The organism is Yersinia kristensenii (assembly GCF_900460525.1).
In the GTDB taxonomy this organism is placed as follows: Bacteria; Pseudomonadota; Gammaproteobacteria; order Enterobacterales; family Enterobacteriaceae; genus Yersinia; species Yersinia kristensenii.
Genome location: NZ_UHIY01000001.1, coordinates 978,627 through 1,036,297, shown reverse-complemented (window position 1 = coordinate 1,036,297; position 57,671 = coordinate 978,627). Strand labels below are relative to the sequence as shown.

Genomic DNA, 57,671 nt, shown 5'->3' with positions numbered 1-57,671 from the left:
ATTTTGTTTATTTCGGCGGGTACTACCCGGAGATGGGGCAAATTCTGCGTCAGGCTAAGCAAGCGGGCCTGACAGCACGCTTTATGGGCCCAGAGGGTGTGGGTAACTCCTCACTGTCTAACATCGCGGGTGATGCTTCTGAAGGCATGTTGGTCACTTTACCAAAACGCTATGATCAGGTTCCTGCTAACCAACCTATTGTTGATGCGCTGAAAGCGAAGAAACTCGACCCAACCGGCCCATTTGTTTGGACAACTTATGCAGCGCTGCAATCGTTGACTACCGCGATGGAGCGAAGTGGTAGCCAAGAACCTGCTGATTTGGTCAAAGATCTGAAAACCGGTAAGCCGGTGGAAACAGTGATGGGGCCGCTGAGCTGGGATGAAAAAGGTGATTTGAAAGGGTTTGAATTCGGTATTTTTGAATGGCATGCGGATGGTTCATCAACCGCAGTCAAATAACAATAATATTAGAATCATCAAGTTGTAGGGTTGCTGTTGCAGCAATCCGGCCCCTTTTACCAACTGTATCCCCCCAAGTCTCGGGGGGATTTTTCCTCACTGCGCACAGTAGATTTGGTGCAGTTGGCTAGGGCAGCCAGGCAAGTGAATCAAAGGGTTAGGGTATGTCAGAGCAGTTTCTTTATTTCCTGCAACAGATGTTCAACGGGGTTACGTTGGGCAGCACTTATGCGCTGATCGCCATTGGTTACACCATGGTGTATGGCATTATCGGTATGATCAACTTTGCCCACGGTGAAGTGTATATGATCAGCAGCTACGTCTCCTTTATCGTGATTGCCGCATTGATGATGGTGGGGATTGATGCCAGTTGGTTATTGATAGGCTCTGCTTTTCTCGTCTCAATTGTCATTGCCAGTGCTTATGGTTGGAGTATTGAACGGGTGGCGTATAAACCGGTTCGTAGCTCTAAGCGCTTGATTGCATTGATCTCGGCTATCGGGATGTCTATCTTCCTGCAAAACTACGTCAGCCTCAATCAAGGCTCGCGGGATCTGGCTCTACCGAGTTTGGTGACTGGCCAGTGGACGTTGGCAGAAACCAATGGCTTTGCCGCGACCATTAGCACCATGCAGTTGACCATTTGGATAGTTACTTTCCTGGCCATGTTAGCGCTGACGCTATTTATCCGTTATTCCCGCATGGGCCGCGCTTGCCGTGCCTGTGCTGAAGATTTAAAAATGGCCAGTCTGCTGGGCATTAATACTGATCGGGTTATCTCACTGACTTTTGTTATCGGTGCGCTGATGGCCGCTGTCGCCGGGGTCTTGTTGGGGCAGTTTTATGGTGTCATTAACCCATACATCGGCTTTATGGCTGGTATGAAAGCATTTACCGCCGCAGTGTTAGGCGGGATCGGCAGTATTCCGGGCGCGATGATCGGTGGTTTGATTCTGGGGGTGGCTGAAGCATTAACTTCTGCGTATCTCAGCACAGAATATAAAGATGCAGTTTCATTTGCGCTGCTGATTGTTGTGTTATTAGTAATGCCTACTGGGATCTTAGGCCGTCCGGAGGTTGAAAAAGTATGAAACAACTCAACTTCCTTAACGCCATTATTTCCAGTTTTGTTTTGCTCGTCCTTGCCTCGTTTGTGATGGGATTACAGTTGCAGTTAGACGGCACCAAGCTCATCGTGCAAGGGGCTTCAGAGGTGCGTTGGTTGTGGATTGGCGCAGCTTGTATCGTAGTGTTTTTCTTCCAATTAGTGCGGCCGCTCATCCAGCAAGGGATTAAAAAGGTCTCTGGCCCAGCATGGGTATTACCCAGTTTTGACGGCACCACCCCGCGCCAGAAGTTATTGGCGGCTGCGATTATTATTGCCGCAATAGCCTGGCCATTTTTGGTCTCCCGAGGCTCGGTAGATATCGCCACCCTGACACTGATTTACGTCATGCTGGGGCTGGGTTTGAACGTTGTGGTCGGGCTATCAGGCTTGCTGGTTCTGGGCTACGGGGGTTTTTATGCTATTGGTGCTTATACCTATGCTCTGCTGAATCACTATTACGGGTTGGGTTTCTGGGAGAGTTTGCCTCTGGCGGGAATTGTCGCGGCACTGTCCGGCTTCCTGCTCGGATTCCCTGTTTTACGTCTACGTGGGGATTATTTGGCGATTGTGACATTGGGCTTCGGTGAGATTGTGCGTATTTTGCTGCTCAATAATACTGAAATCACCGGTGGACCAAATGGGATTAGCCAAATTCCTAAACCGACACTGTTTGGTTTAGAGTTCAGCCGCACCGCGAAAGACGGAGGCTGGGATACTTTCCACAATTTCTTTGGCCTGACTTATGACCCAAGTGACCGCATCATTTTCCTGTATCTGGTGGCGTTGTTATTGGTGGTTCTGACTCTGTTTGTGATTAATCGGTTACTCCGCATGCCGCTAGGCCGGGCTTGGGAAGCACTGCGCGAAGATGAAATTGCTTGCCGCTCATTGGGTTTAAGCCCGACAAAAATCAAGCTGACCGCGTTTACCATCAGTGCTGCTTTTGCCGGTTTTGCGGGCACGCTGTTTGCTGCGCGACAAGGTTTTGTCAGCCCTGAGTCCTTCACTTTTGTGGAGTCGGCTTTTGTATTGGCGATTGTGGTATTAGGCGGGATGGGGTCACAGTTCGCGGTTATTCTGGCGGCCGTATTGCTGGTGGTTTCGCGTGAGTTAATGCGAGATCTCAATGCGTACAGTATGTTGTTGTTGGGTGCATTGATGGTGTTGATGATGATCTGGCGTCCGCAGGGCCTATTACCGATGAAACGGCCGCAATTGAAGCTGAAAGTCGCCGATATCAAAGCTAAACAGGGGGAACAAGCATGAATACGCAACCTTTGTTAGCGGTCGAAGGGCTGTCGATGCGCTTTGGCGGGTTATTGGCGGTGAACAATGTCGGCCTGAATCTCAATCAAGGAGAAATTGTCTCACTGATTGGCCCGAATGGTGCCGGTAAAACTACGATCTTTAACTGCCTGACTGGCTTTTATCGCCCGACTGGCGGCACAATTAAATTACGTGATCGCCATATTGAAGGGCTCCCTGGGCAGGTTATTGCACGAATGGGGGTGATTCGCACTTTCCAACACGTGCGTTTGTTCCGTGAAATGACGGTGGTCGAGAACTTGCTGGTGGCACAGCATCAGCATCTTAAAAGCGGTGTATTTGCCGGCCTGCTGAAAACGCCGGGTTTTCGGCGCGCAGAGGCCGATGCATTGGAGCGTGCCGCAACTTGGCTAGAGCGGGTCGGATTATTGGAACTGGCTAACCGGCAGGCAGGGAATCTGGCCTACGGTCAACAACGGCGTTTGGAAATTGCCCGTTGTATGGTGACCCGCCCTGAGCTATTGATGCTAGATGAACCGGCAGCAGGCCTGAACCCGAAAGAAACTGATGAACTGAATCAGTTAATTATGGAGCTGCGCGACCAACATCAAGTTTCGGTATTGCTCATTGAGCATGACATGAAATTGGTGATGGGGATTTCTGATCGTATTTATGTGGTGAATCAGGGAACTCCGTTGGCACAGGGCTTACCGGCAGAAATCCGTAATAATCCGGATGTGATCCGGGCCTATCTGGGCGAATAACTTATTTTTAAGTAAACGTATTTTTAGGTAAATGAAAACGGGCGAGGCATAAACATAACATGTTGTCATTTAATAAAGTTTCCGCCCATTACGGCAAAATTCAGGCATTGCATCAGGTTAGTCTGCACATCCAACAAGGCGAAATTGTCACCTTGATTGGTGCTAATGGCGCGGGTAAAACCACACTCCTGGGCACATTGTGTGGCGAACCTCGTGCAACCGAAGGTAGCATCATTTTCGGTGAGCAGGATATTACGAACTGGCAGACCGCGCGTATTATGCGTGAGGCGATTGCCATCGTGCCGGAGGGGCGACGGGTGTTTTCCCGGATGACGGTTGAAGAGAACCTCGCTATGGGTGGTTTTTTTGCTGATCGTCAGCAATATCAGCAGCGTATTGAGCGAGTTTACGACTTATTTCCACGGTTGTTTGAACGTCGGGTGCAGCGGTCTGGCACCATGTCTGGTGGTGAACAGCAAATGTTGGCGATTGGGCGCGCATTGATGAGCCAGCCTAAATTGTTGCTGTTGGATGAGCCGTCTCTTGGGCTGGCTCCGATTATTATTTTACAAATATTCGATACTATTCAACAGCTACGGGAAGAGGGAATGACAATCTTCTTGGTTGAACAGAATGCCAATCAAGCGCTGAAATTGGCTGACCGAGGGTATGTGCTAGAGAATGGTCGCATTGTTCTGGAAGATACCGGCGCTGCTTTGTTGGCGAATGAAGCGGTACGTTCTGCTTATCTGGGCGGTTAAGTCTCAATGTTTTTGTATTAATATTTTTTAAGGCCCAGTTCTGGGCCTTATCTATATGTTTATGCTAAAGGCGTGATAGTAAAGTTCAGTGTATCGCTATAACTCCCTTTATCAGTAGTATCAGTACGATAAAGCCGTATTTTGGGTGACCAACACATTTTCTCTTCACCCGTGTTATTATCAGCTTTCAACTGTATGAATTTTTTATCAGCTGGCAATGAAAAATCTGTTTTGGCATATTCATCATTTTTAAGTATCACTCGATAGTTAATAATGTTATTCCCTTTATCTTCTTTTAATTGAAAATGTCGGTTATTCTGCGCTAGCCCATTTATATTACTGGCACTGATCATATAACGGGTATTTTGTATTCCTATTGCTCGATAGCTAATACAAAAACGATTGGCTGCTGGATTTATCAGCGGGGCATGTAAGCCACCGCCACCGGCAGTTTTATCAAGTAAATTATCTAAATCGATATTTTTCAATTGCCATGTTGCAGTAGCTAAACGAAATCTAGGATCAACTTTTAGGGGTTGTGGTGCAATATTTGCTTGAGGATCAAAAGCTTCGCATTGATTTCCTGATGGATTAAAAGAAACGCCGTTGGAAGAAAGCAAAGAGTATTTTTGTTTATTAGAAATGAGCACGCCACCCACAGTTGCACCTATTCTGATGTTTTTTAGGGCATGTGCATTAATCGTAAATGACACATAATAGTGAGAGTTGTTAAATACACTCGAATGACTATTAAAATTAATTTCTTTAATATTATTACTCGACCGGTCATAGTAAATTCCATTAAGAGAAATATCATGAAAGTCTTGTAGCTTAACATTTAAATTTGGCGAGCCATCAGCATTATAAAAATAGAGGGAAAGCAGAGCCTTGCGTGAGTGCAATGATGTGTTTTTAAGGTTTTCATGAGGGATTTTGATTAACTCTTTCCACTTTATTCGATGTCCACCCGCAGTCAGACCATATAAACCATCAATCAAATTTGCTTGAAATGAAACTTTCACACTGCCATCATCTAATAGTTTTGCTGAGCAGTTAGAATAGTTTTGGACATAGTCATAAAAATAAGGATTAGCCATAGCAGTGGGGGGCAATATTAACAGCAATAACCCCATTAATAATTTTTTATTCTTAGTATTCATTTCGTGTCTCTCCATGACAGTCAACGATGAGTTTTAGCTATTTGTTTCGAATATTAATGTCAGTTGCCCGTGATATTTCCCGGCGATATCTGGCTCGTCAGGAGCCAATGCTGAAATTTGCAATATATAGTCAGTGCCCACCGAATGAGCTGTTCCCTTATCTATGATGAATATTTCGGGGATAGCCGATAGTGGCCGCAAAGCCGTGCGGTCACGCCCCCAGCGTATTTCAGCAGGTGAGAATGCTACTTCCGGCACACCAGAATTATTCGTCTGACGTATTAGTATCAACGGATTTTTAATTGAAATTCGGAACCCCTCTTGCCGTCGTAGCTTTACTGTTATAGGAACTTCAGATTGATAAATTTTATGATTTTCCAAGCCAGGATGGAGTTTAATATTGTCATACCAGCCGCCCTGCGGTTTTTCGACTTCAATTATGGGCTGTGCGATAACGTCTAACTTGACGTCAATATCCCCTAGAAGTAGTGGAATACTTTCCGAAGCAACTTGCCAAGGAAACAACAGTAAAATGGCTGCTATTTTTATCATGTTCATAACGCTCCTTAATCTTTATTCAGCAGGGCACTGCAAGCTGAAGAATTTATCCTCAATCATCCCTTGTATATCGCTGATTGGCAGTTGTCGGAATTGCTCGGGATAGAGATTAAAATCATCTATTCCTCCCAATGAGTTTTTCAACTGATGCCACTGTAAGCGGGTATTTCCGGTATTTTCTAATGCTAATCTTCCGTCAATACAGTGATGCATCCACTGCGGCCGAAGTGAGGCCGGCAAATGTCTGACTAACCCCATATAACTTAGCTGTACGCCGACAATGGCACCCTCACCACCGGTGACTTTCAGAGTGTTCTCAGGCGCGACAGATAATCTATAAACGTGTTCTTTATCGGGTGATTGCAATGCTTTAATGATTATTCTCGCGCTTTGCTTTGGGCCAAGTGTCAGTTTGGACGGCGTGGCAAACAGCATCGGATGAGGTTGCTCCCCGACAGGAGTTAATGACTCGCGCTTGGGGGACTCTCCTGGGTTATTTAACTGAGACAGTTGCACCCTAATGTACTCTGTGTTTACACCTCGATTAATCACATTGACCACGGCTTTGGATTGCTGCATTTCCAATACATGCGGCTGAATATCGATGGTGGCAAAGACATTCAGTGGCAATAAATTAGCTACAGCGAATAGCAAAGGTTTCATTATTTGCCTCTCCACTCAGGTGGTTGACTGACAAGGTGATTGGCGCGCCTGGGTACAGATTCAGGTTGCCCGCCAATGTGGAATTATCAGGCGATTTTAGCTGCGTGAATTTACTGTGAATGTTTCCTGTGGAACTGAGTATTAAGCTGCGGTCAGGCATACATTCATGCTGCCAATGACGAGTCTGTGAGGCTGCGGGAGGGATATGATGGATAAGTACGCCATAGCCAATACTGATGGTCATTGGGGTGTGGACTTTGCTTTTATCTTCGTTTCCCCCAGAGACTTTAGTCGCGACGACCGGATCGATATATAAGCGATAAAGTGTTTCTTGAGTGGGCGATTTTAATGGCAACAATTTTATGTCGCGCTTTTGTTTCGGCCCTAACGTAATCCGGTTCGGGTTGAAAATCATTTCAGGTTGAGAAATATCACTAATTAGCGTCTTTTTCTCTGGAGTCACCCCCGGGTTATCCACCCGTTGCAACGAGATATCCAAATAAAGTGCTTTATCGCCACTATTATAAACTTGTACCGTGCGATGTTGCTCCAAAGCTTCGACTGTCGTGCGAGTGGGAAGGGCCATTAACTGCCCATAAGTTGCAGTAATAGGGGCTAGCAGCAAGATAATAGCCGATAGTAACTTATTATATTTCATGGTCATTCCTGTTGATATTGGTCGGGGTGACAGTGATAAATATGCTCATGTTGCTGACGCATATTGCAGTGATAACGGACAGCGCCATTTTGAACCGTGATATTTTTTAGTATGACGTCAGAATTAATAGCAAATAGACCATTGGGGTGAACAGTATCGCCAGTTTCCTCAATTACTCCTGTAATAGGTTGATTTTTTTGGTCTTTAAGAAAACCACTGTAAAGTATGTCGAGGGTAATATTGGCTTTACTGACAAACACTTGTCCTGGATGTGCGCGGATAATATTGACCGGCAACTGAATGTTCATGTCTAGGTCACTGCTATTGTTATGAGTGCGAACAAAGAAACGGTCTTGATAGCGGGGAATTGGTATCGCGTAGGTTCCTCCGCCACTTATTGGGACGCCTTCTGCATGGAAGTTATAAGGTGTACCTGATAGTTCCGGCGTTTCTATCAGTAATGCCGAGCCGCTGTAACTGCTGCGGCCTAGTGCGGCTCCTTGTGGGCCGATGGCTAACATGCCTCTGTAGCTGATCCCCCCGTTGGTTATCTTGTTATCGATACCTGCTCGGGCAGAAATATCCCCACGGCTTCCACTGCGTTGGGCAAATGTGCCGATACCATTGTTTTTGCCATTGGTGCTGCCATTGATACCCAAAGAACTGCTGCCATAGCTATCGGTAAACTCTTTTTGATAACTGGCGCTGGTGTTCAATTTTTGCTGAGTATAAGCACTGTTGATGTTGGCGCGACTCTGGCGGAAAGATAATGTGGTATTAAGAAATAACCCATAGTTGTTTCGGCTATGCCATTGCCCACCTTTTTGCACACCAAGGGACAAGTTCAGGCCAAATTGTGGTCGCCGCCAATCCCAACTGCTCTGAATACGATGCCGATGATGACTTTTATATTGGTTGAATTGATAACTAAGCTGAGTTGGCCCAAAACGGCGGCTATAGGATGCTGAGGTACTGCCAGAGTTTGGTGCATATATCGACACATCTGGTGTTTGATAGCGGGCCGCAGTGAAATATCCTATTGCGGAATTCCCCCCTTCTAAACGCAGATACCCCCCACCGTGTTTTTCACCAGACATCATGCTAAAGGTGGGTGTGATATTAAAGCCAGAAAATCCTAATGGGCGCGATATGTTCGCTTCTGCTGCCCAGTGGTGGTTATTATCTTTAAGTAAAGAGATATTAGTTTGAACATTTTTAATTTTCATACTACGGCCAAATTGCGCCAAATGATGGGAATGGTGCTTATTACGTGGCGCAACCTTGCCCATAGTCAGAAACCAACCATCATTGGTTTGAGTACCTAAATTGCTGATGGCTTGACTTTCTTGGCTGACGACGCGCCCAGTGTTATCCACTAAGCGAATATCAATATTGTAATAGCCTCCTGGGAGTTGGCTATAATCAATTTCATTGCGGCCAATTTGTGCGGGAATACGGCGGATAAGCTGGTTATCTCGGTAGATTTCATAATCGCCATCAGAGATTGCGTACAGTATCAAGTTGCCGGCCGAGGGTTTATCAAGAGCTAAATAACTTTGGCTACCCAAGGTCACAAATTGTTCTAACGCTGGATTAATCAGGGTATGGATACTGCCTGCGCTATTATCCAGGTTATTTTGCTTACCTGTTCGTAAATAAAGGGTTTGAAAGTTCTTTTGCAGATACCAACTGTCAATACCTCTTTGAGTCATCTGCTGGTATTGTGATTGATCCGAGAACTGATAATTTCTCTTCGAACGGGTAGTGTTATAGAACCATTGTACAAAACCATAAGATTGCAAAGGAAGCCCGAGGTAGCCGTTCCCGCGGGCAGACATAGCACGGTAGTTTTTCGCCGTCATGCGCAGGTCAAAAGATTGGTTGTGAACCAACCCCCACGTAGTGGTTGGCATCAGGTAGCGGCTGTTATTATTGGTAATGGTGACAACCTGATTTATCTTATCCAGAATGACGTTATATCCGGATACATTATAGTCACAGCCATTTTGGCATTGTAAATAGGGTATTTGGAGCAAGACTTGTTCTAATAATATGATTGACTGCTCATCAATATTATTATCGCGATATTGCTGATGGTTGAAGCTTAAAGTTTGTTTCTGTTCCGAGAAAAATATTTTGGTGGGCAATATCTTCCCATTAAATATACCTAGTAACCTCATGGTGTCATGACTTTCAATAGCTGAAAACCCTGTTGGAACTAAATACTCCAGGGTTATGTTTTTTGCATGTGTTGAATTAAATGTTGGGAGTAGTAAAACAAATAAAGCTATCTGATTAATACTCATGTTTTTTTTCATTGGATTCCATTCCATTATTGATTGTTTTTTATAGAAACAGATCTCCTCAGACGAATATATTTTTATGCGTTGATGGTTTTCATTAAACCATGATGATATATATTTAAGTCAAAGGATAATGCAGTCAGACGGTTAACCGCCTGACTGCATATATTTATTTAACTGATGTGTGATTAAATATCATCTTCGATAGTAAGCTGAAGCGTGCCTGTATATGTTTCACCAGATAGGGCTTCTGCGGGTTTTTTAGCTCTTATAGTTAACGCCTGGTTTAGCTCATTATGAGCACCTAAAACGAAACTTGTCCCCGCCCCATTGAGTTGGGATCGCCCTAATTGCACAACTACATCATTAAATGTTTTTACCTCACCATCAGCATCACCTTCTAGAACCAGTGGGTTTCTGAGCTTGATGTTGACTTTAGCCCCAGTGTTACTCACTATCGTAACATTCTCCATATATTCATAAGTGCCATCATTGCTGGCGTGATCATAGTCCAAGGCAATATCATTCAATGCATCACCATTACCTTTTGTCATGCTGATTGAACCATTAATTTCTGCTGTAACCGGTATATCTTTATTGAATGGTTGTGCACAAACAATAGTACTGCTGGCCAATACTGCTACAGTAATAATAGATAATAGAGTTTTTTTCATCATAGATACCTGAGAGTCCTTTGTATTAAACCCCATTCAAGAAATGAATGGGCATTATTTCCTTGGGTCGCTCTTGTGAGTTATATAAAATAACAATAACGAGGGTGTTAATATAATCATGTTAATATAGTGCGCTCACAAGGCGAACAAACATTAACATGTGAGTTAGAGGAGCATCAATAATAATACAACCAATTTAAGGAAATAAAATCAATAGTAATTTAACGATCAAATAAATATCTAATAGATATTTATATTTTTATTGTTTTCATCGGGAAATTCCTGATTGAATTGTTGTTACTTTTGTTAAAAAACTCATTTCATTAGCGAATAGTGGCGAAATTAAAAGAGGTTTTGGTATTTATTTTTACTTTTTGTCATTTTTATGTCATCTGAAAGTTATATTTCTGTCATGAAACGATGTCATGTTTGCTTTCGAACAAAAACTGATTTATTTCGCTCATCCACCGCAGTTAATTGAGATGAGCCAGACAGATTTATTCAGGGGCTAGATATGTTTAACAACACTATTCGTAAAACGTCGATTTGTGTCGCGCTAACCTTGGCATTCAGTGCTAATGCAATGGCGGTCACTGAAATTCCTTTCTGGCATTCCATGGAGGGAGAGTTAGGGGTCGAAGTTAACTCATTAGCTGATCGCTTTAACCAGTCGCATACCGATTACAAAATTGTACCGGTCTATAAAGGTAACTACGAACAAAGTCTGGCGGCGGGTATTGCTGCTTTCCGTTCAGGGAAAGCCCCAGCTATCTTGCAGGTCTATGAAGTGGGCACCGCGACCATGATGGCGAGTAAGGCCATCAAGCCGGTATTCCAGGTATTCAAAGACGCCGATATTAAGTTTGATGAATCCGTCTTCGTCCCAACGGTTGCGGGTTATTACACCGATGCCAAAACCGGCCACTTATTATCTCAGCCGTTTAACAGCTCTACACCGGTGCTGTATTACAACAAAGATGCATTTAAGAAAGCCGGTCTGAATCCAGATCAACCGCCTAAAACATGGCAAGAACTGGCCGAAGACACCGCAAAATTACGTGCTGCGGGGGCAACTTGTGGTTACGCCAGCGGTTGGCAGGGGTGGATTCAAATTGAAAACTTCAGCGCCTGGCATGGTCAGCCAATTGCCAGCCGTAATAATGGTTTTGATGGCACTGATGCTGTATTGGAATTCAACAAACCAGTGCAGGTTAAACATATCCAATTGCTGTCGGATATGAACAAAAAAGGCGATTTTACCTATTTTGGTCGCAAAGATGAATCGACAGCCAAGTTCTATAACGGCGACTGTGCCATCACCACCGCCTCTTCCGGTTCTCTTGCCGATATCCGCCATTACGCCAAATTTAACTACGGCGTGGGTATGATGCCTTACGATGCCGATGAGAAAAACGCGCCACAAAACGCCATTATTGGTGGGGCTAGCCTGTGGGTGATGGATGGTAAAGATAAAGATACTTATAAGGGTGTGGCTGAATTCCTGCAATTCCTGACTCAACCGGAAATTGCTGCCGAATGGCACCAGAAGACCGGCTACTTGCCTATCACCACCGCCGCTTATGAGTTGACGAAGCAACAGGGTTTCTATGACAAGAATCCAGGTGCTGATGTTGCTACTCGCCAAATGTTGAACAAGCCGCCATTGCCGTACACCAAGGGCTTACGTCTGGGCAATATGCCACAGATTCGTACCGTGGTAGATGAAGAGTTGGAAGGTGTTTGGACGGGTAAGAAAACGCCACAACAAGCATTAGATACCGCTGTGTCGCGAGGTGATGTGTTGTTGCGCCGCTTCGAGCAAACCAACAAGTAATATTATTTGGCGACTTTATTTGCCAGTTTGGGCCGGTGATTTTCGCCCCCAAACTGGCTGTGCCAGTCACGCCAAATAGTTTGGTACTGTATTGAATCTGAACGTGGTGTTTTCGATTGGTGCTCTAGAGCTAATTGACCCACGTCCGATAAACGGTTAATTCTATGTCATCTTCCCGTCCCGGTTTTTCCTGTAGTTGGTTACCTTACCTGTTGGTATTACCGCAACTGGCCATTACCGCTGTTTTCTTCTTATGGCCGGCGGGTGAAGCGCTGTGGTATTCGGTGCAGATGCTGGACCCATTCGGCCTCTCCAGCCAGTTTGTCGGGTTGAGTAACTTTATTGCGCTGTTTCACGATGAATACTATTTGGCCTCGTTTTATACCACGCTCATTTTCAGCGGTCTGGTGGCGGGTATCGGTCTGGTGGTGTCGCTATTTCTGGCGGCGATGGTGGATTACGTGTTACGTGGCAGCCGCATCTATCAAACTTTAATGATTTTACCTTATGCCGTGGCCCCTGCTGTGGCCGCAGTATTGTGGATATTTTTGTTCAATCCGGGGCTGGGATTGATAACCCATTTCCTTGCCACACTGGGCTACAACTGGAACCACGCACAAAATAGTGGGCAGGCGATGTTCTTGGTGGTGCTGGCTTCGGTGTGGAAACAAATCAGTTATAACTTCTTATTTTTCCTTGCGGCACTGCAATCTATCCCGCGCTCATTGGTTGAGGCGGCGGCTATTGATGGGGCGGGGCCGGTGCGCCGTTTCTTCAATTTGGTGTTACCGCTGATTTCACCGGTGAGCTTCTTCCTGCTGGTGGTGAATTTGGTTTATGCCTTCTTCGACACTTTCCCTGTGATTGATGCGGCGACTGGCGGCGGCCCGGTACAGGCGACTACCACCCTGATTTATAAAATTTACCGTGAAGGCTTTACCGGGTTGGATTTATCCAGTTCAGCGGCTCAGTCAGTTGTGCTGATGTTGCTGGTGATTGGTTTGACGGTTATCCAGTTCCGCTTTGTTGAGCGTAAGGTGCGTTACCAATGATTGAGAATCGCCGTGGGCTGGATATCTTTTGCCATGTCATGCTGATTATCGGCGTGCTATTGATCCTGTTCCCGTTGTATGTGGCTTTTGTCGCGGCGTCTCTGGATGACACTCAGGTGTTTCAGGTGCCCATGACCCTGATCCCTGGGCCGCATTTATGGCAAAACATCAGCCATATTTGGCATACCGGTGTGGGCAATAACAGCGCCCCCTTTGGGCTGATGCTGTTTAACAGCTTTGTGATGGCGTTTGCGATTACCGTCGGCAAAATCACGGTCTCGATGCTGTCTGCTTATGCCATCGTTTACTTCCGCTTTCCGCTGCGCAATCTGTTTTTCTGGTTGATTTTTCTGACCTTAATGCTGCCGGTGGAAGTGCGCATTTTCCCGACTATTCAAGTGATTGCCAACCTGGATATGCTGGACAGCTACACCGGCCTGACTCTGCCGCTGATGGCGTCCGCTACCGCAACCTTCTTATTCCGCCAGTTCTTCATGACCTTGCCGGATGAGTTATTGGAAGCCGCTCGTATTGATGGCGCAGGGGCCATGCGCTTCTTCTGGGACATTGTCTTGCCGCTGTCCAAAACCAATTTGGCGGCTCTGTTTGTTATCACTTTTATCTATGGTTGGAACCAATATCTCTGGCCAATCCTGATTACCAGTGATGCTTCAATGGGCACGGCGGTGGCGGGAATAAGAAGCATGATTTCCAGCTCGGGCGCTCCAACCCAGTGGAATCAGGTGATGGCAGCAATGATTTTGACATTAATTCCACCGGTCGCGGTGGTCCTTCTGATGCAGCGCTGGTTTGTTCGCGGCCTGGTAGACAGTGAGAAGTAACCTGATATGGCATGTTTAAAGCTTCAAGCAGTAACCAAATCTTATGACGGTGTGACGCCGGTGATAAAGCAGATTGATTTAGATGTCGCGGATGGCGAGTTTATCGTGATGGTCGGCCCATCCGGTTGTGGCAAATCGACATTGCTGCGTATGGTCGCGGGGCTTGAACGCACCACCGGCGGCGATATTTATATTGATAATCAGCGGGTAACTGATCTGGAACCCAAAGATCGCGGCATCGCCATGGTGTTTCAGAACTATGCGCTATATCCCCATATGAGTGTGTTTGACAATATGGCCTATGGCCTGAAAATTCGCGGTTTTGGCAAAGAACAGATCCGCCAGCGCGTCGATGAGGCCGCCCGAATTCTGGAGCTAGGCCCGCTATTGAAGCGCAAGCCGCGCGAACTATCCGGCGGTCAGCGCCAACGAGTGGCGATGGGCCGCGCCATTGTGCGCGAACCGGCGGTGTTTCTATTCGACGAGCCACTGTCCAATTTGGATGCCAAGTTACGAGTGCAGATGCGCCTTGAACTGCAACAACTACATCGGCGGTTAAAAACCACCAGTTTATATGTCACTCATGATCAGGTTGAGGCTATGACGCTGGCGCAGCGGGTGATTGTGATGAACAAAGGTGTGGCGGAGCAAATTGGCACACCAAGTGAAGTCTATCAGCGGCCCGCGACTCTGTTTGTCGCCAGTTTTATCGGCTCACCGGCGATGAACCTGCTAGCCGGAACTGTCAGTCCGGATGGGCGCGCCTTTATTTTATCTGATGGTATGACCCTGCCGCTGGAAGTACCACGGCCGCAATGGGCCGATCGGCGCTTGACCCTGGGTATCCGTCCGGAGCATATTCAGCAAAGGGTATCTCAGCAAAAAACCTCAGCGCAGAGTGTGCCGCTGGCTTTATTAACACTCGAATTATTGGGCGCGGATAATTTGGCCCATGGTTTGTGGGGCGGTCAGAGTCTTATCGCCCGTTTATCCCATGAAGAAATGCCCGCGGTGGGCAGTGTGTTGCACTTGTATCTGCCGCCTGCGGCGTTGCACTTTTTTGATTCAGAAAGCGGACTACGGATGGAATCATGAGTAAAAACTGGCCTTATCCTACCCTTGTTGCCCATCGCGGCGGCGGCTCATTAGCACCCGAAAATACCTTGGCAGCAATTGATGTGGGCGCGCGTCACGGCCACAAAATGATTGAGTTTGATGCCAAGTTATCGCAAGACGGCCAGATATTCCTACTGCATGACGACACACTGGAGCGAACCAGCAATGGCTGGGGTGTGGCTGGAGATTTACCCTGGGAAAAGCTGATTCAGCTGGATGCCGGTGACTGGTACAGCCCGGCATTTCAGGGGGAGCGCTTGCCTCTGCTCTCTGAGGTGGCGGCTCGCTGTGCCCAGTACGGCATGGCGGCGAATATTGAAATTAAACCGACCATCGGGGTTGAAATCCCCACCGGCCGTGCCATTGCTTTGGCGGCGCGCCTATTGTGGCAAGGTCAGGCGATTCCGCCCTTGTTATCGTCATTTTCGTTTGATGCATTAGCCGCAGCACAGCAAGCTGCACCTGAGCTGCCGCGCGGTTTATTACTGGATAAATGGGATGACAACTGGCTGGCAATGACCCGCGAGTTGGATTGCGTCTCTTTGCACATCAATCACAAACAACTGACCGCCGAGCGGGTGGCGTTACTCAAAGCCGCTGGGCTGCGTATTTTAGTGTATACCGTCAACCAACCGGCGCGGGCGCAGGAATTGTTAAGTTGGGGCGTTGATTGTATCTGTACTGACCGTATAGATTTAATATATCCTCGTCCTTGAAGCTACAGGGGCGTTAGCTGCGCTCACTCACCCGAATCACATACTTGTCGTTGATTTTAAAGTCAGTATGCTCATCGGGGTTAGCTCGTTTGCTGCCTACCTCGAACTCCAATGACTTTGATATAAACAGAACAGGAAACAGAGCAGGTCAGCCATTCTTACATTTACGGGCTGATCTGGCCCGGTTTGACAGGAAGTGAACCATGCCCGCCTTTGTTATTTCGCTCTGGCACCAGATTGTCTTGTCTTCACCGCTGTTTGTTCTACTCGCACTGGGCTACTGTTTGGTGCGATTTGGTCAGTGGCCGTCCACGATTACTGATGGTTTGACCCGCTTTGTGTTCTCCCTCGCGTTACCTGCCATGCTGTTTCGCATGATGTGCGATTTCTCCGAACGCCCGGCGGTTGATGCTCGCTTACTGATTGCCTTTTTTGGCAGTTGCCTGGTGGTATTTATCATCGGGCGCATTGTGGCCAGCCGAGTATTTCATCTGGATGGCGTGTCCGGCTCGGTGTTTGCCCTCGGCGGGATTTTTTCCAATAATGTGATGTTGGGGCTGCCCATTGCCACCCTTATGCTGGGGGAGAAATCTATCCCGGCAGTGGCGCTGGTCTTGGTGTTTAACGGACTGATTTTGTGGACATTAGTGACCATTTCAGTGGAGTGGGCGCGCAATGGTTCGCCGACATTAGCCGGGTTTGCCAAGACAGCCCGCAGCGTGCTGACCAACCCATTGATTATAGGTATTATTTCCGGCACATTATTCAGCCTGACCGGTTTGCAATTGCCGCAATTTATCGACCAACCGGTCACTATGCTGGGGCAGGTGGCTCCGCCGCTGTCATTGATTGTGCTAGGAATGGGGCTGGCGGAATACCGCGTGAGTGAGGGCTGGCAAATCAGCAGTGCGATCTGTTTTCTTAAGCTGATAGTGCAGCCGATGGTGATATGGGCGCTGGCGTGGGCGATGGATTTACCGGTGCTGGAAACACAGGTGGTGGTATTGCTTGGGTCAATGGCAACTGGCGTAAATGTTTATCTGATGTCACGTCAATTTAATGTGCTAACCGGCCCTGCCGCCGCCAGTTTAGTGATGTCGACGATTTTGGCCGCAGTCACCACCCCATTGATTCTGACCATTATTGGCGTCGGAATGCCTTAACCGCAGAAGATAAGTTTTCACCAGCGAATCATGTCCCTACCTGCGGACAGGATTCGTTTGGCTTATTATTGATCAGATGTAAACCTACTCCGCGCAAAAATTATATTCCGCTTCCGCTACAATGGCGCATTGTCATCTTATTGAGCCAATTTATTGTGTTTTTACTGATTATCACCACCATCTTATGGGCTTTTTCTTTTAGCCTGATTGGCGAATATCTGGCCGGCCAGGTGGATAGCTGGTTCTCTGTGCTAATGCGGGTCGGGCTGGCGGCGCTGGTCTTTTTGCCATTCCTGCGTTGGCGCAATATTCACTGGCGGGTGATTTTATTGTATATGGTGGTGGGTGCAATTCAGTTAGGAATCATGTACTTGTTTGTCTTCCGTGCCTATCTCTACCTGAGTGTGCCGGAGTTCCTGCTATTCACCGTAATGACCCCACTGTATGTCACATTAATCTATGATGTATTGCGGCGTCAGCGCTTGCGGTGGGGCTATGCCCTGAGTGCTTTGCTGGCGGTGGTCGGGGCGGCAATCATTCGTTATGACCATTTAAGCGAACATTTTTGGTGGGGATTGATATTGGTTCAGGCGGCTAATATCTGTTTTGCCATCGGACAAGTGGGTTACAAAAGGCTGATGGAAGTGCACCCGATCCCGCAGCATGTGGCTTTTTCATGGTTTTATGTCGGCGCTCTGGTCGTCGCCGTCATCGCCTGGTTTATTTTCGGCAATCCACAAAAACTGCCGACCACCTCATTGCAGTGGGGGGTGTTGGTGTGGCTCGGTGTCGGCGCTTCTGCTTTGGGCTACTTCATGTGGAACTATGGCGCGACACAAGTGGATGCTGGCACCTTGGGTATCATGAATAACGTGCATGTTCCGGCTGGGCTACTGGTGAATCTGGCCATTTGGCAAGAGAAACCCCATTGGCCCAGCTTTATCATTGGGGCAATTGTGATAATGGCTTCGTTATGGGTGCACCGCCGTTGGATCGCTCCGCATTCTTTACAAACGGCAGATGATCGCAAGCGTGTTGCCGGGCCGAACGAATAAAAGCTTCAGTAACCGGTTGGCGCTGCTCTCCATCACGGACAGCGGCGTATAACCGGCTCCACAAACCATTTCCCAGTGTTTTTGTAACCACTAATCCCTGACGTTCGAAGCTCTCGACCACCCAGTGTGGTAGGGCGGCGATCCCCATCCGTGCTGAAACCATTTGAATGAGCAGTAAGGTGTTATCGACATTTTTCAGTGAGGGACTGATCCCCGCCGGTTGCAGGAAATGCCGCCAGACATCTAACCGTTGGCGCTGTACCGGGTAAATCATCAACACTTCTTGCGCCAAATCTTCCGGCTCAATACGGGCTTTATTGGCCAATGGGTGGTCGGGAGCCAGCACCAGGCGCACTTCAAAATCAAACATCGGCGAATAGTGCAGGCCACTGCGCGGCAAAATATCAGATGTGAGTACTAAATCCAGCTCTCCTTGCTGCAAGGCCGGCTGAGGATCGAATGTCACGCCTGATTTGAAATCCATCGATACTTGCGGCCAGTTTTTGTGGAAATTATCCAGCGCCGGTGTGAGCCACTGAATACAGCTATGGCATTCGATGGCGATACGCAGCGCGGTTTGGTGTGGTTCGTTGCAGGTTTGCAGCGCTTGCTTGATTTGTGGCAACACTTGTTCCGCCAGTTGTAACAGGATCTCACCTTGAGTCGTGAAACGTAACGGCTGGCTTTTACGCACAAACAGACGAAAACCCAGGCGCTGTTCCAAATCACTGAATTGGTGGGATAAGGCCGATTGGGTCTGATGAAGCTGTGTTGCCGCCGCCGCCAGGGAGCCGGTATTACGCAAAGCTTGTAGGGTGCGTAAGTGTTTCAGTTCGATCATGAGAGTCCTTCACAGTGATAGTGAACAAATTGCGCTTGTGATTAATACAGTACCTGCTGATTATGGATGTGTAAACATCTGGATGGCTAAATGGGAAATAAGACGATGACAATTTTAAATCACACACTGGGTTTTCCGCGTGTAGGTCTGAAACGTGAACTGAAAAAAGCACAAGAAAGTTACTGGGCAGGCAACTCCACGCAAGAAGAATTGCTCAATGTGGGTCGTGAATTGCGCGCCCGCCATTGGCAACAGCAACAGCAAGCTGGCGTTGATTTAGTGCCAGTCGGTGATTTTGCCTGGTATGACCATGTCCTGACCACCAGTTTGCTGCTGGGTAATGTCCCTGAGCGCCATCAGAATGCTGACGGTTCGATTGATTTAGATACCTTATTCCGTATTGGCCGTGGCCGTGCACCCACCGGGACACCAGCGGCGGCGGCAGAAATGACCAAATGGTTTAACACCAACTATCACTACATGGTGCCAGAGTTCCAACAGGGCCAGCAGTTCAAGCTGGGTTGGACTCAACTGTTGGATGAAGTGGACGAAGCGCTGGCATTAGGCCACAAAATCAAGCCGGTACTGCTTGGCCCGGTCACTTATTTGTGGCTGGGTAAAGTGAAAGGCGAGCACTTTGACCGCCTTTCATTGCTGAAAGACATCCTACCGGTTTACCAGCAAGTGTTGGCTGAATTGGCCAACCGCGGTATCGAGTGGGTACAAATTGACGAACCGGCACTGGTGCTGGAATTGCCACAAGAGTGGTTGGATGCTTACCAACCGGCTTATCAGGCGCTACAAGGTCAGGTGAAATTGTTACTGACCACCTATTTCGACAGCATTGGCCATAACCTGGACACCATTCGCGATCTGCCAGTGCAAGGTCTGCATGTTGATGTCGTTGCTGGTCAGGATGATATTACTGACCTGAATGCAAAACTGCCAAAAGAGTGGTTGTTATCACTGGGTGTAATTAATGGCCGTAACGTATGGCGTGCAGACTTGAGCCACTGGTTCGAGCGCTTGCAACCACTGGTGAATAGTCGCCCGTTGTGGCTGGGTAGCTCTTGCTCCTTATTACACAGCCCAATTGATTTAAGTGAAGAAACTCGCCTTGATACAGAAGTCAAAAGCTGGTTTGCTTTTGCCCTGCAAAAATGTGCCGAGTTGGCGCTGCTAACACAAGCACTGAATGCCCCCACTGAAGCTAAACTGGCTGAGTTGGCAGCTTATAGCGCACCAATCCGTGCTCGCCGTGCTTCCAGCCGTGTGCATAACGCGCAAGTAGAACAGCGTTTGGCGGCCATCACTGCGCAAGATATTGAACGCCAACTGCCTTATGAAGCGCGTGCAGCTGCGCAGCGTAAGCGTTTTAATTTGCCAGCCTGGCCGACCACCACCATTGGTTCATTCCCACAAACCACTGAAATTCGTGGTTTACGTTTGGACTTCAAGCAAGGCCGTTTGGATGGCAAAAACTACCGCACCGGTATTAGCGAGCATATCAAGCAAGCTATTGCCGAACAGGAGCGTTTGGGCCTGGACGTGCTGGTGCATGGTGAAGCTGAACGTAATGATATGGTTGAATATTTTGGCGAGCATCTGGACGGTTTTGTCTTTACGCAAAATGGTTGGGTGCAGAGCTACGGTTCACGTTGTGTTAAGCCGCCGGTGATTATTGGTGATATCAGCCGCCCTGAAGCTATTACCGTTGAGTGGGCTAAATATGCTCAATCTCTGACGGACAAGCCGGTAAAAGGCATGTTGACTGGGCCAGTGACTATCCTGTGCTGGTCATTCCCGCGCGAAGATGTCAGCCGTGAAACCATTGCTAAACAAATTGCATTAGCACTGCGTGATGAAGTGGAAGACTTGGAAAAAGCCGGTATTGGTATCATCCAGATTGATGAGCCAGCGCTGCGCGAAGGCCTGCCGCTGCGCCGTGCGGACTGGCAAGCTTATCTACAGTGGGCGGTTGATGCTTTTAAATTGAATGCTGCGATTGCACAAAATGATACTCAGATTCATACCCATATGTGTTATTGCGAGTTCAATGACATCATGGATTCCATTGCTGCGCTGGATGCGGATGTGATTACCATAGAAACTTCCCGTTCAGATATGGAACTGTTGGAATCATTTGAAGATTTCGCTTATCCGAATGAAATTGGGCCCGGTGTTTATGACATTCACTCACCGAATGTGCCAAGTGTGGAATGGATTGAAGCTCTATTGCGCAAAGCGGCTCAGCGTATCCCAGCGGAACGTCTGTGGGTTAACCCGGACTGTGGTTTGAAAACTCGTGGTTGGCCGGAAACTCGCCAGGCACTGGCAAACATGGTTCTGGCGGCGCAACGTCTGCGTGAAGAACAGGCCTGATTAATAACGGTTTACTCTATGTTGTGAAACTTTGGGCGCATATTTGCGCCCTTTTTTATCGCTATTACTTACCCACTTCCTGCACAGGATTAGCTGCGACTCCGTGCTGCGAAAACCAGTCAAGCATGCGCTGCCAACCATCCAGTGCAGACTCAGCGTGATAACTGGGGCGATAATCAGCATTAAACGCGTGTCCTGCATCTGGATAAACAATGATTTCAGCATCGGCATTTGCTGCTCGTAATGCCTGGCGCATGGTGTCGATATGTTCTTGCGTGATACTACCGTCTTTTCCGCCATACAGCCCGAGCACCGGGGCACTGAGGTCGACTGCCACATCAACCGGATATTTCGGCAACAGCAAGGTTTTTTCTCCCACCAATTTGCCATACCAAGCCGCCGCCGCTTTTAATTGCGGGTTATGGGCGGCATACAGCCATGCAATTCGCCCACCCCAACAAAAGCCAGTAATGGCTAATTTGCTGGTATCCCCATCATGACGGGATGCCCAGTGGGCGGTATGATCAAGATCGACCATAACCTGCCGGTCGGGTACTTTGCTGACCAGATTTTTAACCAGTGCATTAATATCATCATATTCTTTAGCATCACCCTGGCGAAAGAACAACTCAGGGGCGATGGCCAGATAGCCCTGTTTCGCTAATCTGCGGCAGATATCTTGAATATGTTCATGCACCCCAAAGATTTCTTGCACAACAATAACCACAGGATATGGCCCCGAGTGTTGGGCTGGTTTAGCAACATAAGCCGGTAGCTCATCGCCTTGAGAAGGGATAGTGGTTTCTGTGCAGTGAATACCTTGTTGGTCGGTATGGCGGGACGTCGAGGCCAGAGGACCGACTGCCGGCGTGAAACCGCTTGCCACCTGTTTGAGAGTCATAGATTGATCAGTTGTCACTGTGGTCTCCTTACGAAATGAGGAAAGTATGACTCGGTAAAGTCTTATTGGGTTGAGCTATCCATTGCCCTGATATTTGCTGTTGACGATCTTAACTATAGGTAATCTTTAAGATTAATGAGATCAGGTTTGCAGTAATTAAGTATTTTATTGCGATATGTGGACGTCTGCTCAATAAGCCGATGATAAGAAGATATTCATCCAACATTAATCAATGAGTCCTACTATTGTTATTCATATACAAAATCACCGTTGCCGCGGTCTATTTTTGTCTAAAAATCGAACTCAATAAGCTTATTATGTGATAAAAATCACATAATAAATGTATTCAAAGTTATCATTTCTTTTATCAGAGTGACCGATGTCACGAAATAATGTGATGATTTTGAGTAAAGTAATCCTTTGTACCCCCTATAACATCTCTCATGAAAGAGGAGTCTCACACATGGCTAAATCCGACGTTTTTCACTTGGGCCTGACTAAAAATGATCTGCAAGGGGCGACTCTGGCGATTGTTCCGGGTGATCCACAGCGTGTTGAGAAAATCGCTAAATTGATGGATAACCCAGTACATCTGGCTTCGCATCGTGAATTTACCTCATGGCGTGCTGAGCTCGATGGTAAAGCTGTGATTGTCTGCTCAACGGGTATCGGTGGCCCATCAACTTCTATTGCGGTTGAAGAATTGGCGCAACTTGGTGTGCGGACGTTCCTGCGAATTGGTACTACCGGTGCCATTCAGCCACATATTAATGTTGGCGATGTATTAGTCACTACCGCAGCCGTGCGTTTAGACGGTGCCAGCCTGCATTTTGCTCCGATGGAATTCCCTGCAGTGGCCGATTTTGATTGCACCACAGCATTGGTTAATGCCGCTAAATCAGTCGGTGCGAAGACGCATATTGGTGTCACAGCTTCTTCTGATACTTTCTATCCAGGGCAAGAACGTTACGACACCTTCTCTGGTCGTGTTGTCCAGCGTTTCAAAGGCTCCATGGAAGAATGGCAAGCAATGGGCGTGATGAATTATGAAATGGAATCTGCCACTTTGTTGACCATGTGTGCTAGTCAGGGTCTACGTGCCGGTATGGTCGCCGGGGTAATTGTTAACCGCACCCAGCAAGAGATCCCGAACGAAGAAACCATGAAAGCGACTGAAAGTCATGCAGTAAAAATTGTTGTGGAAGCAGCTCGCCACTTGCTGTAATTCATCCATCTGATGGGGAAATCACCCACAGTAAATAAATAAACGAATATCATATGAGCGGGTCAGTTTACTGGCCCGTTCTTTATTTTGGCTGAGTATCTGTTAATGTCGTAGCTCTTATAATGGACAATAATAAGAGGAAAATATGACGACACCTGTTCTATCTCATCCTTCCCTACTGCCACTGGATGGTGGTATCAACTTTCGTGATCTCGGTGGTAACGTTGTCGCGGATGGCCGGCGAATCAAGCGTGGGTTATTGTTTCGCTCGGGTTCGCTTGACCGTTTGAGTACCAAAGATTGCGCTGTTCTCAGCAGTGGCTCCGTCACTCAAATTCTTGATTACCGCGATGCGGATGAAGTCCAGGCCAAACCCGATATCGTTTGGCAGGGTGCCAGTTATCACAATACTCCAGCCAATCCACTTAGTAGTGAAGTTAACGCCAATCTCGAGAAACTGACTAACGAGACATTAGCAACATTTGATGCCCGCGCCTTTATGTTAGAACTGTATCGCCGCTTGCCATTTAATAATCAGGCTTATAAACAGTTGGTCAGTTTGCTGCAAAATAGTGCTTCGCCAGAGCATGCTGCTGCGGGTGTGATACAACATTGCGCCGTCGGTAAAGACCGTACCGGTGTGGGTTCGGCTTTGGTGCTGTTTGCTCTAGGTGCTGATGAATCGACCGTATTGGAAGATTATCTACTGACCGAAACGACACTGGCACCTTTCCGTGAGCATATGTTGGCGGAACTGGCGTTAAAACTAAACGATCAGGCATTAGGGCAGTTCGCTTTTGTGCTGTCAGCTCGGGAAGAGTTTATCCAAACGGCACTGCGCAGTATTCAAGAGCATTATGGTAGCCGCGAGCAGTGGCTACGGCAGGAATTTGGTCTTGGCAGCACTGAGCGTGAAAAATTGCAGTCATATTTCTTGGAGTAGCAGTCATATTTCTTGAAATAGTTGTTCCCCAAGATGCAGCTTCTCTGATTTATTGTGTATTGAGCCACCACTGGGCGGCTCTTTTTAACCGCTTAATGATGCAAACTACCGCTTAACCAGTTCGCTGATATTTCTCTTAGGAACCAAGCGTATGTTAACGCCTGACAAATTCCCTGGAGAGAATGCTCATGCAACATGCGATTACCTTTGTTATCGCCTCCGCGTGTGTCCTTGTGATCTGCTACCGTCTATACGGTATCTTTTTTGTTCGTAAGGTTCTGCGCGTCGATGACAGTGAAGTAACACCTTCCCACACCTTTGAAGATGGTAAAGATTACGTTCCAACTAAAAAATGGGTGAACTTTGGTAGCCACTTTGCAGCTATTGCTGCGGCTGGCCCCTTAGTTGGCCCTGTACTGGCAGCCCAATATGGTTATTTACCTGGCTTTCTATGGTTATTGATTGGTTGTGTTATCGGTGGTGCCGTTCACGACACCGTTGTTCTGTTCGCTTCCATGAAACATCAGGGTAAATCTCTGTCTGAAGTGGCTAAATCAGAGCTCGGGCCAGTCGCAGGCTGGTGTACCGGTCTGGCTATGTTATTTATTATCACTATTACCATGGCCGGGTTATCGATGGTTGTGGTACATGCACTGGAACGTAACCCTTGGGGTACTTTCGCGGTGTTCATGACAATCCCTATCGCGATTTGTGTTGGTTTATGGGAGCGCATGACCGGCAGCATGAAAGGGGCTTCTTATGTCGGTATCGCTGCCATTATGGTGTGCGTGTTCGTCGGCCCTTACATTGAAGGTACTTGGCTTGGTGAATGGCTAATGCTGAAAGCGGATACTGTCAGTATCATTCTGCCAATGTATGCTTTCTTCGCAACGGCCTTGCCTGTCTGGATGTTATTAACTCCTCGCGGTTATCTTTCTAGTTTTATGAAAATCGGTGTATTCGGCGCACTGATTGTGGGTGTTGTATTTATTAACCCTGAAATTCAATTCCCAGCAGTAACACAGTTTATTCACGGTGGTGGCCCAGTTCTGGCTGGCCCAGTCTGGCCGTTTATTTCGATTACTATTGCTTGTGGTGCTATTTCTGGTTTCCACGCCTTCATTGGTTCAGGTACTACACCAAAACAAATCGACAAATGGAGTGACATCTTACCTGTCGGCTTTGGTGCGATGTTGGCCGAATGTATGGTTGGGGTAATGGCCCTGATCGCTGCAACTTCTTTGCATCCAGCCGACTACTTCGCGATTAACTCTTCAGCCGAAGCTTGGAGTGCGCTCGGTATGGAAGTGGTTAACCTGCCAAAACTGAGCCAGGAAATTGGCTTAGACTTGTATGGCCGTACCGGTGGCGCTGTAACCCTGGCTGTAGGTATGACAGATATCTTCATTCGTGTGCCATGGTTCAGTAGTCTGGCCGCTTACTTCTTCCAGTTTGTTGTGATGTTTGAAGCTGTATTCATCCTGACAGCCGTTGACTCTGGTACTCGTGTGGCTCGCTACTTGCTACAAGATTTCCTGGGTGATATCTGGGCTCCATTAAAACGCACTGATTGGTTACCAGGTACATTGGCATGCAGCGTTATTGCTTGTGCGTTGTGGGGTTATCTCCTTAACTCTGGTGATATTAACTCGGTCTGGGCGCTGTTTGGTGTATCAAATCAGTTAATGGCTTCTGTTGGCTTAATCATTGGTGCCACTATTATACTGCGCTTGGCAACCAAACGGGTTTATATGCTGACCTGTGTGATCCCACTGGCTTATCTGTTTGTTACTGTAAACTATGCAGGCTACTGGATGATCACCCATGTGTACTTCAATTCAGCAGCGAAAGGTTACAATCTGTTCAATGGCATCATTTCTATCATTATGATGACTCTGGGCGTAATTATCTTGATATCAGCACTGAAAAAATGGCGTGAACTGTGGATTCGCAGATCAGCCGAAATGGCTGGCAATAAAGTGATTACTGCCAACGCCTGATATCCAAGTTAATAGCTTTAGTTCTAATAAACGGTCGGAATCCTCTGGCCGTTTATTTTTTGTTAAGCAAAAATGTCGACATATTGAGTATGCTAGCGGCTACTTTATTGATAACAGGGAAATGCCTGTGACCTTAAATGACGTCATTACTATCGTTACTGATTTTGTTCGTGAACATGAAATATGGGCAATGCCTATCGTGTTTATCCTCGCTTTTGGTGAATCGCTAGCCTTTCTATCCTTACTGCTACCCGCAACGGTTATCTTGCTCGGATTAGGCGCATTAATTGGTGAAAGCGGAATTTCTTTCTGGCCGATTTGGGCCGCCGCTGTAGCAGGGGCCTTCTTTGGCGACTGGGTATCCTATTGGGTTGGCGATCATTACAAAAATCGTGTCGGTACCTTGTGGCCACTTTCCCGCAACCCCCAACTACTTGTTCGCGGCCATGCTTTCTTTGAGCGCTGGGGCTTTTTTGGTGCTTTTATTGGCCGTTTCTTTGGCCCACTACGTGCCGTCGTTCCTCTGGTTGCCGGAATATGTGCTATGCCAAAGTTCTATTTCCAGTTGGCTAATATCACTTCTGCCATCATCTGGGCATTCGGTATTCTAGCTCCTGGCGCTTTCGGTATTCAGTGGCTTTCCCACTGGATAGATTAATTTTACGTGAGTCCTGAAGCTGCTCTATATTTTGTGGCTGACAGTTTTAACGCATTTTTTTGTCGCAAAGTAAGTGGTTTTTTATCTGCTTGTTATTTATGCGTGCAGCTTCGCAAGATGGTATGTAACGGAAAAACACTCTGGACATCCATACAGTATCCCCTTACCTTGACTGACAATAGGTTAATGGGGAGATAAGCGTGGATATCAGTTTATTTTATGGCCTGGGAGGCTGCCTACTCGGTGGGCTTATTGGTTGGCTGATTGCTAGCTTGTATCAGCAGCGCAATAAAGCGCAGCAGGATATTGAGCGGCGGTTACTTGAGCAGTCATTACAACAGTTTCAGCAAAATACCTCAGAATTACAGTCCCTTTTGCAACGTAATGAACAACAATTACGGCAAGGTGAGTTAGAACAGCGTAATTTGCACAGCCAGTTAGCGGCAAATGCTGAAAAACTACAGCAATTAGCTCATTGGCATAATGAATGTGAACAGCTCAATCAGGAATTACGGGCTCAACGAGAAGTGAATAGTGCACAAGAGGCTGAATTGCGCGAAGTGACTATTCGCTTGGAAGAAACACGGCTGAGTGCAGAAGAAAAGCAGCGTTTACTTCTTAATAGTGAGCAACGGCTAACCACACAGTTCGAAAATCTGGCAAATCGCATCTTTGAACAAACGGGTCGTCGGGCTGACGAACAAAATAAGCACAGTCTGGATCGCTTATTGTTACCTCTACGAGAACAGTTAGATGGTTTTCGAAAGCAGGTTCAGGATAGCTTTGGGCAAGAGGCTCGTGAACGGCATACTCTGACCCATGAAATCCGTAACTTACAGCAACTCAATGCTCAAATGGCGCGGGAAGCTCTAAACCTGACAAGGGCCCTCAAAGGGGATAATAAAACTCAAGGTAACTGGGGGGAAGTCGTTTTAGCTAAGGTGCTCGAAGCTTCAGGGCTACGTGAGGGGTATGAGTATCAAACCCAAGTTAGCGTAAAAATTGATGGTAATAGCCGTATGCAGCCGGATGTCATTGTGCGCTTACCGCAGGGTAAAGATGTCGTTATCGATGCTAAAATGTCGTTAGTAGCTTATGAGCGCTATTTTAATAGTGAAGATGATATTGAGCGCGAAGCGGCATTAAATGAACATTTATCATCACTGCGTGCCCATATCAGGATGTTGGGCCGCAAGGATTATCAGCAACTTCCTGGCTTACGTTCCCTTGACTATGTACTGATGTTTATTCCTGTTGAGCCTGCGTTTTTGGTCGCTATTGATCGCCAACCAGAATTGATCAGCGAAGCGCTACAGCACAATATTATGTTGGTTAGCCCAACAACACTGCTGGTGGCCTTACGAACTATTACTAACTTATGGCGCTACGAACACCAAAGCCAAAATGCACAACGTATTGCGGAGAGAGCAGCCAAACTCTATGACAAATTACGCTTATTTGTTGATGATATGGAGTCGTTGGGACAAAGCCTCGATAAAGCGCAATTAAGTTATCGTCAGGCAATGAACAAACTGTCGCAAGGCCGTGGTAACCTGATAGGGCAAGTTGAAGGTTTTCGTACTCTGGGGGTCGAGGTAAAACGGCCTATTAGTCCAACACTGGCAGAGAAAGCCAGTATGGAAGATCAACCTGAGGGCGATTTAGCGCTATCCGATGATGTAGAGTCCGAAATGAATGATTCTGCACCGCTGAAGTATCAGGGTTAGTTGCATGTTCCTCTTCTGTATGATGTTGAGAAAGCTGTGATTAAGCAGTTACCTTAATACCAAGTGAGATGGGGCTTTCATCGGAGTTCTGGTACAATTCCTCGAAAAATTGACTGAAAAGCAGGCACAGAAAATGGTAGATCAGGAGAAGGAAACCACTCATTTTGGTTTTCGCACCATAGCCAAAGAACAGAAAGAAGGCATGGTGGCAGAAGTTTTTCATTCCGTAGCTGCCAAATATGATCTGATGAATGACCTTATGTCATTCGGTGTTCATCGTATTTGGAAGCGTTTTACCATTGATTGTAGCGGTGTTCGGCGCGGTCAACGGGTATTGGATCTGGCTGGCGGCACCGGAGATTTGACTGCTAAATTCTCTCGCTTGGTAGGTGAGCAGGGTGAAGTGGTTTTGGCCGATATCAATGAGTCAATGTTGCGAATGGGCCGTGAAAAGCTGCGTGATAAAGGTATTGTTGGTAATGTCAGCTATGTACAGGCTAATGCTGAAGCTTTGCCTTTCCCTGATAATTACTTTGATTGCATAACCATTTCATTTGGCTTGCGAAATGTAACCGAAAAAGAAAAGGCCCTGTGTTCTATGTTCCGGGTATTAAAGCCCGGAGGCCGTTTGTTGGTTCTAGAGTTTTCCAAACCTCTTTTGGCACCATTGAGCAAAGCCTATGATGCTTACTCCTTCCATATTTTGCCTAAGATTGGTGAACTTGTGGCGCAGGACTCTGAAAGCTACCGTTATTTGGCAGAATCTATTCGGATGCACCCTGACCAAGAAACACTCAAAGGTATGATGATAGATGCCGGTTTTGAAAACGTAACCTATTCCAATTTAACCGGTGGTATTGTTGCGTTACATCGGGGTTTCAAGTTTTAACAGGGAATATGGTTATGCTGCTAAAGTCACTGATATTTAAACCTTTTTTATTGAAACCAACTTTGTTGTCGCCATTAATAACAGCTGCTATAGAAACGTCACTAAATAGTGTGCTCTTTCGCGATAAAAGCCTAAAAGCTGCACGTTTACGTTTAGCAGGGAAAGTCCTGCGTATCGAGTTACGTGAGGTGAGCTTTCCTCTGTTATTAGTATTTAGCGAACGGCAGGTTGATGTTTTAAGTCAATGGGATGGTGATGCGGACTGCATAGTGAAAACAGATATTGCTGTGCTGGTGAAATTGCGTGACCGTCAGCAGCTTTCATCTTTGATGCGTAGTAGTGAGCTGATTGTCGAAGGTGATATTCAGGTGGTTCAACAGCTTGTTACGTTATTAGATCTTGCCGAGTGGGAGCCAGCAGAATGGCTGGCCCCCTATATTGGAGATATAGCAGCAGAAACCATTGGGCAGGCAGTACAAAAAAGTAGCCGTTTTCTCAGTAAGCAGTTGCAACAGCAGCAAAATTACTTGGCTGAAGCAATAACCGAAGAATGGAAAATGGCGCCAGCGCCGCTGGAAGTTGTGTGGTTTAACGAAGAGGTTGATGCCACCGCTCGAGCAACCGAGGCTTTGACTGCCAGATTGGTCACCATGGAGACAAAACAATGACGCCAGGAGAACTTCGGCGCCTGTATCTTATCATTCGGGTTTTTTTGAGCTACGGGCTGGATGAGTTAATCCCGAATATACGTTTGACGCTGCCATTGCGTATTGGACGTCATTTATTTTTCTGGTTGCCTAATCGTCATAAAGATAAGCCGCTAGGGGAGCGTTTACGTCTTGCTTTGCAGGAGCTAGGACCTGTCTGGATCAAATTTGGTCAGATGATGTCGACTCGCCGTGACCTTTTCCCCCCTGAAATTGCCGATCAACTTGCTCTATTACAGGATAGAGTCGCTCCATTTGATGGTGCGCTTGCACGCAAGTATATTGAAATTGCGATGGGCGGGCCGCTAGAAACATGGTTTGATGATTTTGAGCAGGAAGCTTTAGCCTCTGCTTCCATTGCTCAGGTACATACTGCGCGTTTAAAAGAAAACGGCCAGGAAGTTGTACTCAAAGTCATTCGTCCTGATATCTTGCCGATTATCAAAGCAGATGTACGCTTGATGTATCGTTTGGCTGGTTGGGTCCCTAAGCTGTTACCTGATGGTCGCAGACTACGCCCGCGTGAAGTGGTACGTGAATACGAAAAAACACTGCTTGATGAATTGAACTTACTGCGTGAAGCCGCTAATGCTATTCAGTTGCGCCGTAATTTTGAAGCTAGTCCAATGCTCTATATTCCTGAGGTCTATTCTGATTATTGCCGGGAAAGCGTATTGGTGATGGAGAGAATTTACGGTATTCCCGTGTCAGATATTACAGCCCTTGAAAATCAAGGCACCAATATGAAATTGTTGGCGGAGCGCGGGGTTCAAGTCTTCTTCACTCAGGTTTTCCGTGACAGTTTTTTCCATGCAGATATGCACCCGGGGAATATCTTTGTCAGTTATGAGCATCCTCACGACCCACTTTATATCGGTATTGATTGCGGTATCGTCGGTTCACTGAATAAAGCAGATAAACGCTATCTCGCTGAAAATTTTATTGCTTTCTTTAATCGGGATTATCGACGCGTTGCTGAACTGCACGTTGATTCCGGTTGGGTTCCCCGTGACACTAATGTTGAAGATTTTGAATTCGCTATTCGTACCGTTTGTGAACCTATTTTCGAAAAACCATTGGCAGAAATATCATTCGGCCATGTGTTGTTGAATCTCTTTAATACAGCACGTCGCTTTAATATGGAAGTTCAACCACAGCTGGTTTTACTACAGAAAACGCTATTGTATGTTGAAGGTTTAGGGCGTCAGCTCTACCCGCAACTTGATCTCTGGACGACCGCAAAACCTTTCCTGGAAAGCTGGCTGCGGGATCAGGTCGGGCTTCCTGCGGTTATTCGTGCATTGAAAGAGAAGGCACCATTCTGGGCGGAAAAGTTCCCTGAGTTACCAGAGCTTGTTTATGACAGCTTGCAGCAGCATAAATTACTACAGCAAAGTGTCGATAAGCTCACAACTCAAATGCAAGGTCAGCAGCAACGTCAGGGGCAATCACGGTATTTATTCGGTGTTGGCGCTACACTATTAGTCAGTGGTACCATTTTATTCTTGGCCGATGCAGCAGAAATTTCAACTGGATTCATTGTCGCTGGAGTATTGGCTTGGCTTATTGGTTGGCGACGAACTAGTTAATGACTTATTGCTAAAAGAAGCTGTAGATAGATTATTGTATGGTAGGTGATTGATGTAAAAGTTATTCAACAAGTCACTTATTTGTTCAAGAAGCTATGCGCTAGTTCAAAATGCGGTAAGTTAGATAGATCTTCACAGAGGTAATATGGCGTATAATGCGGCCCTCTGTGGAATAACCCTTGTATATAGAGGTGAATGTAATGGGTGGTATAAGTATTTGGCAGTTATTAATCATTGCCGTGATTGTTGTTCTACTGTTTGGTACTAACAAACTGCGGACATTAGGGTCAGACTTGGGTGCATCCATCAAAGGTTTTAAAAAGGCTATAGGTGATGAGCCACAAACTCCACCAACGGATGCTAATAAAACCAGTAACGATGCTGATTTTGCAAACTCGATTACTGAAAAGCAGCAGCCAGTTGCTAAAGCTGAAGAGTCTAAGAGCCACGACAAAGAGCAGGGATAAGCTGTGTTCGATATCGGGTTTAGTGAACTGCTACTGGTGCTGGTGATCGGGCTGGTCGTCCTTGGGCCAGAACGACTACCGGTAGCGGTAAGGACGGTTGCTGGTTGGATTCGTACATTGCGTTCACTTGCGGCAACAGTGCAAAACGAATTAGCACAAGAGCTGAAGATACAAGAGTTGCAAGATAGCCTGAAAAAAGCAGAAGAGGCGGGTTTGCAGAACTTGACACCTGAGCTGAAAGCTTCAATGGATGAACTGAAAGAAGCCGCTGAAGCGCTAAAACGTTCTTATCATTCTGACATCGGCTCGGAAGCACCACATACGATCCATAATCCACTAGTGACCGAACCAGAAGCGATTCATGATGGTGTTACACCTGCTGAATCAGCGACGCAGGTGCAGGCATCACCTCAAGCTCCGAGTACTGATACTGATAAAGTGATCACTCCGGTAGCGGTTGGAACTGCTCCAGATGACGATGAAAAATCCATTGCTCAGGTTGAGGTGTTTTCTGCATCAACCCTTTCTGTAGATAGGGAACCTGTTCCTGTTACTAGCATTCCTGTAACTAAGGCAAAAACTGCCACAGTTGACACCCATAGCACAGATTCACTTCGTGCTGACCAACCTCGAACTCACCAACATGGCGGCGATCGGTAAACATGGCTGTTGATGATACCCAACCCCTTATTACTCATTTAATAGAATTGCGTAAGCGGTTATTGAATTGCATCATCACTATTTTAGTGGTTTTTTGCGTATTGGTTTTTTTTGCCAATGATATTTATCACCTGGTTTCAGCGCCTTTGATCAAACAACTGCCTGCTGGTTCTAGTATGATTGCAACAGATGTCGCGTCGCCGTTCTTTACCCCGATTAAATTGACCATGATGGTCTCAGTATTTGTTTCAGCGCCGATGATCCTCTATCAAGTTTGGGCTTTTATCGCCCCTGCTCTGTATAAGCATGAGCGCCGCTTGATGGTTCCACTGTTGATATCCAGCAGCTTCTTATTTTATCTGGGAATGGCATTTGCCTATTTTATTGTTTTCCCATTAGCTTTTGGTTTTTTTGCCAAAACAGCGCCGGAAAGTGTGTTAATCGCGACGGATATCACCAAATATCTTGATTTCGTTATGGCGCTTTTTATGGCTTTTGGTATTTCTTTTGAAGTTCCGATTGCGATAATTCTTTTGTGCTGGGCGGGGGTGACAACACCTGAAGCATTGAAGAAAAAACGGCCTTATGTGTTTGTTGGAGCTTTTGTGGTAGGAATGCTCCTTACCCCACCGGATGTACTGTCACAGACACTGTTAGCGATTCCGATGTATCTGTTATTTGAAGTGGGCGTGTTCTTTGCCCGCTTTTATACCGGCAAACAACGCCGCACCGTTATTGAGGAAGAGGATGAAGAAGTCGATAATCATCCTAAAGAGTCTTAAATTTCTACTTTGATATTTTAGCCGCCCTCTGGGCGGCTTCTGTTTTGGGACGTTTATGTTTGATATCGGTGTGAACTTAACCAGTTCACAATTTGTAAAAGATTGGCCTCAAGTCGTGGCACGCGCAAAAGATGCAGGGGTCGCCGGTATGCTGATTACCGGTACCGATGCAAAAGAAAGCCAGGCTGCCCTTGAGCTTGCGGCAGCCTACCCGGGATATTGCTGGTCAACCGCCGGTGTTCATCCCCATCATGCGAGCACTTGGCAAAAAGGTGTGGAGCAGCAAATTCGGGTATTGGCAGCACATGCCGCAGTCGTTGCTATCGGTGAATGTGGGTTGGATTTTAACCGCAATTTTTCTACTTCAGCTGAGCAAGAAGTTGCCTTTACCGCACAGCTTGCCTTAGCGGCTGAACTCTCTTTACCGGTGTTCTTACATTGCAGAGAAGCGCATGATCGTTTCATTGCTTTACTTTCACCCTGGCTAGATAAAATTCCCGCAGCTGTTGTGCATTGTTTTACCGGCACTGCTGATGAATTGGATGCCTGTCTGGCATTGGGCTTATCTATCGGTATCACTGGTTGGGTTTGCGATGAACGTCGTGGCCTTGAATTGAGGGCGTTGTTGCCGCGTATTCCTGTCCAGCAATTACTGCTAGAAACCGATGCCCCGTATTTATTGCCACGGGATATACATCCTAAACCTACATCTCGTCGCAATGAACCCTGCTTTCTGCCTCATATCGTCCAGCAGGTTGCTGTCTGGCGACAAGAAGACCCTCAATGGCTAGGGCAGAAAACTGATGAAAACGCCCGCCGGATTTTCCGGTTGGTTTGAGTTAGGAGAACAATATGAGCTATGCATTCCCGGGCACCTTCCCTGGTCGCCGTATGCGCCGTGTGCGCCGTCATGATTTCAGCCGTCGACTGGTCGCTGAAAATCAGCTGACAGTCAATGACTTGATCTATCCGGTGTTTGTCATGGAAGGAACAAACCATCAGCAAGCCGTTTCGTCTATGCCGGGCGTCTCACGCATGACGATTGATTTGTTGGTGAAAGAAGCTGAAACCATTGCCAAGCTTGGCGTTCCGGTCATATCGTTATTCCCAGTCATTGAATCAGATATGAAATCATTACATGCGGAAGAAGCTTATAACCCGGATGGACTGGTACAACGCACTATACGAGCATTAAAAGATGCGGTGCCAGATCTGGGCATTCTCACGGATGTTGCCCTCGACCCATACACAACCCATGGGCAAGATGGTGTGATTGACGCTGACGGTTATGTCATTAACGACATCACCAAAGAGATTTTGGTGCGCCAGGCATTATCACATGCAGAAGCGGGTGCTGAGATTGTGGCCCCGAGCGATATGATGGATGGCCGTATTGGTGCTATTCGCGATCAGTTAGAGCTACAAGGGTTGGTGAACACGCAAATTATGGCGTATTCAGCAAAATATGCCTCTTGTTACTACGGTCCATTCCGCGATGCTATTGGTTCTAGCAGCAATCTGAAAGGGGGAAATAAAAAAACCTATCAAATGGATCCGGCTAACAGTGATGAAGCTTTACAAGAGATCGCTCAAGACTTGCAGGAAGGAGCCGATATGGTGATGGTCAAACCTGGGATGCCATATTTGGATGTGGTTCGCCGGGTGAAAGATACCTTTGGGGTTCCGACCTTTGCTTATCAGGTATCCGGTGAATATGCGATGCATATGGCAGCAATCCAAAATGGCTGGCTGCAAGAAAAACCAACCGTTATGGAGTCGTTACTGTGTTTTAAGCGCGCGGGTGCGGATGGAGTATTAACCTATTTTGCCAAGCAAGTTGCCCAATGGTTGCATGACGATCATATGCAGCGTTAATTGCTTTGGTAGTAATAAAAGCCCCAAGGTAGGTACTGAAATACCTATCTTGGGTTTGTTAATTAAGAGTTTTACTGTTTTTCGAACTGACGATTATCCAAGCTTTGTAGCACTTGGCTATTGAGCATATTCAGTAACAACATTGAACGAGCTTCGCCATCCGGTTCGGTATAAATCGCGTGTAAACCGGAAAAAATACCCTCAGTAATTGTCACGACATCGCCAGGAGTGGGCATTCCTGGATCAATTATTTTATCCGCAGTATGGGATTGCATCTCAGTAATAACGATCGCTGGGATTACCGCGGGCTGTACGCCAAATCGCACAAAGTGGCTAACCCCTCGGGTGGCGCTTATTGTTGTGGTATGAATATGTTCCGGATCAAACTCCACAAACAGATAATTTGGGAATAGTGCTTCCGTCATTTCAGTTCGTTTTCCACGGGCTATCTTTTCAATAGTGACTATTGGTGTCCAGCAATTCACCTCTTGTCGCTCTAGATGCTCTTTAGCACGCAAAAGTTGACCGCGTTTACAATATAACAAATGCCAGTGTTTCATAATTTCATATGCCTTTAGCTACTACCTGACAGCATAACAAAAATGGGGATACATATACAGTAAGGGAAAAGTATGTTTTATTATATCTATTTGTTATATAAGAATTTAATCATATTTATTATCGAGAGTCCGCTATCTTTTTTTGTGAATATTGATAACAAATAGTCAATAACGACATGATATTTTTTCGAGTTCGCCTGCATTCATTTTTAACAAAAAGACAGCAACTGCTATAAAGACAGCCTATAATGGCGCATCACCTAGCCGCCGAAATGATCAGCATGAAATACCGTGACTTACGTGACTTCCTCTCGTTGCTGGAACAGAGGGGTGAACTTAAACGTATTAGCCAGCCTATTGATCCCTATCTGGAAATGACAGAAATTGCCGATCGCACTTTGCGTGCTGGTGGGCCTGCATTACTTTTTGAGAATCCGAAAGGCTACAGTATGCCAGTGCTGTGTAATCTGTTTGGCACGGCCAAACGGGTTGCTATGGGAATGGGGCAAGAAGATGTCAGTGCACTGCGCGATGTCGGCAAGCTGTTAGCTTTCCTGAAAGAGCCCGATCCGCCAAAAGGTTTTCGCGATTTATTCGATAAACTGCCGAAATTCAAGCAGGTATTGAATATGCCGACGAAATGCTTAAGCTCCGCCCCGTGCCAAGAGCAAGTATGGGAGGGCGCGGATGTCGATCTAAGCCGAATCCCTGTTATGCACTGTTGGCCTGAGGATGCTGCTCCATTAGTTTCTTGGGGCTTGACGGTTACCCGTGGGCCGCATAAAGAGCGCCAGAATTTGGGTATTTATCGCCAACAAGTTCTGGGAAAAAATAAGTTGATTATGCGCTGGTTATCCCATCGTGGCGGTGCTTTGGATTATCAAGAATGGTGTGAAGCACATCCCGGTGAACGTTTCCCGGTAGCCGTCGCACTGGGGGCTGATCCTGCAACTATTTTGGCTGCAGTAACGCCCGTGCCAGATACACTGTCTGAATATGCTTTTGCTGGTTTATTACGCGGGCATAAAACCGAAGTCGTAAAATGTCTTTCCAACTCGCTTGAAGTTCCTGCAAGTGCAGAAATTGTATTGGAAGGATATATTGAGCAGGGTGAGATGGCACCGGAAGGCCCTTACGGGGATCATACCGGCTATTACAACGAGATTGATAGCTTCCCTGTCTTTACCGTCACACATATTACTCAACGTAAAGACGCGATTTATCATTCAACTTATACTGGCCGTCCTCCGGATGAACCGGCGGTGATGGGTGTTGCGCTGAATGAAGTATTTGTTCCTATTTTGCAAAAGCAATTCCCCGAGATTGTTGATTTTTATCTACCACCCGAGGGATGTTCATATCGTCTCGCCGTGGTAACAATCAAAAAACAGTATGCTGGTCATGCTAAACGCGTGATGATGGGTGTTTGGTCATTTTTACGTCAGTTTATGTATACAAAATTTGTTATTGTCTGTGACGATGACATTAATGCTCGTGATTGGAATGATGTTATTTGGGCGATTACGACCCGAATGGATCCTTCCCGCGATACGGTATTAATTGAAAATACGCCAATAGATTACTTGGATTTCGCCTCGCCGGTTTCCGGTTTAGGATCGAAAATGGGGCTGGATGCCACCAACAAATGGCCAGCAGAGACTCCGCGTGAATGGGGGCGTCCAATTAAAATGGATGAAGAAGTCCGCGCCCGCGTTGATGCTATTTGGGACGAGCTCGCCATTTTCAGTGACAAAGAGACGAAACGCTAACCGGCGTCCATTTTGTCCTTAGTTTTGCATTTGATGACCCGACAGAGGGAAGGCATGACAACTTTAAGCTGTAAAGTAACCTCCGTAGAGGCCATTACCGATACGGTGTACCGGGTGCAATTGGTGCCTGCATCTGCATTTTCTTTCCGTGCTGGACAATATTTGATGGTCGTCATGGACGAACGTGATAAACGCCCATTCTCTATGGCGTCTACGCCACTGGAAAAAGATTTCATCGAGCTGCATATCGGGGCTTCGGAGCTCAATCTGTATGCTATGGCGGTGATGGATAGAATTCTGAAAGAGAAAACGCTGGATGTAGATATCCCACATGGTGAGGCGTGGTTCCGTGAGGGCAGTCATCGTCCATTGGTTCTGATTGCCGGTGGTACAGGTTTTTCCTATGCGCGTTCCATTTTATTGGCGGCATTAGCTGAGCAACCTGATCGCGAAGTTTCCATCTATTGGGGAGGGCGCGAAGCTATACATTTATATGATCTCAGCGAACTGGAAGCGCTGTCGATAAAATATTCGCAGTTGAAAGTTATCCCTGTGGTTGAGCAGCCGGAAGAGGATTGGCGCGGCCGTACCGGAACGGTTCTGAGTGCCGTGCTGCAAGACTACGGTTCTCTTGCCGAGCAGGATATTTATATTGCGGGTCGCTTCGAAATGGCAAAGATTGCTCGTGAGCGTTTTTGTGCAGAACGCGGCGCATTGGAATCCAATATCTATGGAGATGCCTTTGCTTTTATCTGAGTAAAAAGCCCGCCCCTGACAGGCGGGAAAACGGCAACTAAACTCCAGTCTAAGGGCCTGAATTCAGGCCCTTAATGTTTTTTGGGTTATACACGTTCAAAGACGGTAGCAATACCTTGGCCTAAGCCAATGCACATGGTTGCCAGGCCGAATTGCACGTCACGACGCTCCATCAGATTGAGTAACGTGGTAGAAATACGCGCGCCTGAACAGCCTAATGGATGGCCGAGTGCAATAGCGCCCCCGTTCAGGTTTACCTTGTCATCCATGCTTTCCAGCAAACCCAAACCTTTCAGGCAAGCCAGTGATTGAGCGGCAAATGCCTCATTTAATTCAAATAAACCAATATCTTCGAGCTTAAGCCCGGCACGTTTTAGTGCCAGTTGGCTGGCGGGAACCGGGCCATAACCCATAATTGAGGGATCGCAACCGACCACTGCCATTGAGCGAATACGGGCTCGTGGTGTTAAACCCAATGATTTTGCACGAGATTCGCTCATGATAAGCATCGCAGAGGCGCCGTCGGAAAGTGCTGATGATGTCCCGGCAGTCACTGTTCCATTCACCGGATCAAAGGCTGGGCGTAGAGCTGTCAAACCTGCCAAATTGGTTTCAGGGCGAATAACTTCATCAAAATCAAAACGTTTTAATATGCCATCAGCATCATGCCCATTGGTAGCGATGATCTCTTTGGCAAAATAGCCTTCCTGTGTGGCGGTAGAGGCCCGTTGATGAGAGCGGACTGCAAACTCATCTTGAGACTCGCGGCTGATATTATGAATTTTTGCCAGCATTTCGGCTGTCAACCCCATCATTCCTGCAGCTTTAGCCACAGTACGGCCCATGCCCGGATGGAAATCAACACCGTGATTCATGGGTACGTGACCCATATGCTCCACACCACCAATTAAACTGACTTGCGCATCACCCGCCATGATAGCTCTGGCACCATCATGCAAAGCTTGCATTGATGAGCCACACAAGCGGTTAACTGTCACCGCAGGGACACTATGAGGAATTTCGGCCAGCAAAGAAGCATTGCGGGCGATATTAAAGCCCTGCTCCAAAGTCTGTTGCACACAGCCCCAATAGATATCGTCGATTTCGGCGGCATTCAACTTAGGATTACGGATCAAAATCGCCCGCATTAAGTGAGCAGAAAGATCTTCGGCTCGAACCTGACGGAATGCGCCGCCTTTGGAGCGGCCCATCGGTGTGCGAACGGCATCAATAATGACTACATTTTCCATGTTTTCAGACCTCATGCCGGTTGACTGGTAGAAATATCAGGCAGCGCTGTTGCTACAGGATAATAGCTTTCGTTATGTTCAGCTTTAGCGCTCAGCCCTACAGGGACGTGATACAGCGGGCCAAGATGCGCATAACGCTGAACCATTTCGACATAATTTGCACTGCCGATGGTGTCAAGGTAACGGAAAACGCCACCGTGGAATGGCGGGAACCCAATGCCATACACCAGCGCCATGTCGCCTTCAGCTGGGCTGGCAATAATACCTTCTTCCAGACATCGCACGACTTCATTGATCATCGGGATCATGGTGCGGGCAATAATGTCTTCATCGCTAAATTTCTGAACTGATTGAATGACTTGTGCTAGTAACTCATCCACTTTCTCATCATTTTCTTTACGCGGTTTGCCTTTGGCATCTTGAGTATAACGGTAGAAACCTTGGCCATTCTTCTGACCAAATCGTTGGTTATCGAACATCACGTCAACCGCATCGCGATAATCTTTATTCATACGTTCCGGGAAGCCAGCCGCCATTACGGCTTGTGCATGGTGTGCGGTATCAATGCCGACCACATCTAATAGATAGGCGGGGCCCATTGGCCAGCCAAATTGTTTTTCCATCACTTTATCAATTTGGCGGAAGTCCGCGCCGTCTCTCAGTAACATGCCGAATCCAGCCAGATACGGGAATAAAACACGGTTAACAAAGAAGCCTGGGCAATCATTGACTACAATCGGGGTTTTACCCATTTGCGTGGCGTATGCCACTACGGCAGCGATAGTTTTATCTGAGGTTTTGGTGCCACGAATAATTTCAACCAATGGCATCCGGTGCACTGGATTGAAGAAATGCATGCCACAGAAGTTTTCTGGGCGTTTAAGGGATTTGGCGAGCTGATCAATCGGAATTGTGGAAGTGTTAGAGGCCAAAACAGTTTCTTCGCCGATCAATGTTTCAACTTCAGCCAGTACAGCCGCTTTGACTTTTGGATTTTCTACCACCGCTTCCACGATGAGTTGGGCACGTTCAATACCGGCATAATCTAATGTTGGTTGGATGGTTGCTAAGATATTTGCCATTTTCAGGCCATCTATCTTGCCGCGCTCCAGCTGCTTATTCAGCAACTTGGCCGCTTCATTCATCCCTAGTGTGAGGGATTTTTCATTAATATCTTTCATAATGACCGGCACACCTTTTAGTGCGGATTGATAGGCAATTCCACCGCCCATAATCCCCGCACCCAGCACTGCCGCCTGTTTGGGTGCGCTGACACCTTTGGACAGTTTTTTAGCCTGCCCTTTAACATATTGATCATTTAGGAAAATACCGACTAATGCCCGTGCTTCATTGGATCCGGCTAAACGGACAAAACTGGTGGTTTCTAATTTCAATGCTTCGGTTCGGCCAAGTTTTGCGGCGGCCTCGATGGTTTTGACCGCGGTCAAGGGAGCCGGATAGTGTTTACCTGCGACTTGCATGACCATGCCTTTAGCAATGGTAAAGCACATAGCGGCTTCGGTAGGGTTGAGCTTCAGAGGCTCCAATTTCGGAAGGCGAGCGGCTTTCCAGTCAAGTTTACCGTCAATAGCCTGTTTCAGCATGGCTAAAGCTGCATCAGCCAGTTTCTCAGGGGCGACGACGGCATCAACCAGGCCAACTTTTAAAGCATCTTTAGCAATAATATCTTTGCCAGCTGCGATAATTTCCAACGCACTGTCAGCACCTAATAACCGTGGCAAGCGAACTGAACCGCCAAAACCTGGCATGATTCCGAGCTTGGTTTCCGGTAGGCCGATACGTGCTTCTGGTGAAGCTACGCGGAAATCTGTGGCCAGAATACATTCGCACCCGCCACCCAGCGCATATCCATTAATCGCAGATATGGTCGGTACCGGTAAATCTTCCAAACGGTTAAAAATGTCGTTGGCGAAAACCAACCATTGATGCAATTTTTCCGGTGGGGCATTAAACAGGGATAGAAACTCAGTGATATCAGCACCGACAATAAAGGCCGCCTTGGTGGAGCGCAACAGCAACCCTTTGAGTTCGCTTTGGTTTTCCAACACAATCAAGGCTTCACCCAGATTGGCTACAGTTTTAGTATCCAGTTTATTAACTGAGCCCGGTGCTTCAAACACCAACTCTGCTATGCCGTTTTCCAGCCAATGAAGCTTTAATGTTTCGCTTTGGTAGAGCATATCTATCTCCTGAATAAGCGCATGTGATCTGGTATGACCAGATATTCAGGAAGTGTGGATATTTTGTTAATTAATTGCAAACAAGAGATTGATTTTTTGCAGTGAAGATCACAGTCAATCGGATGGCATAATTGATTTTCATCAATTTTATTCGAGGCGTCTCGAGGGGATGAAAAATGGATTTATTGCTTACTTGCGAGCGAGTTATCGCGTCAGTTATTTTGGATATTGTTGTTATCACATCATGGAATGAGTGTCGACGAAACATGGCCTCGGTGACTATGATAAGATTAAAAAATTAAGTTCTAATAGCGAAGGGTACTGTGATGGAAACGCTGGCTTCTTTATATAACGAACATTTGTCCACTCTACAACAACGCACTCGCGAGGTGTTAGAGCGTCATCAGTTAGATGCTTTATTGATTCATTCCGGTGAGTTGCAACGTATTTTCCTTGATGACCGTGACTATCCTTTTAAAGTTAATGCCCAATTCAAAGCTTGGGTGCCAGTGACGCAAGTTCCAAACTGCTGGTTATGGGTTGATGGCGTTAATACGCCGAAGTTATGGTTTTACTCCCCAGTAGATTATTGGCACAGTGTTGAGCCACTTCCAGACAGCTTCTGGACCAAGGCCATTGATATCCAACCATTGGCAAACGCTAATGATATTGCACAACTGTTACCGGCACAGCGCGAGCGAGTTGCGTACATTGGATATGCTCAAGAACGCGCCCAGGCCTTGGGTTTCAGTGCAGAAAACATTAATCCACAGCCAGTGTTGGATTATCTGCATTTCTACCGCTCTTATAAAACAGATTATGAACTGGCCTGCATGCGTGAAGCGCAAAAAACGGCAGTTGCCGGGCATCGCGCAGCTCATGAAGCATTCCAGTCCGGTATGAGTGAGTTTGATATCAACCTCGCTTATCTGATGGCTACCGGTCATCGTGATACTGATGTGCCCTACGATAATATTGTTGCGCTAAATGAACATTCAGCTGTACTCCATTACACTACGCTACAACACCAGCCACCGGCAGAAATGCGTAGTTTCCTGATGGATGCGGGCGCGGAATATAATGGCTATGCTGCTGACTTGACCCGCACTTATGCCGCAGACAGTGAAAACGATTTTGCCGCATTGATCAAAGACCTTAATAATGAACAGCTTGAACTGATTAAAACCATTAAAAGTGGTGAGCGCTATACCGATTATCATGTTCAGATGCATCAGCGTATTGCGAAGTTGCTGCGTACTCATAACTTGGTGACGGGTATCAGTGAAGAGGCGATGGTCGAACAAGGTATTACCTGCCCATTCTTACCACACGGGCTGGGTCACCCTCTAGGGTTGCAAGTTCATGATACTGCTGGTTTTATGCAGGATGATAAAGGGACGCATCTCAGCGCGCCATCCAAATATCCTTACCTACGCTGCACTCGTATTCTGCAACCGCGCATGGTATTGACCATTGAACCTGGCCTCTACTTTATCGAATCCTTATTGGCACCTTGGCGCTCCGGTGAATTCAGTCAGCATTTCAATTGGGATCTTATCGAAACACTGAAACCTTATGGTGGTATTCGTATAGAAGACAATATCGTTATTCACGATAATCGGGTCGAGAACATGACACGCGACCTGAAGCTGGCCTAATGCAGCCGTATCTAATCCCTACGGCGCCGGTGACTATCAGCGAAGAGATTAAAAAAAGTCGATTCATCACCTTGCTGGCGCATACCAGTGGGGTGAATGAAGCGAAAGATTTTATTCAGCAGATAAAGCAACAGCATCCAACAGCCCGGCATCATTGCTGGGCTTTTGTTGCCGGAGCACCTATAGATTCACAGCAATTAGGTTTTTCCGATGATGGTGAGCCTTCGGGCACGGCGGGTAAACCGATTCTTGCCCAACTGATGGGCAGTGGCATAGGTGAAATAACCGCGGTGGTTGTGCGCTATTATGGTGGCATCAAGTTGGGTACTGGTGGGCTAGTCAGGGCTTATGGCAGTGGTGTTCAACAGGCGTTGAAGCAAATTGAAGTAAAATATAAAGTCCCACAGGTAGAATATACTTTGCAGTGTGACTATGCGCAGTTGTCCATAGTAGAAACATTATTACAGCAGGTTGAAGGCCAGATTTTACAGAGTGATTACGCACAATTTGTGACACTCCATCTCTCTTTGCCAGCAACTCAAGCCAGTCAGGTCGGGGATAAATTGCGGGATCTCAGTCGTGGTACGTTGCAATTGACACCCATTTCGCAATAATCCCCATCCAAGTGAATTGCTAAGGAACGTGCCGGAATGCATTTTCGTGCCATAACCCGTATTGTCGGCCTGCTAGTTATCTTATTCTCCGGGACAATGTTTATTCCTGGGGTAGTGGCCTTGATCTATCGTGATGGTGCCGGCCGTGCCTTCAGCGAAACCTTTTTTGTTGCCTTGGCAATAGGCCTTTTACTGTGGCTACCGAACCGAAAACAGAAGCATGAGTTAAAGCCCCGAGAGGGCTTTTTGATCGTCGTGCTGTTCTGGACAGTGTTGGGCAGTGTCGGGGCATTACCGTTTTTATTCTCTGAGCGACCTAATCTTTCGCTGACTGATGCATTCTTTGAATCATTTTCTGGGCTGACAACTACCGGAGCCACTACGCTGGTGGGATTGGATTCGCTGCCTAAAGCTATTTTATTCTATCGACAAATGCTGCAATGGCTTGGTGGCATGGGGATCATTGTGTTGGCGGTGGCCATCTTGCCTATCTTAGGTGTTGGGGGGATGCAGCTCTATCGGGCGGAAATGCCTGGGCCGTTGAAAGATAATAAAATGCGCCCCCGGATTGCTGAAACAGCGAAAACACTTTGGCTTATCTATGTCTTGCTGACCATTGCTTGTGCGCTTTCTCTGTGGGCTGCCGGAATGTCGGTGTTTGATGCTATCTCTCACAGCTTTTCTACGATTGCAATAGGCGGCTTCTCTACTCATGACGCCAGTATCGGTTACTTCAACAGCCCGACGATTAACACTATTATTGCTATTTTCTTGCTAATCTCGGGGTGTAACTTTGGCCTGCACTTTGCTGTGCTCAGTGGCCGCAGTTTGAAAGTTTATTGGCGTGATCCCGAATTCCGTATGTTTATCTTTGTACAATTGACGCTGGTTATCGTTTGTACCTTAGTGCTCTGGCAACACAGTGTATACAAGTCGGGGATAGAAACCTTAAATCAGGCCTTTTTCCAAGTGGTCTCTATGGCGACTACGGCGGGCTTCACGACGGACAGCATTTCCAAGTGGCCGTTATTCCTACCGATACTCTTATTATGTTCTGCTTTTATCGGGGGGTGTGCGGGGTCGACCGGTGGCGGTTTGAAAGTTATCCGTATCTTGTTGCTTTATCTACAAGGTTCGCGTGAGTTAAAACGCTTGGTTCATCCAAACGCGGTCTACACCATCAAGCTGGGGCGACGAGCATTGCCGGAACGGATACTGGAAGCCGTTTGGGGTTTCTTCTCTGCATATGCATTGGTTTTCATTATCAGTATGTTGGCTATCATCGCAACGGGTGTTGATGAGTTTTCTGCTTTTGCGGCAGTGACCGCAACATTGAACAATTTAGGGCCCGGTTTGGGCGTAGTCGCGGATAACTTCACTTCTATGAACCCGGCTGCTAAATGGATATTAGTGATAACAATGCTATTTGGCCGGTTGGAAGTTTTCACCTTGCTGGTTCTTTTCACCCCAACATTCTGGCGTGAGTAATTCTGCATAAGGAACATTGCTATGAAAGTACTGATACTTTACTCCAGCCGAGATGGTCAAACGCAAACCATCGCTTCTTATATAGCTAAGGAATTATCCACCGGTGCCACGTGTGAAATACAGGACTTGGCCAATGTGGAGAAAATAGACCTGAGGCAGTATCAGCAAGTAATGATTGGCGCCTCTGTACGTTATGGCCATTTCAGCCCGGTATTGAGTAAATTCGTCAATAAACATGTTGAACAGCTTAATCAAATACCGAGTGCGTTCTTTGCCGTCAATCTGACCGCGCGTAAACCAGAGAAACGTTCTCCCCAGACTAATGCTTATGTTCGCAAGTTCTTACTCGGCACACCTTGGCAACCCACATTGTGTACGGTATTCGCAGGAGCCCTGCGTTATCCCCGCTATCGGTGGATAGACAAGGTCATGATTCAACTTATTATGCGAATGACGGGCGGAGAAACGGATACCAGCAAAGAAGTCGAGTATACCGATTGGCAACAGGTGAGCGGTTTTGCTCAAGATTTCTCAGCGCTACAGTACAAAAAGTGACGAGAATGGTGGTTATCACCGCAAGTTGTTGAAAAAAAACACGGTTGAAAAGTTTTTTCAAATTAGGGGTTGCAGGCTGTCAGGAACTCCCTATAATGCGCCTCCACTGACCGGGAACAACGAAACACACTTCGCCAGGTCAGGAAGAGAAAAGAATGATTTTGACTTCGAAAGAAAACAAATAAATCCTTGACTCTTCAGCGGGAAAGCGTATTATTTGCCTCCCGCGTTACCGTAAGATTCGCCGAAAGGCAAACGGGTAACGAACGCTCTTTAACAATTTATCAGACAATCTGTGTGGGCACTCGCAAGACGATATCGAAGCCTGTTTCGACAGGCAGAAGAAATATCAAAGTCTTGAAGAGTGACCAAAGCAGTACACATTTGAACTTCGGTTCGAATGCATATTTGCAGAAAGTAATCTTTGAGCATCGCTATGTTAACTCATAGCAAATCAAACAAATCTTAAATTGAAGAGTTTGATCATGGCTCAGATTGAACGCTGGCGGCAGGCCTAACACATGCAAGTCGAGCGGCAGCGGGAAGTAGTTTACTACTTTGCCGGCGAGCGGCGGACGGGTGAGTAATGTCTGGGAAACTGCCTGATGGAGGGGGATAACTACTGGAAACGGTAGCTAATACCGCATGACCTCGCAAGAGCAAAGTGGGGGACCTTCGGGCCTCACGCCATCGGATGTGCCCAGATGGGATTAGCTAGTAGGTGGGGTAATGGCTCACCTAGGCGACGATCCCTAGCTGGTCTGAGAGGATGACCAGCCACACTGGAACTGAGACACGGTCCAGACTCCTACGGGAGGCAGCAGTGGGGAATATTGCACAATGGGCGCAAGCCTGATGCAGCCATGCCGCGTGTGTGAAGAAGGCCTTCGGGTTGTAAAGCACTTTCAGCGAGGAGGAAGGGTTCAGTGTTAATAGCACTGAGCATTGACGTTACTCGCAGAAGAAGCACCGGCTAACTCCGTGCCAGCAGCCGCGGTAATACGGAGGGTGCAAGCGTTAATCGGAATTACTGGGCGTAAAGCGCACGCAGGCGGTTTGTTAAGTCAGATGTGAAATCCCCGCGCTTAACGTGGGAACTGCATTTGAAACTGGCAAGCTAGAGTCTTGTAGAGGGGGGTAGAATTCCAGGTGTAGCGGTGAAATGCGTAGAGATCTGGAGGAATACCGGTGGCGAAGGCGGCCCCCTGGACAAAGACTGACGCTCAGGTGCGAAAGCGTGGGGAGCAAACAGGATTAGATACCCTGGTAGTCCACGCTGTAAACGATGTCGACTTGGAGGTTGTGCCCTTGAGGCGTGGCTTCCGGAGCTAACGCGTTAAGTCGACCGCCTGGGGAGTACGGCCGCAAGGTTAAAACTCAAATGAATTGACGGGGGCCCGCACAAGCGGTGGAGCATGTGGTTTAATTCGATGCAACGCGAAGAACCTTACCTACTCTTGACATCCACAGAACTTAGCAGAGATGCTTAGGTGCCTTCGGGAACTGTGAGACAGGTGCTGCATGGCTGTCGTCAGCTCGTGTTGTGAAATGTTGGGTTAAGTCCCGCAACGAGCGCAACCCTTATCCTTTGTTGCCAGCACGTAATGGTGGGAACTCAAGGGAGACTGCCGGTGACAAACCGGAGGAAGGTGGGGATGACGTCAAGTCATCATGGCCCTTACGAGTAGGGCTACACACGTGCTACAATGGCAGATACAAAGTGAAGCGAACTCGCGAGAGCAAGCGGACCACATAAAGTCTGTCGTAGTCCGGATTGGAGTCTGCAACTCGACTCCATGAAGTCGGAATCGCTAGTAATCGTAGATCAGAATGCTACGGTGAATACGTTCCCGGGCCTTGTACACACCGCCCGTCACACCATGGGAGTGGGTTGCAAAAGAAGTAGGTAGCTTAACCTTCGGGAGGGCGCTTACCACTTTGTGATTCATGACTGGGGTGAAGTCGTAACAAGGTAACCGTAGGGGAACCTGCGGTTGGATCACCTCCTTACCTAACGATACGCATTGCGCAGTGTCCACACAGATTGTCTGATGAATGTAAATGAGCAAGAGCACCTGTTGATGAGGGTGATGACTTGTGTTGTAAAACCTCGATATTGAGATTTCACTGCATCAGTCGTTCGAATGTGTCACCACATTCTCACCTTTACACAAAAATACTGAATCTGTGATTTAGTAGAAATTTTTGTGTCCCCATCGTCTAGAGGCCTAGGACACTGCCCTTTCACGGCTGTAACAGGGGTTCGAATCCCCTTGGGGACGCCATTCCGATAATGTGTGAAAGACATTATCACCTGAATATCTTAAAGATGACTTTAACGAGTCGTGTTTAAGATATTGCTCTTTAACAATCTGGAACAAGCTGAAAATTGAAACAATACAGCTGAAACTTATCTCTCCGTAGATGTACTGAGGTAAGGATTAACCTGTATTAGAGTCTCTCAAATAATCGCAACGCAAGTTGTCTGCAAAGACACCTTCGGGTTGTGAGGTTAAGCGACTAAGCGTACACGGTGGATGCCTAGGCAGTCAGAGGCGATGAAGGGCGTGCTAATCTGCGAAAAGCGTCGGTAAGGTGATATGAACCGTTATAACCGACGATACCCGAATGGGGAAACCCAGTGCAATTCGTTGCACTATTGCATGGTGAATACATAGCCATGCAAGGCGAACCGGGGGAACTGAAACATCTAAGTACCCCGAGGAAAAGAAATCAACCGAGATTCCCCCAGTAGCGGCGAGCGAACGGGGAGGAGCCCAGAGTCTGAATCAGTTTGTGTGTTAGTGGAAGCGTCTGGAAAGTCGCAGGGTACAGGGTGATACTCCCGTACACAAAAACACACTTGCTGTGAACTCGATGAGTAGGGCGGGACACGTGACATCCTGTCTGAATATGGGGGGACCATCCTCCAAGGCTAAATACTCCTGACTGACCGATAGTGAACCAGTACCGTGAGGGAAAGGCGAAAAGAACCCCGGCGAGGGGAGTGAAATAGAACCTGAAACCGTGTACGTACAAGCAGTGGGAGCCTACTTTGTTGGGTGACTGCGTACCTTTTGTATAATGGGTCAGCGACTTATATTTTGTAGCAAGGTTAACCGAATAGGGGAGCCGTAGGGAAACCGAGTCTTAACTGGGCGTCTAGTTGCAAGGTATAGACCCGAAACCCGGTGATCTAGCCATGGGCAGGTTGAAGGTTGGGTAACACTAACTGGAGGACCGAACCGACTAATGTTGAAAAATTAGCGGATGACTTGTGGCTGGGGGTGAAAGGCCAATCAAACCGGGAGATAGCTGGTTCTCCCCGAAAGCTATTTAGGTAGCGCCTCGTGAACTCATCTTCGGGGGTAGAGCACTGTTTCGGCTAGGGGGCCATCCCGGCTTACCAAACCGATGCAAACTCCGAATACCGAAGAATGTTATCACGGGAGACACACGGCGGGTGCTAACGTCCGTCGTGAAGAGGGAAACAACCCAGACCGCCAGCTAAGGTCCCAAAGTCATGGTTAAGTGGGAAACGATGTGGGAAGGCATAGACAGCCAGGATGTTGGCTTAGAAGCAGCCATCATTTAAAGAAAGCGTAATAGCTCACTGGTCGAGTCGGCCTGCGCGGAAGATGTAACGGGGCTAAACCATGCACCGAAGCTGCGGCAGCGACGCTTAGGCGTTGTTGGGTAGGGGAGCGTTCTGTAAGCCGTTGAAGGTGACCTGTGAGGGTTGCTGGAGGTATCAGAAGTGCGAATGCTGACATAAGTAACGATAATGCGGGTGAAAAACCCGCACGCCGGAAGACCAAGGGTTCCTGTCCAACGTTAATCGGGGCAGGGTGAGTCGACCCCTAAGGCGAGGCTGAAAAGCGTAGTCGATGGGAAACAGGTTAATATTCCTGTACTTGGTGTTACTGCGAAGGGGGGACGGAGAAGGCTAGGCTAGCCGGGCGACGGTTGTCCCGGTTTAAGCATGTAGGCGGAGTGACTTGGTAAATCCGGTTGCTTATCAACGCTGAGGTGTGATGACGAGTCACTACGGTGATGAAGTAGTTGATGCCAAGCTTCCAGGAAAAGCCTCTAAGCATCAGGTAACATTAAATCGTACCCCAAACCGACACAGGTGGTCAGGTAGAGAATACTCAGGCGCTTGAGAGAACTCGGGTGAAGGAACTAGGCAAAATGGTGCCGTAACTTCGGGAGAAGGCACGCTGGCATTAGGTAAAGGGACTTGCTCCCGGAGCTGAAGCCAGTCGCAGATACCAGCTGGCTGCAACTGTTTAATAAAAACACAGCACTGTGCAAACACGAAAGTGGACGTATACGGTGTGACGCCTGCCCGGTGCTGGAAGGTTAATTGATGGGGTCAGCCGCAAGGCGAAGCTCTTGATCGAAGCCCCAGTAAACGGCGGCCGTAACTATAACGGTCCTAAGGTAGCGAAATTCCTTGTCGGGTAAGTTCCGACCTGCACGAATGGCGTAATGATGGCCAGGCTGTCTCCACCCGAGACTCAGTGAAATTGAACTCGCTGTGAAGATGCAGTGTACCCGCGGCAAGACGGAAAGACCCCGTGAACCTTTACTATAGCTTGACACTGAACATTGAGCCTTGATGTGTAGGATAGGTGGGAGGCATTGAAGTGTGGACGCCAGTCTGCATGGAGCCAACCTTGAAATACCACCCTTTAATGTTTGATGTTCTAACTCGGCCCCGTAATCCGGGGTGAGGACAGTGTCTGGTGGGTAGTTTGACTGGGGCGGTCTCCTCCCAAAGAGTAACGGAGGAGCACGAAGGTTAGCTAATCACGGTCGGACATCGTGAGGTTAGTGCAAAGGCATAAGCTAGCTTGACTGCGAGAGTGACGGCTCGAGCAGGTACGAAAGTAGGTCTTAGTGATCCGGTGGTTCTGAATGGAAGGGCCATCGCTCAACGGATAAAAGGTACTCCGGGGATAACAGGCTGATACCGCCCAAGAGTTCATATCGACGGCGGTGTTTGGCACCTCGATGTCGGCTCATCACATCCTGGGGCTGAAGTAGGTCCCAAGGGTATGGCTGTTCGCCATTTAAAGTGGTACGCGAGCTGGGTTTAGAACGTCGTGAGACAGTTCGGTCCCTATCTGCCGTGGGCGTTGGAAGATTGAGAGGGGCTGCTCCTAGTACGAGAGGACCGGAGTGGACGAATCACTGGTGTTCGGGTTGTCATGCCAATGGCATTGCCCGGTAGCTAAATTCGGAAGAGATAACCGCTGAAAGCATCTAAGCGGGAAACTTGCCTCGAGATGAGTCTTCCCTGGGGCTTTAAGCCCCCTGAAGGAACGTTAAAGACTATGACGTTGATAGGCTGGGTGTGTAAGTGCAGCGATGCATTGAGCTAACCAGTACTAATGATCCGTGAGGCTTAACCTTACAACACCAAAGGTGTTTTGTATTTGAGAGATTGATTGATATTTTCAGCGAAGTTCCGAGATTGGGCTGACTGGCGAGGTAGAGATACTGAGCGGGTTAGTTTAGACAGAATTTGCCTGGCGGCCATAGCGCGGTGGACCCACCTGACTCCATGCCGAACTCAGAAGTGAAACGCCGTAGCGCCGATGGTAGTGTGGGGTCTCCCCATGCGAGAGTAGGACACTGCCAGGCATCAAATAAACAAAAGAGGCTACCCTAACGGGTGGCCTTTTTTGCTTATGGGGTGTACAGAGAGCTATTCGCGCATGGGATACAACAAACTGCGCAGGCAGTTTGAATCGTGTTTGTGCGGGCCCCATCGGAGTGGGACTCATCATGATGAGACGAATGCCGTGGGAAAAATCGTCGGGAAAGATTTTTAACATTGCTTGCAACGGTCCGCAGGGCGAAGGGCAGGAAAGTCATTCGTGCCGTGCCCGGTATTCAATCAAGCCGAGACCCCATGCCAAAAGCGTGGGGTTTTTGCTATGGGATAAAGAGAAAAGCCTTCTGCCGTGCAGAGGGCTTTTTTATATCTGAAATTTAGGCGTGACCTAATGAAATATGAATCGCATATACTGGCATTCGGTCATGGCCTTATCACTAAGCTGATTGAATGCTTGAGTAACCAAGCACAAGCCTTGTTGTTTACAAAATGCAGAGTCACAGTTGAACACCCGTAATTGCCCAGTATTGGGGCATGTCTTTTACCAAGAATAGTAAGATAGGTTTTTTATGGTCGGACTGCTGGCCACAACCATAAAAAAGGCCCCTTAGGGCCTTTTGTGAATTAACGAGGATTAGTGAGAGCTACTCTGAGAGGCGCCCAAGCCAGTTTGCGACCGTACAAACTGGGCTTTAAAGCGCAGGCGTTCTTGCTGGCCCTCAACTGAGTTATCTGTGATGGAGAAGAACCAAATCCCGACAAATGCCACTATCATTGAGAATAATGCTGGATATTCATATGGATAGATTGGTTTTGCATGTCCTAAGATCGTGACCCAGATTGTTGGGCCTAAAATCATCAGGATCACCGCAGTCAGTAACCCCAACCAGCCCCCAATCATTGCGCCGCGAGTAGTCAGCTTTTCCCAATACATCGAAATGAAAATAATGGGGAAGTTACAACTGGCTGCGATAGAGAATGCCAAGCCAACCATGAAGGCAATATTTTGTTTTTCAAACAGAATACCTAAGCCGATTGCAACAAACCCTAAAACTACGACGGTGATTTTAGACACTCTCAATTCATCGCGCTCATTTGCTTTGCCCTTCTTGATGACGCTGGCATAAAGGTCATGAGAAACCGCAGAGGCGCCCGCCAATGTCAGGCCGGCGACAACTGCCAGGATAGTTGCAAAGACCACTGCTGAGATAAAGCCTAAGAAGAAGCTACCACCTACAGCATCAGCCAGATGAACTGCTGCCATATTGTTGCCGCCCAACAATGCGCCAGCGGCATCTTTAAAGGCTGGGTTTGGACCGACTAACAGAATTGCGCCAAAACCAATAATAAAGGTCAATATGTAGAAGTAACCGATAAAGCCTGTTGCGTAGAACACACTTTTACGGGCCTCTTTGGCGTCACTTACGGTGAAGAATCGCATTAAAATGTGTGGTAAACCGGCAGTACCAAACATCAATGCCAGTCCAAGGGACAAGGCAGATATCGGGTCAGATACCAATCCCCCAGGGCTCATGATTGATAGACCTTTAGGGTGAACTTTAACGGCTTCGCTGAATAATGTATTGAAGTTAAAGTTAACCGACTTCATGACCATGATAGCCATAAATGATGCACCAGCCAGTAGCAATACTGCTTTGATTATCTGCACCCACGTTGTGGCGAGCATGCCACCAAACAGGACGTACAGCACCATCAGAAAGCCCACTAACACCACGGCTACGTGATAGTTTAAACCGAATAGCAGTTCAATCAATTTACCTGCGCCAACCATTTGTGCGATCAGGTATAAAGCTACGACGACTAATGAGCCACAGGCAGATAAGGTCCGGATAGGTCTTTGTTTTAACCGGTAAGATGCTACATCGGCAAAAGTATAGCGGCCCAAGTTACGTAGGCGTTCAGCGATTAAAAATAGAATGATTGGCCACCCGATGAGGAACCCGATGGAGTAAATCAGACCATCGTAACCGGAGGTATAGACCAATGCGGAAATACCGAGGAATGAGGCCGCAGACATAAAGTCACCGGCAATCGCCAAACCATTTTGGAAACCCGTTATACGGCCACCCGCAGTGTAATAATCTCCACGTGAACGGGTGCGTTTTGATGCCCAATAGGTGATATAGAGTGTTGCGCCGACAAACAGCACGAACATCACAATCGCTTCAATATTAAGTGGTTGGCGCTGGACTTCGCCGGTAATTGCCTCTGCTTGTGACAGCGCTGGCAGAGCTAATAGGGAAAGTACGGACCAATGGCGAGTCTTCATTGCTTCACCTCACGAAGAATTTCTGCCGTCAGACGGTCAAACTCGCCATTAGCACGAATAACGTAAATACCTGTAAGAACAAAAGAAATAATAATCAAGCCCACGCCCACAGGAATACCGCGAGTAATGGTCGCACCTGCATATAGCGGGGTGCCGAGCCATTGTGGTTCGAAAGCAATAAGGAAAATGAAACCGACATACAGCGCCAAGGTAATCAGCGACAGTAGCCAGGCAAAGCGACTGCGCTTGTGCACCAACTCTTTGAAACGCGGGTTATTTTCAATCTCTTGATAAATGTTGTCATTCATCAGAGTCTCTCCTTTGAGGCATTAAATAAGGTGCCGCCCGCAGGCGGCATAATTTACGACGGTGCTTGCATTGATTGTTTTTCTTCCAGTAATTTGTCTACGACACCCGGATCGGCGAGCGTTGAGGTATCCCCTAAGTTGCTGGTATCGCCAGCAGCGATTTTGCGCAGGATCCGGCGCATGATTTTTCCCGAACGCGTTTTGGGCAATGAATCAGTCCAGTGCAAGATATCGGGTGTAGCTATTGGGCCAATTTCTTTCCGCACCCAATTGCGCACCTCGGTATACAGCTCTGGTGTTGGCTCTTCGCCATGATTTAAGGTGATGTAAGCATAGATAGCCTGCCCCTTAATATTGTGCGGAACTCCCACAACAGCGGCTTCGGCAATTTTGGGGTGTGAAACCAGTGCTGATTCAATTTCGGCGGTGCCCAGACGATGGCCTGAAACGTTCAGCACATCATCAACTCGACCAGTTATCCAGTAGTAGCCATCTTCGTCACGGCGTGCGCCATCACCACTGAAATACATGCCTTTGAAGGTTGAGAAGTAGGTCTGTTCAAAGCGATCATGATCACCAAACAGTGTTCGAGCCTGACCTGGCCACGAGTCGGTGATGACCAGATTACCTTCGGCTGCACCTTCTTGCGGGTTACCCAAATTGTCTACTAGCGCCGGTTGAACGCCAAAGAATGGGCGAGTTGCCGAGCCAGCTTTCAGCTCGGTAGCACCCGGGAGTGGCGTTATCATGAAACCACCGGTTTCAGTCTGCCACCAGGTATCAACTATCGGGCATTTGCTGTTACCGATTTTGTTGTAATACCATTCCCATGCTTCTGGGTTGATAGGTTCGCCAACCGACCCCATGATGCGCAGCGAAGTACGTTTCGTCCCTTCGATGGCTTTGTCACCCTCCGCCATTAAAGCGCGGATAGCGGTTGGTGCGGTATATAGAATATTAACTTGATGTTTATCAATAACCTGACCTAAGCGGTTGACACCAGGATAGTTCGGTACACCTTCAAACATTAAAGTAATAGCACCGCAGGCCAGTGGGCCATACAGTAAATAGCTGTGGCCGGTAACCCAGCCGACGTCTGCGGTACACCAATAGATATCGCCAGGGTGATAATCAAAAACGTATTTAAAGGTGAGTGCCGCGTAAACCAAATAACCGCCGGTGGTATGTAATACCCCTTTCGGTTTACCGGTAGATCCGGAGGTATAAAGGATAAACAGTGGATCTTCTGCATTCATTTCTTCTGGCGGGCAGTTGGCCGAGGCATCTTTAATTAGGTCGTGCCACCATAGGTCTCGCCCATCTTTCCAATAACCAGCATTACCGGTGCGTTGGAATACAACAACATTTTTGATACTGGTAATGGCAGGGTTTTTCAGTGCTTCATCGACATTTTTTTTCAGTGGAATTGCGCGGCCAGCACGGATGCCTTCATCAGCAGTAATCACCAGTTTTGAGTTTGAGTCGATAATACGGCCAGCGACAGCATCAGGTGAGAACCCACCAAAAATGACCGAGTGAACGGCACCAATGCGAGCACAAGCCAGCATCGCAACAGCAGCTTCTGGCACCATTGGCATATAGATAGCGACAACATCACCTTTCTTAATGCCCAGTTTTTTCAGCACATTGGCGAACTGGCAAACATCATGATGAAGCTGCTTGTAGGTAACGGTTTTGGACTGATTAGGGTCATCGCCCTCCCAGATAATTGCGGTTTGATCACCGCGCTCTGCCAGGTGGCGGTCTAGACAGTTTGCCGCAAGGTTCAATGTGCCGTCTTCAAACCAGCGGATACTGACATGACCGGGGTCGAAAGAGGTATTCTTCACCGTTTTATACGGTTTAATCCAATCAATAATCTTGCCATGTTCACCCCAGAATTCATCTGGGTTCTGCACCGATTGTTGATAGTATTGATGATATTGTTCTGGATTTATCAGGGCATGCTCTGCAATTGCAGCTGGAATAGGGTGTTTATGTATTTGGCTCATCATCATTCTCCTTGAGATTGTTAATAATATGTCAATAAATAGTTAGTTATAGTGTGAATGAATGTTTTGTTTCTTTTTTGGGCGGCAGATCACGCATAAAAGATGTTGATTTAGAGACTTACTTAATGCGTTGAGTGGTGAATCGATATCTTAATGATAGAAGAAGCCCTATCTGGCCAGGCTATAAAGGAAAGAAAATGTGCTCGTCGGCTCATTTTCAGTATGAAAAGGGGATATTGATAGACTTACCTGACCAGGAATATTAACGCAGCGTGATTAACACCCCATGGTATTAATAGTTAACTAGAAAATAATATATTAATTTACGTCTGAACGATAAATATCATTCTAATATCTTTCTGTAATTAAAATTCTATATATATTTCTTCTTGAGATATGCCATTAAAAATAAAATCTCTAATGGCATAAATATGCATTTTAATATTTTTATTTTTTTAATTTACCCTTGAGAATTTTCTTAATAAAAAGCAAATTTGGTTGTGTAATATCCCCAATAGGCGGAGAATTGCTGAAATTGGTTTTAACAAAATACAAACAAAACAAAGCACAAAAACAAACATAATAATGGATTATACAATAATTTAATTTAGCTCATTTTTCCTACTATCCAGTTAAGCTGTTATTTGCCATTGATGTATTTTACTTTTTTAATAACAAATGTTTACTGGAAATTAATGATTACTCCCACCAAAATCAGATGCAGGTCTCATGTAGGCTTAGTGTAAACAAGGCTTGCAGAGGAGTGCCTAGAAATGATACTGATTTA

46 protein-coding genes, 1 tRNA gene and 3 rRNA genes (1 of these 50 only partly in view) are annotated in these 57,671 nt (G+C 47.2%); 36 read left to right on the top strand and 14 right to left on the bottom strand.

Annotation, left to right across the window (positions count from 1 at the left end):
• From DX162_RS04815 to livF, 5 genes are all read left to right on the top strand, one after another.
• Nucleotides 1-461, top strand: the 3' end of a protein-coding gene (locus DX162_RS04815) for a branched-chain amino acid ABC transporter substrate-binding protein (RefSeq protein WP_004391346.1). 655 nt of this gene lie to the left of the window's left edge; only the last 461 of its 1,116 coding nucleotides appear in the window; the start codon falls outside the window, past its left edge; it ends in the stop codon at nt 459-461.
• Between the two features lie 164 nt (nt 462-625).
• Nucleotides 626-1,552 (top strand): high-affinity branched-chain amino acid ABC transporter permease LivH, encoded by a 927-nt coding sequence (gene livH, locus DX162_RS04810; RefSeq protein ID WP_004391347.1) that lies wholly within the window; start codon nt 626-628, stop codon nt 1,550-1,552.
• Complete coding sequence (locus DX162_RS04805) at nt 1,549-2,835, top strand: high-affinity branched-chain amino acid ABC transporter permease LivM (protein ID WP_032820177.1); 1,287 nt, start codon at nt 1,549-1,551, stop codon at nt 2,833-2,835. The genes livH and DX162_RS04805 overlap by 4 nt, the downstream gene beginning before the upstream one ends.
• Nucleotides 2,832-3,599, top strand: a complete 768-nt coding sequence (livG, locus tag DX162_RS04800; RefSeq protein WP_032820178.1) for a high-affinity branched-chain amino acid ABC transporter ATP-binding protein LivG — start codon at nt 2,832-2,834, stop codon at nt 3,597-3,599. Before DX162_RS04805 ends, livG begins: the two co-directional genes overlap by 4 nt.
• 59 nt (nt 3,600-3,658) lie before the next feature.
• Complete coding sequence (gene livF, locus DX162_RS04795) at nt 3,659-4,360, top strand: high-affinity branched-chain amino acid ABC transporter ATP-binding protein LivF (RefSeq protein WP_004391351.1); 702 nt, start codon at nt 3,659-3,661, stop codon at nt 4,358-4,360.
• A gap of 59 nt (nt 4,361-4,419) precedes the next feature.
• On the opposite strand, the gene DX162_RS04790 is transcribed toward livF, so the two are convergent.
• From DX162_RS04790 to DX162_RS04765, 6 genes are all read right to left on the bottom strand, one after another.
• Nucleotides 4,420-5,520, bottom strand: a complete 1,101-nt coding sequence (locus tag DX162_RS04790; protein ID WP_004391352.1) for a hypothetical protein — start codon at nt 5,518-5,520, stop codon at nt 4,420-4,422.
• A gap of 33 nt (nt 5,521-5,553) precedes the next feature.
• The gene (locus DX162_RS04785) at nt 5,554-6,078 is read right to left on the bottom strand and encodes a hypothetical protein (RefSeq protein ID WP_004391353.1); all 525 of its coding nucleotides are present in this window, start codon (nt 6,076-6,078) and stop codon (nt 5,554-5,556) included.
• Between the two features lie 15 nt (nt 6,079-6,093).
• Nucleotides 6,094-6,741, bottom strand: a complete 648-nt coding sequence (locus DX162_RS04780) for a hypothetical protein (RefSeq protein ID WP_032820180.1) — start codon at nt 6,739-6,741, stop codon at nt 6,094-6,096.
• Entirely contained in the window at nt 6,713-7,399 is a 687-nt protein-coding gene (locus tag DX162_RS04775; protein WP_004391356.1) for a hypothetical protein, read from the bottom strand. Before DX162_RS04775 ends, DX162_RS04780 begins: the two co-directional genes overlap by 29 nt.
• A gap of 2 nt (nt 7,400-7,401) precedes the next feature.
• Nucleotides 7,402-9,732, bottom strand: a complete 2,331-nt coding sequence (locus tag DX162_RS04770; RefSeq protein ID WP_004391357.1) for a TcfC E-set like domain-containing protein — start codon at nt 9,730-9,732, stop codon at nt 7,402-7,404.
• Between the two features lie 158 nt (nt 9,733-9,890).
• Complete coding sequence (locus DX162_RS04765) at nt 9,891-10,379, bottom strand: CS1 type fimbrial major subunit (RefSeq protein WP_004391358.1); 489 nt, start codon at nt 10,377-10,379, stop codon at nt 9,891-9,893.
• A gap of 511 nt (nt 10,380-10,890) precedes the next feature.
• Here DX162_RS04765 and ugpB point away from each other — a divergent pair.
• From ugpB to DX162_RS04730, 7 genes are all read left to right on the top strand, one after another.
• A complete protein-coding gene (ugpB, locus tag DX162_RS04760) occupies nt 10,891-12,210 on the top strand; it encodes a sn-glycerol-3-phosphate ABC transporter substrate-binding protein UgpB (RefSeq protein ID WP_004391359.1) in 1,320 nt (439 codons plus the stop codon).
• Nucleotides 12,211-12,374: 164 nt separating this feature from the next.
• The gene (gene ugpA / locus DX162_RS04755; RefSeq protein WP_098081018.1) at nt 12,375-13,262 is read left to right on the top strand and encodes a sn-glycerol-3-phosphate ABC transporter permease UgpA; all 888 of its coding nucleotides are present in this window, start codon (nt 12,375-12,377) and stop codon (nt 13,260-13,262) included.
• The gene (ugpE, locus tag DX162_RS04750; RefSeq protein WP_032820184.1) at nt 13,259-14,104 is read left to right on the top strand and encodes a sn-glycerol-3-phosphate ABC transporter permease UgpE; all 846 of its coding nucleotides are present in this window, start codon (nt 13,259-13,261) and stop codon (nt 14,102-14,104) included. The genes ugpA and ugpE overlap by 4 nt, the downstream gene beginning before the upstream one ends.
• Before the next feature lie 6 nt (nt 14,105-14,110).
• Nucleotides 14,111-15,199 carry a sn-glycerol-3-phosphate import ATP-binding protein UgpC gene (locus tag DX162_RS04745; protein ID WP_032820185.1) on the top strand — a complete coding sequence of 363 codons (1,089 nt, stop codon included), beginning with the start codon at nt 14,111-14,113 and terminating at the stop codon, nt 15,197-15,199.
• Complete coding sequence (ugpQ, locus tag DX162_RS04740; RefSeq protein WP_032820187.1) at nt 15,196-15,936, top strand: glycerophosphodiester phosphodiesterase; 741 nt, start codon at nt 15,196-15,198, stop codon at nt 15,934-15,936. Before DX162_RS04745 ends, ugpQ begins: the two co-directional genes overlap by 4 nt.
• Before the next feature lie 203 nt (nt 15,937-16,139).
• Nucleotides 16,140-17,099, top strand: coding sequence for an AEC family transporter (locus DX162_RS04735; protein ID WP_098081015.1), 960 nt, complete (start codon nt 16,140-16,142; stop codon nt 17,097-17,099).
• A gap of 155 nt (nt 17,100-17,254) precedes the next feature.
• Nucleotides 17,255-18,154 (top strand): carboxylate/amino acid/amine transporter, encoded by a 900-nt coding sequence (locus DX162_RS04730; RefSeq protein ID WP_032820206.1) that lies wholly within the window; start codon nt 17,255-17,257, stop codon nt 18,152-18,154.
• On the opposite strand, the gene metR is transcribed toward DX162_RS04730, so the two are convergent.
• Entirely contained in the window at nt 18,042-18,995 is a 954-nt protein-coding gene (gene metR, locus DX162_RS04725) for an HTH-type transcriptional regulator MetR (protein ID WP_004391366.1), read from the bottom strand. The two genes, DX162_RS04730 and metR, sit on opposite strands and share 113 nt — an antisense overlap.
• Before the next feature lie 105 nt (nt 18,996-19,100).
• Here metR and metE point away from each other — a divergent pair, with 105 nt between their 5' ends.
• A complete protein-coding gene (gene metE / locus DX162_RS04720) occupies nt 19,101-21,377 on the top strand; it encodes a 5-methyltetrahydropteroyltriglutamate--homocysteine S-methyltransferase (RefSeq protein ID WP_004391367.1) in 2,277 nt (758 codons plus the stop codon).
• Nucleotides 21,378-21,441: 64 nt separating this feature from the next.
• On the opposite strand, the gene DX162_RS04715 is transcribed toward metE, so the two are convergent.
• Nucleotides 21,442-22,296: a dienelactone hydrolase family protein gene (locus tag DX162_RS04715; RefSeq protein ID WP_032820190.1), complete on the bottom strand. Its 855-nt coding sequence runs from the start codon at nt 22,294-22,296 to the stop codon at nt 21,442-21,444.
• Nucleotides 22,297-22,741: 445 nt separating this feature from the next.
• On the opposite strand from DX162_RS04715, the gene udp reads away from it, so the two are divergent.
• From udp to hemB, 13 genes are all read left to right on the top strand, one after another.
• Nucleotides 22,742-23,503, top strand: a complete 762-nt coding sequence (udp, locus tag DX162_RS04710; protein WP_004391369.1) for a uridine phosphorylase — start codon at nt 22,742-22,744, stop codon at nt 23,501-23,503.
• Nucleotides 23,504-23,648: 145 nt separating this feature from the next.
• On the top strand, nt 23,649-24,446 hold the full coding sequence (locus DX162_RS04705; protein WP_004391370.1) for a tyrosine-protein phosphatase: 798 nt from the start codon (nt 23,649-23,651) through the stop codon (nt 24,444-24,446).
• Nucleotides 24,447-24,634: 188 nt separating this feature from the next.
• Complete coding sequence (locus DX162_RS04700) at nt 24,635-26,446, top strand: carbon starvation CstA family protein (RefSeq protein WP_032820192.1); 1,812 nt, start codon at nt 24,635-24,637, stop codon at nt 26,444-26,446.
• Nucleotides 26,447-26,573: 127 nt separating this feature from the next.
• Nucleotides 26,574-27,104: a DedA family protein gene (locus DX162_RS04695; protein ID WP_032820194.1), complete on the top strand. Its 531-nt coding sequence runs from the start codon at nt 26,574-26,576 to the stop codon at nt 27,102-27,104.
• 200 nt (nt 27,105-27,304) lie between these two features.
• Nucleotides 27,305-28,831 carry a DNA recombination protein RmuC gene (rmuC, locus tag DX162_RS04690; RefSeq protein ID WP_004391373.1) on the top strand — a complete coding sequence of 509 codons (1,527 nt, stop codon included), beginning with the start codon at nt 27,305-27,307 and terminating at the stop codon, nt 28,829-28,831.
• Nucleotides 28,832-28,964: 133 nt separating this feature from the next.
• Nucleotides 28,965-29,720 carry a bifunctional demethylmenaquinone methyltransferase/2-methoxy-6-polyprenyl-1,4-benzoquinol methylase UbiE gene (gene ubiE, locus DX162_RS04685; RefSeq protein WP_032820208.1) on the top strand — a complete coding sequence of 252 codons (756 nt, stop codon included), beginning with the start codon at nt 28,965-28,967 and terminating at the stop codon, nt 29,718-29,720.
• A 14-nt stretch (nt 29,721-29,734) separates the two neighbouring features.
• The gene (gene ubiJ / locus DX162_RS04680) at nt 29,735-30,388 is read left to right on the top strand and encodes a ubiquinone biosynthesis protein UbiJ (RefSeq protein ID WP_032820196.1); all 654 of its coding nucleotides are present in this window, start codon (nt 29,735-29,737) and stop codon (nt 30,386-30,388) included.
• Nucleotides 30,385-32,016 (top strand): ubiquinone biosynthesis regulatory protein kinase UbiB, encoded by a 1,632-nt coding sequence (gene ubiB, locus DX162_RS04675; protein WP_032820198.1) that lies wholly within the window; start codon nt 30,385-30,387, stop codon nt 32,014-32,016. The genes ubiJ and ubiB overlap by 4 nt, the downstream gene beginning before the upstream one ends.
• A 200-nt stretch (nt 32,017-32,216) precedes the next feature.
• Complete coding sequence (locus tag DX162_RS04670; RefSeq protein WP_004391377.1) at nt 32,217-32,483, top strand: Sec-independent protein translocase subunit TatA; 267 nt, start codon at nt 32,217-32,219, stop codon at nt 32,481-32,483.
• 3 nt (nt 32,484-32,486) lie between these two features.
• Nucleotides 32,487-33,143, top strand: a complete 657-nt coding sequence (tatB, locus tag DX162_RS04665; RefSeq protein ID WP_004391378.1) for a Sec-independent protein translocase protein TatB — start codon at nt 32,487-32,489, stop codon at nt 33,141-33,143.
• A 2-nt stretch (nt 33,144-33,145) separates the two neighbouring features.
• A complete protein-coding gene (gene tatC, locus DX162_RS04660) occupies nt 33,146-33,925 on the top strand; it encodes a Sec-independent protein translocase subunit TatC (protein ID WP_004391380.1) in 780 nt (259 codons plus the stop codon).
• A 55-nt stretch (nt 33,926-33,980) separates the two neighbouring features.
• On the top strand, nt 33,981-34,763 hold the full coding sequence (gene tatD, locus DX162_RS04655; RefSeq protein ID WP_004391381.1) for a 3'-5' ssDNA/RNA exonuclease TatD: 783 nt from the start codon (nt 33,981-33,983) through the stop codon (nt 34,761-34,763).
• Between the two features lie 14 nt (nt 34,764-34,777).
• Nucleotides 34,778-35,800 carry a porphobilinogen synthase gene (gene hemB / locus DX162_RS04650; RefSeq protein WP_004391382.1) on the top strand — a complete coding sequence of 341 codons (1,023 nt, stop codon included), beginning with the start codon at nt 34,778-34,780 and terminating at the stop codon, nt 35,798-35,800.
• Nucleotides 35,801-35,871: 71 nt separating this feature from the next.
• Here the strand turns inward: hemB and rfaH are convergent, their stop codons facing one another.
• Nucleotides 35,872-36,360, bottom strand: coding sequence for a transcription/translation regulatory transformer protein RfaH (rfaH, locus tag DX162_RS04645; RefSeq protein ID WP_004391383.1), 489 nt, complete (start codon nt 36,358-36,360; stop codon nt 35,872-35,874).
• A 272-nt stretch (nt 36,361-36,632) separates the two neighbouring features.
• Between rfaH and ubiD the strand changes: the two genes are divergently transcribed.
• Nucleotides 36,633-38,129, top strand: a complete 1,497-nt coding sequence (gene ubiD / locus DX162_RS04640) for a 4-hydroxy-3-polyprenylbenzoate decarboxylase (RefSeq protein ID WP_004391384.1) — start codon at nt 36,633-36,635, stop codon at nt 38,127-38,129.
• A gap of 54 nt (nt 38,130-38,183) precedes the next feature.
• The gene (gene fre, locus DX162_RS04635) at nt 38,184-38,885 is read left to right on the top strand and encodes an NAD(P)H-flavin reductase (protein WP_032820199.1); all 702 of its coding nucleotides are present in this window, start codon (nt 38,184-38,186) and stop codon (nt 38,883-38,885) included.
• Nucleotides 38,886-38,971: 86 nt separating this feature from the next.
• Here the strand turns inward: fre and fadA are convergent, their stop codons facing one another.
• Nucleotides 38,972-40,135 carry an acetyl-CoA C-acyltransferase FadA gene (gene fadA / locus DX162_RS04630; RefSeq protein WP_004391386.1) on the bottom strand — a complete coding sequence of 388 codons (1,164 nt, stop codon included), beginning with the start codon at nt 40,133-40,135 and terminating at the stop codon, nt 38,972-38,974.
• Between the two features lie 11 nt (nt 40,136-40,146).
• Nucleotides 40,147-42,336 carry a fatty acid oxidation complex subunit alpha FadB gene (fadB, locus tag DX162_RS04625; RefSeq protein WP_004391387.1) on the bottom strand — a complete coding sequence of 730 codons (2,190 nt, stop codon included), beginning with the start codon at nt 42,334-42,336 and terminating at the stop codon, nt 40,147-40,149.
• Nucleotides 42,337-42,662: 326 nt separating this feature from the next.
• Here fadB and pepQ point away from each other — a divergent pair, with 326 nt between their 5' ends.
• From pepQ to rrf, 8 genes are all read left to right on the top strand, one after another.
• The gene (gene pepQ / locus DX162_RS04620) at nt 42,663-43,994 is read left to right on the top strand and encodes a Xaa-Pro dipeptidase (RefSeq protein ID WP_004391389.1); all 1,332 of its coding nucleotides are present in this window, start codon (nt 42,663-42,665) and stop codon (nt 43,992-43,994) included.
• Nucleotides 43,994-44,608, top strand: coding sequence for an IMPACT family protein (locus DX162_RS04615; protein WP_032820200.1), 615 nt, complete (start codon nt 43,994-43,996; stop codon nt 44,606-44,608). The genes pepQ and DX162_RS04615 overlap by 1 nt, the downstream gene beginning before the upstream one ends.
• 36 nt (nt 44,609-44,644) lie before the next feature.
• Nucleotides 44,645-46,096, top strand: a complete 1,452-nt coding sequence (gene trkH / locus DX162_RS04610) for a Trk system potassium transporter TrkH (RefSeq protein ID WP_004391390.1) — start codon at nt 44,645-44,647, stop codon at nt 46,094-46,096.
• A gap of 21 nt (nt 46,097-46,117) precedes the next feature.
• A complete protein-coding gene (gene hemG / locus DX162_RS04605) occupies nt 46,118-46,651 on the top strand; it encodes a menaquinone-dependent protoporphyrinogen IX dehydrogenase (RefSeq protein ID WP_004391391.1) in 534 nt (177 codons plus the stop codon).
• Between the two features lie 467 nt (nt 46,652-47,118).
• A 16S ribosomal RNA gene (locus DX162_RS04595) occupies nt 47,119-48,661 on the top strand.
• Nucleotides 48,662-48,860: 199 nt separating this feature from the next.
• Nucleotides 48,861-48,936 (top strand) — tRNA-Glu (locus DX162_RS04590).
• A gap of 225 nt (nt 48,937-49,161) precedes the next feature.
• Nucleotides 49,162-52,069, top strand: a 23S ribosomal RNA gene (locus DX162_RS04585).
• A 115-nt stretch (nt 52,070-52,184) separates the two neighbouring features.
• A 5S ribosomal RNA gene (rrf, locus tag DX162_RS04580) occupies nt 52,185-52,300 on the top strand.
• The 16S, 23S and 5S rRNA genes sit together here with 1 tRNA gene alongside, the layout of an rRNA operon.
• Before the next feature lie 608 nt (nt 52,301-52,908).
• Here rrf and actP read toward each other — a convergent pair.
• From actP to acs, 3 genes are read right to left on the bottom strand one after another with little or no spacing between them, the layout of a single operon-like run.
• Nucleotides 52,909-54,564: a cation/acetate symporter ActP gene (gene actP, locus DX162_RS04575; protein ID WP_032820395.1), complete on the bottom strand. Its 1,656-nt coding sequence runs from the start codon at nt 54,562-54,564 to the stop codon at nt 52,909-52,911.
• Complete coding sequence (locus tag DX162_RS04570) at nt 54,561-54,872, bottom strand: DUF485 domain-containing protein (RefSeq protein ID WP_004391748.1); 312 nt, start codon at nt 54,870-54,872, stop codon at nt 54,561-54,563. Before DX162_RS04570 ends, actP begins: the two co-directional genes overlap by 4 nt.
• A 53-nt stretch (nt 54,873-54,925) precedes the next feature.
• Nucleotides 54,926-56,884 (bottom strand): acetate--CoA ligase, encoded by a 1,959-nt coding sequence (gene acs, locus DX162_RS04565; RefSeq protein WP_049563683.1) that lies wholly within the window; start codon nt 56,882-56,884, stop codon nt 54,926-54,928.
• Nucleotides 56,885-57,671 lie beyond the last annotated feature (787 nt).

Bases quoted from the DNA above. Each gene is read 5' to 3' on its own strand.
- tatD (WP_004391381.1), top strand. From the start codon at position 33,981: ATGTTTGATATCGGTGTGAACTTAACCAGTTCACAATTTGTAAAAGAT.
- hemG (WP_004391391.1), top strand. From the start codon at position 46,118: ATGAAAGTACTGATACTTTACTCCAGCCGAGATGGTCAAACGCAAACC.
- tatC (WP_004391380.1), top strand. From the start codon at position 33,146: ATGGCTGTTGATGATACCCAACCCCTTATTACTCATTTAATAGAATTG.
- metR (WP_004391366.1), bottom strand. From the start codon at position 18,995: ATGATCGAACTGAAACACTTACGCACCCTACAAGCTTTGCGTAATACC.
- hemB (WP_004391382.1), top strand. From the start codon at position 34,778: ATGAGCTATGCATTCCCGGGCACCTTCCCTGGTCGCCGTATGCGCCGT.
- DX162_RS04790 (WP_004391352.1), bottom strand. From the start codon at position 5,520: ATGAATACTAAGAATAAAAAATTATTAATGGGGTTATTGCTGTTAATA.
- udp (WP_004391369.1), top strand. From the start codon at position 22,742: ATGGCTAAATCCGACGTTTTTCACTTGGGCCTGACTAAAAATGATCTG.
- ugpB (WP_004391359.1), top strand. From the start codon at position 10,891: ATGTTTAACAACACTATTCGTAAAACGTCGATTTGTGTCGCGCTAACC.
- ubiJ (WP_032820196.1), top strand. From the start codon at position 29,735: ATGCTGCTAAAGTCACTGATATTTAAACCTTTTTTATTGAAACCAACT.
- ugpE (WP_032820184.1), top strand. From the start codon at position 13,259: ATGATTGAGAATCGCCGTGGGCTGGATATCTTTTGCCATGTCATGCTG.
- ugpQ (WP_032820187.1), top strand. From the start codon at position 15,196: ATGAGTAAAAACTGGCCTTATCCTACCCTTGTTGCCCATCGCGGCGGC.
- metE (WP_004391367.1), top strand. From the start codon at position 19,101: ATGACAATTTTAAATCACACACTGGGTTTTCCGCGTGTAGGTCTGAAA.
- pepQ (WP_004391389.1), top strand. From the start codon at position 42,663: ATGGAAACGCTGGCTTCTTTATATAACGAACATTTGTCCACTCTACAA.
- livH (WP_004391347.1), top strand. From the start codon at position 626: ATGTCAGAGCAGTTTCTTTATTTCCTGCAACAGATGTTCAACGGGGTT.
- DX162_RS04705 (WP_004391370.1), top strand. From the start codon at position 23,649: ATGACGACACCTGTTCTATCTCATCCTTCCCTACTGCCACTGGATGGT.
- DX162_RS04785 (WP_004391353.1), bottom strand. From the start codon at position 6,078: ATGAACATGATAAAAATAGCAGCCATTTTACTGTTGTTTCCTTGGCAA.
- DX162_RS04670 (WP_004391377.1), top strand. From the start codon at position 32,217: ATGGGTGGTATAAGTATTTGGCAGTTATTAATCATTGCCGTGATTGTT.
- DX162_RS04570 (WP_004391748.1), bottom strand. From the start codon at position 54,872: ATGAATGACAACATTTATCAAGAGATTGAAAATAACCCGCGTTTCAAA.
- fre (WP_032820199.1), top strand. From the start codon at position 38,184: ATGACAACTTTAAGCTGTAAAGTAACCTCCGTAGAGGCCATTACCGAT.
- acs (WP_049563683.1), bottom strand. From the start codon at position 56,884: ATGAGCCAAATACATAAACACCCTATTCCAGCTGCAATTGCAGAGCAT.
- DX162_RS04780 (WP_032820180.1), bottom strand. From the start codon at position 6,741: ATGAAACCTTTGCTATTCGCTGTAGCTAATTTATTGCCACTGAATGTC.
- DX162_RS04615 (WP_032820200.1), top strand. From the start codon at position 43,994: ATGCAGCCGTATCTAATCCCTACGGCGCCGGTGACTATCAGCGAAGAG.
- ubiE (WP_032820208.1), top strand. From the start codon at position 28,965: ATGGTAGATCAGGAGAAGGAAACCACTCATTTTGGTTTTCGCACCATA.
- DX162_RS04775 (WP_004391356.1), bottom strand. From the start codon at position 7,399: ATGAAATATAATAAGTTACTATCGGCTATTATCTTGCTGCTAGCCCCT.
- actP (WP_032820395.1), bottom strand. From the start codon at position 54,564: ATGAAGACTCGCCATTGGTCCGTACTTTCCCTATTAGCTCTGCCAGCG.
- DX162_RS04805 (WP_032820177.1), top strand. From the start codon at position 1,549: ATGAAACAACTCAACTTCCTTAACGCCATTATTTCCAGTTTTGTTTTG.
- ubiD (WP_004391384.1), top strand. From the start codon at position 36,633: ATGATCAGCATGAAATACCGTGACTTACGTGACTTCCTCTCGTTGCTG.
- DX162_RS04735 (WP_098081015.1), top strand. From the start codon at position 16,140: ATGCCCGCCTTTGTTATTTCGCTCTGGCACCAGATTGTCTTGTCTTCA.
- DX162_RS04700 (WP_032820192.1), top strand. From the start codon at position 24,635: ATGCAACATGCGATTACCTTTGTTATCGCCTCCGCGTGTGTCCTTGTG.
- fadA (WP_004391386.1), bottom strand. From the start codon at position 40,135: ATGGAAAATGTAGTCATTATTGATGCCGTTCGCACACCGATGGGCCGC.
- fadB (WP_004391387.1), bottom strand. From the start codon at position 42,336: ATGCTCTACCAAAGCGAAACATTAAAGCTTCATTGGCTGGAAAACGGC.
- livG (WP_032820178.1), top strand. From the start codon at position 2,832: ATGAATACGCAACCTTTGTTAGCGGTCGAAGGGCTGTCGATGCGCTTT.
- ugpA (WP_098081018.1), top strand. From the start codon at position 12,375: ATGTCATCTTCCCGTCCCGGTTTTTCCTGTAGTTGGTTACCTTACCTG.
- DX162_RS04770 (WP_004391357.1), bottom strand. From the start codon at position 9,732: ATGGAATGGAATCCAATGAAAAAAAACATGAGTATTAATCAGATAGCT.
- ubiB (WP_032820198.1), top strand. From the start codon at position 30,385: ATGACGCCAGGAGAACTTCGGCGCCTGTATCTTATCATTCGGGTTTTT.
- livF (WP_004391351.1), top strand. From the start codon at position 3,659: ATGTTGTCATTTAATAAAGTTTCCGCCCATTACGGCAAAATTCAGGCA.
- trkH (WP_004391390.1), top strand. From the start codon at position 44,645: ATGCATTTTCGTGCCATAACCCGTATTGTCGGCCTGCTAGTTATCTTA.
- DX162_RS04765 (WP_004391358.1), bottom strand. From the start codon at position 10,379: ATGATGAAAAAAACTCTATTATCTATTATTACTGTAGCAGTATTGGCC.
- DX162_RS04745 (WP_032820185.1), top strand. From the start codon at position 14,111: ATGGCATGTTTAAAGCTTCAAGCAGTAACCAAATCTTATGACGGTGTG.
- rfaH (WP_004391383.1), bottom strand. From the start codon at position 36,360: ATGAAACACTGGCATTTGTTATATTGTAAACGCGGTCAACTTTTGCGT.